We start from the raw sequence: 57,671 nt of genomic DNA on the forward strand, positions 1-57,671 counted from the left end.
ATCCTTCTTGTTATCGCTCTATTCGTTGGTTTGGTGATTTATTAGCAGATTTCATTAAGCATAATTATCCCCACTATCCTCATTTATCTGAGCTTGCTGATTTTGAGTGGAAAATGGGTTTGGCTTTTGATGCTGCTGATGAACAGGTAGTACGAGTTGAGGATATGGCGGTTATTCCACCTGAGGCATGGCCCAATCTTCAATTTGTTCTCCATCCATCGCTACAGCGAGTCAATTATTTAGGAAATACAATTCCTCTTTGGCAGGCTTTAACTCACGATCGGGAACTGCCTGAATTGCAACAAAGCTCAATGCCTACATCCTGGGTTTTATGGCGCTCACCAGAATATATAATTCAATTTTATAGTCTCTCAGATGAAGAAGCTTGGGCTTTAGACAACTTATCACAAAGATTGTCTTTTGGTGCACTTTGTGAAGGACTTTGCCAGTGGATAAAACCGGAAGAGGTGGGGATGAAGGCTGCTTCTTTTCTTAAGGGTTGGATTCAAAATGGCATGCTATCGCAATTATTGATTGCCGATTAGCTGATTATTTCCAAATAAATACTTTCTATTGCGAGTTAAATTCCCTCGTAGCATAATATGTGAACATTTTTGTATTAGACTTCTTTGGAAACTCGCTGCAGAGGATGAATTGCGAGGGAGCGCAGAACCGGAGTGTACACGTACATGAGGATTCGAGCGACGAAATAAGTCGCTTTTGCAGTAGAGTTTCCAAAGAGATCAATTCTATAGAGTGCAACCGGGGAGTAATCAATGTCTGGAACCAAAATTGAAATTGGCAAGGGACCATCCCTGACTAATCCGAGCCCCGAAATATTGGATGATCATCTTACTATAGAAGAAAGGGTGCTCGATAATCCAGGTGGTGGTGATTGCGGATTTTATGCGTTTGCTATAGGTTTAATCGATATTATTCAAAAAGAACACGCACTTACTGAAAAAAGCAAAACTTATGAGCAATGGAGGATTCAAAGTCTTCGTCATGTCAGTTTGCAAGAGATTCTCGACTTTGATTTAAACGAATTATATCACTCGCATGGACATTATAAAAAAGAGCTCCTGTTCAAGTTACAAATGTCTTTAAGAATTATTGCCTTTAATGTCTATAAAAACGAACCCCTAAACAGAATAATAACAGAAGACATATTAAAAGATGGGCGAGGCAATATTTCAGCTACCCCAATATTTTGCAAGTTCGTGGAATTAATAGACTTTTACTTAGGAAAAAACGATCGCTCATTGGCTGCAATAAGCCAATTTAATGAATTGGCTTTATCTCCAGAAGTCCAAAGATTGGCCCAAGAAACTGCTCAATCACTAGTACTAAAACTTAAAGGAAAAGGCGATAAGGAAGCACAAAAAATACAAAATGTTTATGTCAAAGAAGTATTAGAAAAAGACATAATAGTGGGTAGGAAAGCAAATCCGGATTCAGTTATTTTAAAAGGCATGGAAAAGATTAAAGAAAAAGGAAGATGGGCAACCCATTATGACTTGAAAGAAATCGCAGATCAACTTCATGTAAATCTCCATGTCGTCGGTAAGGAGAACGGACGTGATAAATCTTCTTACCCTATTATTACCTTACATAACTGGGGTAATGCACATTGGACTACAAAAGTGACAATAGTTAAAAAGTCAAAAGTTTTAGCGGCGCCCAATGAACCCGGGGGCAGTGTGTTATCCCATTCAAGCAGTAAGAAAATAATTGGATTAAAAATAGAACCTAAGCAACTTAAAAAAGATCCTGTGACAAAAAAATTACCCCTTCAAGATCAAAATTTCCCAAAAACAGATGTAAGTAAGCCAAAGAAAACTCAGCCTGAAGTAATAAATCCTGAAAGGTCAAAGAAGCAACCTCAATACTTTCTCAATAAACAAACTCTTTTTAGCCAAAGTGATGAGATCCCTCTAACATTCATGAGTTCAAAGGCAGATCAAAAAGAATTAAATCGATTAATTCATATAGTCCATCGTACAGTAATAGCATATTGTACTTATAGTGATGGAATTATTTTTTCACTTTTTCACAGACATGGTGCATCCGGTAGAACAAGAGCCAGTCAGTTTGATGAGCAATTTTCTTTGGTTGAAGATCTTGAGCAGGCTAAGAATATGTTAGTGAATTTTCTAGAAGATAGTAAAAACGGTAATACTCATCCTCATTCATTCAGGACTATGTTATTACAGGGGCTGTTAGCAGCAAATGAGTCGCATAATAAAAAGGATTTAAAATATATCTCTAAAAATTATTCGGCGCTTTTGGAGGAGTTTCAAGGAGAGTTAATTCCTGATGAACTGGTAATTTTTTAAGTAAGTTAAGTCAATTACAAACAACTACCCACGCCCCGCGACGTGTTCGCAGGATCCCATGATCGAGCAGTGGATTGCTCGAGATTTCAGTTTTGTTTTTAATATCCTGAATTCCGCGAACACGTCGCGGAATGTAGGGAAGTGAGACGATGTCAACACATCTAATGAATTCCGAACTACATTCTATTCATCCGAGTAGGTTCGTTTTCGGCTTAATAAAGCAATAAAGGGGGGTAAAATTGAAATAAAAATAATGCCGTAAATTACTAGGGTGAAATTTTCTTTGACTAGTGAAATTGAGCCGAGAAAATAGCCTAAGCTCAACAAACTAGCAATCCATATTAAGGCACTGATCAAATTGTACAATGAAAAATGAAAAACTCGCATTGTCCCTATGCCGGCAACAAAAGGTGCAAAAGTGCGTATGATTGGAAGAAAACGTGCAAAAATTATCGTTTTACCTCCATGTTTTTCATAAAATGCATGGGTTTCATCTAAATGTTTTTTATTAAGCAGCCAGGATTTATCGGTAGAAAAAATGCGGGGGCCCAATAGACGCCCCACCAGGAAATTGATTTGATTTCCCAAAACTGAGGCAACAAAAAGCAGTAACAACAAAATTGAAATATTTAATGGGTTCCCGGGTTGAGCTGCGATACTGCCTGCAGCAAAAAGTAAGGAGTCTCCCGGTAAAAAAGGTGTCACAATAAGCCCGGTTTCGCAGAAAATCACTGCAAATAAAAGTAAATAGGTCCAAAATCCATAAGTTGAAACAATGGTGTTTAGATAAACATCAATGTGAATAATATAATCAAAAATAGTGTCTAAAAACATTTTATATTTGAAATTGAAATTAAATAAAGGAAACATTCTTACATACTTATTTCTTAATTAATATAATTTTATATCTCAGCTTGCCTGCTTTTGCTATCCTTATAGAACAGACTAATACAAGGAGTATGTATGGTTCAGAAGAATGGAACATGGAAAAAACAAAAAATGATTAAGAAATTAAATTCATGAATACTTTATTTCATCTCGCATTTCCAGTGCATGATCTTGTTCTGGCAAAAGATTTTTATCACCATAAATTGGGTTTTTCATTAGGACGGGAATCTGCTCATGCTTTGATTTTAGAATTTGGCAATCATCAAATTGTGGCACATAAAGTGGATACCATCCTTCCTTCACAAGAAGGCATTTACCCAAGACATTTCGGCTTAATTTTTCTCGAGCGACATGAGTTTGATGCTTTTTTGGCAAAAATTAAAAGGGAGCACGTTTCTTTTGAAATTCCATTGAAAACACGATTTAGTGGTAGTCGAATTGAACATCTATCTTTTTTTTTGAAAGATCCCAGCAATAATTTATTGGAATTTAAATATTATCTATTTAGCTCGGCCATTTTTGGCGAAAAAGATTTTAAAAAAATTGGTGAGTCCTCTAGGGAGTAAATAGGTAAAAATGAACTTAAGGGATAATTATGTGCTAAGAGTAACTATTTTCTTTATCCAGACTATCCATGTTTGCATTCAATAAAAGTAAACTAAGAGTAGATAGACTCCCTGTTGATTTAAGAGAAGAAATGCTCAATTTCTCCACACACTATTTGTTGCCCCTTTAATCATTGAAGACATTAAGGAATTTCCTGAAGCAAATAAAAGATCCCCTGTTTTTATTGTATCTCTTATTTGTTCATAACCAGTCACACTTACTTTAGGAAAACCATCCATAGTTACTCCTAGAATAATGAAAAAATAACGTTAATATAACTTTTGATTACGGATTTTAGAAGTTTAATAATAACTTTCGATATATGACAAGTTGAATAACCATTTCTGTAATCTTACAATGCTTTTTTATCAACGGAGTTTTCTAGCCAAGGATGCTTTGTGCGTTTTTTATTCCCTATCAGTTTGTTCTTAAGCGCCATTCTTTTATTTAGTATTCAACCTATGGTTGCTAAATCTTTATTACCTGTTTATGGAGGGACCCCGGCAGTTTGGACTGTATGCATGCTTTTTTTTCAAGTGGTATTATTGTTTGCTTATGGATATGCCGCGGTGCTTGGCTTTTTTAATAAACCGAATATATGGCGAGCGACGCATACGGTGCTCGTTTTTTTGAGCTTTATTGCGTTACCTCTTGTATTTCAATCCTTGATTCTTCATGAGTCTCCTGAATGGAGCATTTTATCGAATTTATTTATCCAATTGGGATTGCCCTTACTTGTTATTGGTGCCTCAGCACCTTTATTGCAATTTGCGTACAGCCAGACCAAGGAAAAAGGTGCTGCAGATCCTTACTTTTTATATGCTGCTTCTAACCTGGGTAGTCTCTTGTCTTTATTGCTTTATCCGTGGGTCATAGAACGTTTTATTGGATTAAAAAATCAATTTTATTTATGGAACATAGGCTATGTCATCTATGTTGCTTTGTTATTTTTTATTCTCCTTACTAATCGTTATCAACCGCTAGAAAAACAAAATGAAACAGCTGTAGTCTGGTCTTGGCAGAAAATACTGTATTGGATTTTTTTAAGTTTTGTTCCATGCAGTTTAATGCTGGGGGTGACTTTGTATATTACTACGGATATCGCAGCAACACCTTTATTTTGGGTATTGCCTTTGGCTTTGTACCTGCTTACTTTTGTGCTTGTATTTACTAATAAACCTTTGATTTCATTTCCATGGATAGCACGAAATAGTGTATTTTTTCTCATTTTTCCGATCATTGGTTTTATTTTAAATGCAGGGCAAATAAAGGCTTGGCAAGGTATCCTGTTTCATTTGTTGAGTTTCTTTATATTAGCATTGCTGTGCCATAGTCAATTATTTTTAAGCAGACCGAAACCACAGTCCCTTACTTTATTTTATTTTTGCTTGGCTCTTGGGGGAGTATTGGCTGGGGTGTTCAATGGAATTTTAGCTCCCCATTGGTTCAACCAGATTTATGAATATCCTTTAGCAATCTTACTCAGCCTTTTTGCTTTACCTCAATTGCCAAGAAAAGGCGGTTGGTGGGTTCCTGTGGTTGTTCTGGTTCTTATGCTACTGCATTACACTCTTCGCGGTATTCATTGGCCTGGAGGGTTTTCATCTTTTCAAGTGTGCGCTATTTTGGCATTAATTATCATCGTGATTTGGCAAGAAAGTAAAACCAGTTTGATTGTATCGTTATTGATTTTATTTGGGTTTATTTTTTCACCACTATTACAAAATGATTCAATTTTAGTACAGGTGCGTGATTTTTATGGGGTAAAAAAAGTAATAGATAAACAAGGAATACATGTCTTAATCAATCAATCTACAGTGCATGGATTGCAAGCTGCAGGAGAGAACAAACCTACTGGACTCACTTCTTATTATGGAGCGGTTAAACCCCTGGTGGATGTCATGCAACAAAAATGGAATTCTTTATCAGTAACAATTATTGGCTTAGGTATAGGTACTATGATCTGTCAATTTCGAAAAGAGGATCAAATTAAAGTAATTGAGATTGATAATCAGGTCATTGCTCTCGCTAAGAATTCTCAATTGTTTACCTACTTAAGAGATTGTCCTGCCCAGGTGACCATTATAAAAAATGATGGAAGATTAGCTGTAGAACAATTACCGGATCATTCCCAAAACTTATTAGTCATAGATGCCTTTAGTTCAGATGCAATTCCTGTGCATTTATTAACTCTTGAAGCATTTATTTTATATCAACAAAAAATTACCGAAGACGGGGGTATATTGATTCATTTAAGTAATCGACATATGAAATTATTACCTGTGATCAATGCTGCGGGCAGATCTTTGGAGTTGATGGTGCTTTATTTAAATAATAAAGGCATGCTGGCATTAGGCCAGTTTGATTCACAGTGGGCTTTTTTGACTTCTAATGAAAATCTGGCCCTTCAAATTATGAAGGGAACTCATTGGCAATTTAATACAAGTGGCGAACAGTTCTTATGGACTGATAATTATTCTAACTTGATCCCATTGTTGAAGTGGTGATTTATCGTAGCACGGGTGCAGCGCAGCGGAACCCGGGTTTCTTACTCACAAATTTCCCGGGTTTCGCTTTGTAAGCGTTCACGCCCATTCACCGAACGGCTGCATTTGGCGCATCTTGCGCGAAAATAATACTTCGGAAGCCTCACATACTGATGTATGCTACGTTTCCTCAGCATCATTTTCACGCAACCTGAGCTCAAATTAAACCGTTCACCAAGATTCAAACATACTCCCCTGAACGGTTACTTCGCTTTGCTCCACCCAGGCTACAATGGTTTGATATTTTGATAGAAGGAAATCCAGTACAAATTAAACTTCAGCTAAGTTGCCTTTGGTTTCCAACCAAACTTTTCTGTCGCCTGCCCGTTTTTTATTTAACATCATATCCATAACTGCTTCAGTTTCTTCTTCATCATCCATGGTTAATTGAACCAGGCGTCTGGTATTGGGATCCATGGTGGTTTCACGGAGTTGTATAGGATTCATTTCCCCCAAACCTTTGAAGCGTTGAACGTTGGCTTTAGCTCGAGTTATTTGTGCCAATTGGTTGAGGATACGATTTTTTTCTTCATCATCCAGAGCATAATAAACCTCTTTGCCTGCATCAATCCGATAAAGTGGGGGCATAGCGACAAATACATGCCCTGCCTGAACCAGTGGTTTAAAATGGCGTAAAAATAAGGCACAAATCAACGTTGCAATGTGCGCGCCATCAGAATCTGCATCTGCGAGAATGCATAATTTACCGTAACGAAGCCCACTCAGATCAGATGAACCGGGATCTACCCCGATGGCTACGGAAATATCATGAATTTCCTGGGATGCTAAGACCTGTGATGAATCCACTTCCCAGGAGTTAAGAATCTTTCCACGCAAGGGCAAAATTGCTTGGAAGTCTTTATTACGTGCTTGCTTTGCTGATCCACCTGCTGAATCACCTTCTACTAAAAATAATTCAGCTTGGCTTAAGTCAGTGAGTAAGCAGTCAGCCAATTTACCTGGGAGAGCAGGTCCTTGGCTTACCCGTTTGCGTGCTACTTGTTTGGCTTGTCTTAAACGTTTTTGTGCACGCTCTATTGCCAAAGAGGCAATCGTTTCACCCTGGTTACGATGTTGATTGAGCCACAATGCAAAGGCATCTTTAACCACATTACTGACAAAAGCTGAAATTTGGCGCGAACTTAAGCGTTCTTTAGTTTGGCCTGCAAATTGTGGTTCTTTCATTTTAACTGATAATACGTACTGGCAAGGTTCCCACAGATCATCTGCGGTAAGTTTTACTCCTCGAGGCAGTAGATTTCTTAATTCACAAAATTCAGCCATGGCATCAAATAAACCGGATCGTAAACCGTTAACGTGGGTACCGCCTTGAACAGTTGGAATTAAATTCACATAACTTTCATTAAAACCGCTGTTTGTCCCATTAGACCAAACCAAAGCCCAGTCAACAGTTGCTTCATCACTTTTGAATTCACCTGTGAAGGGTTCTTCAGGTAAGTAATCACCATCAGGTAATGATTGATTTAAATAATCAATAAGTCCTTGCTCATAGCACCAATGCATTTCTTCATTACTTGTCTTATTGACAAAAGTCATGGACAAGCCAGTGCAAAGCACGGCTTTTGCTCTAAGCACATGAGTAAGGTGTTTTACGGAAATCCTTGTAGTATCAAAATACTTAGGATTGGGCCAAAAACGGATAATTGTACCTGTGTCCCTTTTTTTAGTAATGCCTGCTTCATTTAATTCGCACAATTTATCGCCATTGGCAAATGACATTTGATAAATAATTCCATTGCGTTTAATTGTGACATCAAGACGCTCGGAAAGGGCATTTACTACAGAAACACCGACGCCATGTAATCCCCCAGAAAAGCTGTAATTTTTATCAGAAAATTTACCTCCGGCATGTAAACGAGTCATAATGACTTCAACGCCGCTTAACCCTAATTGCGGGTGTAAATCCACTGGCATACCGCGGCCATCATCCTCTACTTCAATAGAACCATCTTCATGAAGTGTGACACGGATGTTGCTTGCAAAGCCGGCCAATACTTCATCCACGCTGTTATCAATCACCTCTTGTGCCAAATGGTTAGGGCGTGTTGTATCGGTATACATGCCGGGGCGTCGTTGAACAGGTTCCAGTCCACTTAAGACTTCAATTGCTTGGGCTGTATAGTTTTCTGACATGGGTATTTCTCAAATAAAAGTTAGGTTTATTTTACCATATATTATGATACAGTAGACGAAAGACGAATATTCCTTTTTGTAAATCTATTATAAAGATCCCTTGCTCTGCAAGCGGAAGAAGATCAGAATGTCGTCACTGAGCCCTGTGATTTGGGGCGTCTTAATCTGGAAAATGAACAAAGACGCCTTCTGGATTACGTATTGCTTAATTCAACAGAAAACATATGCAAAAAAATAGTGTTGAAATTCATCAATTGTCCGTAGCTTTTCAAAATCACCATAAAACGGTATCTGCTCTGGATGAGGTCAGTTTTAATTTACATCCTGGTGAAACTTTGGTTTTATTGGGAGAGTCGGGCTGTGGTAAATCCTTAACTTCTTTGGCATTAATGCGTTTGTTACCTAAATCCGGTGTCTATGGAATTGATAGTTTCATTCATATGGATGGACAAGACATTCTGGACTTACCAGAACAGATGATGCGGCAATTGAGAGGCCGCAAGATTGCAATGATTTTTCAGGAGCCAATGACGGCACTCAATCCAGTGATGACTATAGGAGAGCAGTTAACAGAAGCTTTGGTAAAGTGTAACTCTTCCTTTACTAAGCAGGAATTGCAAGAGGCATTATTATCTTTACTTTATGAGGTGGAAATGTCTCAGCCAGAAGTTAAAATTCATCAATATCCACATCAATTGTCCGGTGGACAGAAACAACGCGTGGTCATTGCTATGGCTTTGGCATGTAAACCTGATGTTTTAGTTGCTGATGAACCAACAACAGCTTTGGATGTTACAATCCAGGCGCAAATCCTCGCATTGCTAAAAAAAGTACAAAAAAACCACCAGATGAGTTTACTGCTAATTACCCATGATCTGGGAGTACTTAGAGCCATGGCATCTCGAGTCTGTGTGATGTATGCGGGGCAAGTGGTGGCGCAATCTTCTGTAGATGATTTTTTTTCACGAGTAAAGCAACATCCCTATGTGCAGCAGTTATTGGCTTCTGTGCCTTCTTTCGCAAAACGTGAGGAACGGTTGTCAGTGATTCGTGGATTTGTACCTTCTTTGGAGGAAATGCCTTCAGGTTGTCGTTTTCACCCACGGTGTATGTATGCATTTGAGCGTTGTTCTATAGAGGAGCCGCAATTACAAGAACAAAATGGTCAATTGGTACGATGTCATTTATATCCTGATTTAGACGAGCTACCTCCTTTACAAAAAAATAAAATAGCTTGGAATGTTGCATCTTCTGAAGCAAAAACAATCCTCACCGTGAATCATTTATCTGTTGGTTTTATCCAGAAAAAAGGAGTATTCAGCCGTAATAAAGTTATATTTAAAGCAGTCGATGGCCTTTCATTTCGTTTGCAGCAAGGAAAAACATTGGCTTTGGTAGGTGAGTCAGGATGCGGAAAAACTACAGCCAGCCGAGCTCTGTTGCGTTTATTACCTATTTCTGGAGGTGAAGTACATTATAAAAAACATGATGTGCTGGCATTAAAAGGACGTTCATTAAGAGAATACAGAAAAAAAGTACAAATTATTTTCCAAGACCCTTTTTCATCTATGAATCCACGAATGACAGTAGGTGAAATAATAGCCGAGGGCATGCATGCCCAAGGGATGAAACGTTCCGTAATTAACGTAAGGCAAAAGGAATTGTTAAACCAGGTCAATTTGCCTAGCACCAGTTTACAGCGTTATCCGCATCAATTTTCTGGAGGCCAAAGACAACGAATTTGCATTGCGCGCGCATTGGCAACAGGGCCGGATGTTTTGATTTGTGATGAACCAACCAGTGCTTTAGATGTTTCTGTGCAGGCACAAATCCTTAATTTATTAAAGGAGTTACAGCAGGAGACGGGTATTTCTTATTTATTTATTACCCATAACATGGGCGTAGTCTCCTACATTGCTGATGAAGTGTTAGTCATGAAGAATGGAGTAGAAATTGAGTTTGGAAGTTGTGACGCCCTTTTTAAAAATCCTAAGGAAGCATATACACAGCAGCTTTTAAATGCCGTTTTAGATGTTTTTTAATCAAATTTTCAAGTCATTACGACTTATCTTTCATATTTTATTCATTAAAAATGTGATATATTTGCGCACTATTTGGATAATAAAGTCTTAGTATTTATTATTTGGGGGACATGGTTGTATGAAAATCACTGTGGGCAAAGATAATTTTAATAATGTCAAAGATTTTATCACTTATTTGGAAATCACCTTTGAACAAGATAAGTTGATTTCTGAAGAAGTTACTTTGTCTTTGGAATGTGATGAATTAATCCAAGAAGAGTTCAATGAGTTGGCTGAGTTTCTTTTAAAACCAGAACGCCCCAGACTTTATAAATTCGAGTTTCCTCCTCAGCAGAGACACTATCAATTATCTTTCGATAATGTGTATCTGCAGGGTAAACGACAAAAATTTTCTCTTGAATTTCAACATCAGGTGGCAGAATTACCTGGCTCATCAATTTCTTTTCAACCATCCATCAATAAAATACGAAAAACGAAAAAGAATTGGATTGAAGGGACAAAAGGTCCCAGTATGAATCTGCAACTGCAATATCAGATCCAATCGCATCAAGAACATCCTCAACAGGAACGACTCCAAAAGGCAACCTTGAGAAAACGAAAAGAGGAGCTGGTTGTAGGTGCTGTTGTTGAAGCAGAAAAAGTACGCTCGGAAGACTTAGGCGAGCTGGTTGATCGCGCCAGTTTAGATAGTAGGCGATGGCTGGATTTTTTCAAAAAGCAATTCAATCCAAACCAATTCTTCATATCAGACAAACTATTACTTTCCATATGGGATAGGTTGGTAGGTAAAGGGGTTAATCAAGTTAAAGCTTTAGATAGGAAAATTACCCATGTGCAGGCGGCTGCTATGGAAAAAATTATCCGAAATTTCCCTGAGTTTTCTTATGGATTGCTTTTTGAAAATTTACCTGCGGGATTTTATCTACAACAAACTCAGGATGGCAAAAACGTATTGTGCTTTAGTGATGCACCAGAATACCAACGTCTTGAACAAATAACTCCTCTGACGCTTGTCCCTGAACTTCCTCCAGTAAATGCCCGCAATATTATTGGTTCTTACCACCAATTCAGTTTCTTGAAAAAAGATTCTGAGAATGTAGGACGTTATAAAGCTGAGTTTAATTATTTATTGAGTGAAAAATGCACTCCGGAACGACGCCGGGAAGCTTTTGTTTTTTTCTTGTCTGAGTTGGCAGGATATGATACGCCAAAATTGAAACAGATAAAAAGATTATTACAGACGATACCTTTATCGGATCTTAACTATCGTGGTCTGGCTCAAGTGTTAATTCATACTGGAGCTGATGGTGTTCTGCTTTTATTGCAACAACTTAAAACCTTACATGATAAGGATCTTTTTAAAGATTTTAATAAGATGTTTCTGGATAAACCAGAAAATTATCTTGCACTCATGTCACCTCAAGGTTTTGCAAACCTTAAAAAATTGAGTGAATTAAATAGTGAACAGAGGACTTGGTGGAATTCTTTAGTTGAGCAACATAAAGAAGCAGGCGCCCGTGCCGAATTTAATGAGTTATTTGCTGCTTATGACTATTTTCTGAGACAGCTCGACAACAAGAAGCTGAAGTTACCTTTATCTTGTGCTTTAAAAAATATTAGACACATGAAACCAGCATTAGATCGCTTATTGTTTATCATCAACAATAGCAGTGATCCCGAAGAGCAACTTACTTATCTTGATGGATTGGATTTTGACGTCTATGGCGCTTACCATGCCAGTCGTTATAACCAGTATCAGTTGGTATCGCAGCGCATGAATTTAAGGCCCAACATTCATGCAGAGGCTCTTGATTATACGGTTCCTGTACTGCCAAATGAAATCCATACATGGCTGACCCGTTTAGATGCTTCATACGGGGAGGTTATATCCCGATTTTATCGTTTTATCGGTGGGCAAGAATGGGCATTTACGCTGGATGTATATCAAAAAATCGAACAGGAAATTAGTAACAATCAAAAGCTGAACAAGCAGAATAAAGTATTACTCCTCAATATAATTGCTTTGATCACCATGGGGCAGCGGGCTTGCACTAAAACAGAAGAGCCCTATACCCAGGTTAAGAGTTTGCTGAATCAATTCATTATAATTACTGAGAATTTTGACGAACACTTAAACAGTCAATTATCGACAGTACTTCTTGCTTTTTTGGGAGCACTGGAGCATTGCCATTGGGAATCAATGCCCACTGCTGATGAGTTGAATAAACTTATTGAGGCCTTATTCCCCATGCAAAAAGCAAAAGCCCCAGACGTAGCACGTCATGACTTTCTGGAGATGAGTTCGCTTGCTTTGAAATTCATGGGCGAATACAGCAATTCGGCATCAATAGTTATCGATAATTATCAAAGACGTTGTGCCATAGAGCAGACACATACTGTTCCTATTCAGAAATTTTCTTTTCCAATTTTGTTAAAGCATTTAGTTACTCCTTCTAAACTGAATCAATTTCTGCCAGATCTTTTTCACGATCAACCCGAATCACTTTCTCAGTTTGTGGGACTCCTTTCATTATTTAATGATGAAATACCGGAAGGTACAGGACATGATCAAGGCGATAGCGAATTTGAAATAAAAATAAAAACTCTAGCACAGGTTGTACATGACATGCAGCCCGAACGTAGAGGACAGTTATTATCAATTTTCGCTGATATTAATATAGAAGCTTCTTATCGTCTGCCTTCATTGGAGCAACTGATAAAAACTGTTGATTCAGTGACAAAGGCCGAAGAGAAATTGAGTGTACTGCCAACTATTGAAAATCAAAAAGCAGGAATTCTTGAGATTGTTTGTGCTGAATTACCTGATCTCAAAGTAGGGAAAAATACAGTTAACGAAACAGCAATTGATCTTTTTAGCGTGCTGAGACAAAGTTATAAGGAATGGCGATTCGAAAGTAAGCTTGCGAATTTACCAGAAAAATTACAAGGATATTTGGAGTCCTGGATGGATTCCCATTATGTTGTATTGTACTATTTGGATCAACACCCCCCTAACCCAAGAATGCTCTTCGAGTCTTTGGCTGAAGCAGAGCGTGAAGCTAAGAATTTATTAGGTAGCAGGTGGTTTGCTTGGACTTTGTCTGGATTTCCTCAAGAAAAAATACAAATGACTCAAGCATTGGGCGCTGAGTTTTTTACAAAGAAATCTTACTTGTCTGTGTTGAAACCTAAAATAGAAGCGAATTATAAATCCAGTTTAATTGCCGCTTTAAAGCCATTACAAACAAATCAGGATTTTGATAATTTTCTATTTAAGCAAATTAAAGAATTAAATATCGAGCGCCCCATCGATGAGTCACTGCAGGAACTGGGACAGCAATTAGATGTAGTGAATGGCTTAATTAATTCCTTAACTCGTATTAAAAACGAAAACAACATTGAGTTTCACCGGTGTATTGCATTATTAACTGAGAGAATTAAGTCTATAGCACCTGAAAAATCTTTTTTAACTGCAGTTCAGATGAAGGATTTACTGGATGTTTTGAGTCAAGGAAAAGCGGTTTCCGTTGCGTCGCCCTTAGCTATTTTATGCACAATATTAAAAGAAACGCCAAAATATACAGCGGAGCAGCTACGTGATGCTTTGAGCGAGGTTGCTTATTTAACAAAATACCGAGAAGAACTTGGGCAGCAGGCCTATGAAAACTTATTACGTTGTTCATTCACGCATAATTTAACCCAGAAATCCTTATTCCCATTAAAAGAACTGATAGGATTGAAATCAAAAGAACTGATAGGATTGAAATCGTTAACTGATGGAGAGGCAAAGCATTCTGAAGCGTTGTTCGCTGCGCTGATTCATGTAATAAAAAGATCAGAGCCAGATGTTGATGAGCAAACTCTTCAAAAAGTTATTGATAAAATCGCATCAATTACCCAGACCAAAGCAACAGTACAGTCATTGGTACCATTGCTTACTTTATTAATAAAAACGTGCACCAAAGGCAGCAAGTCTGAGTTGACTCGCTTTTACAACGTAGTCAATAAATTGGAAGCTACAGAAGATTCCGACTTAAATAATTGGGCAAAAATATTGCTTATATTGGGAGAGCATGTAACCGATAAAAACATTCATCGCCTATTAGATGTGCTGGCAGGGCTTGAATTAAATCAACACTATCTACGGGAAATCGTGGCATTATTTGATTATCCGCCTTACCCAGAGATAGAACCATTTATCAAAATGTTAAATGGTTATGTTAAGGATCTCAGAGCTTATATTGATGCATTTGACAAAGATCCAAAAGCAGGGCGCGCTCCTCAAAAAAATGCATTTGATGTTGTTCTAAAAGACTCTGACCAGGTTCTTGATGAGCAATTTGAGACCTCACAAGTGAAACGAGTCATTGCTGGCATTAAAAATACTTTTGCAGGAGCTTCTTTAAGTAGCCAGGAACAATATGATTTAGCCCAACAAGTTACCTATATCAATGCGATAGGAAAAAATCAACCTTTAACTCTGGTTGTGGGTGATAAGCCGACGACGAAACAAATTAAAGTCTATAAAAATTTAACTAAAATCAGTCGCGCTGAATTGCGTGAATTATCAGATACATTGATTGCTGCACTAAGAAAACCGAGTGAATTATCAGTTGCACTAAGAAAACCAGAGCTTGAGGCTCATGAGAAGCTAAAAATTCAATTAAGATTACTTGCTGTATTACGTGAACAATATTTTCGGGCTACGGGAAAATTTGTTGACACCACACAGCTTATTGCAGTTTTAATGTCATTAAAAAATCAGCAAAGCAACATGCTGATGGAGATTGATGGTGAGGAAAGTAATAGTATTGCAGCTGCATTATTTGCCGTAATGCAATGGGTTGAGGCGGATGGAGGGACGGTTGATGTGTGTGCTCCAAGCCGTGATGTGATGGCTCAAAGTTATAAAAATCATGCCAAAGATTTTTTTGTCTCTCTAGGTATTGCTTCAAGGAGTATTGAGATAGATGCTCCTAAAGGAACCTATAAAGTTGGTGGGATAAACTATTCCACTATAGGTGACCTTGCGTTATATCGCTCTCGTGCCAAAACTGAAAATGAAAACTTAACCGCTTACAAAGAGGATGGTCATGTTGCATCAAGTAACTTAATTTTTTATGGATCTGATTTTTCAGAATTAGATGAAAGGATTTTATTTAATCTTGCTATGAGGGCTGAGAGTGATGAGGGTAGTGAGAATAGCCCTTATGCATGGATTTATCTTTTAGTAAATGAATTTATTACTCAGGAACAATTTAAAACACTACACTCGAGTAATAGTTGGAGTGCAGATAAGGATGTAGATCAGCTAAAAGAATTTTTGTACAGGTATGCTCCTACAGGTTTGCATAGAGCACAGTTAAACGATTTACCCAAGGATAAGTTTAATTTGTGGATTAATTCAGCTATAGCAGCCCAACGTTTCGTTGAAGGTGAAGATTTTGTTATTCCACCTTCTAAAACAGCACGGCATTTTGCTATTCCCATACATCAAAAAACACGCCAAAGCGGTTTAACTTTTATGGAACATCAATTTTTGCATGCGCGGTTACAAATAGAACATCCTGATTGGGAATTCGTTATTGCTCCAGACATGCGTCTTGTTGATTCTGTTTCAACTAAAGAGTTCATTGATGACTATAAGAAGCAAGGGCGTATTATTAGTATTTCTAGGGCTTTAGAAAGACAAGATGAATTACTCGAGCAATGCAGCAAGTTTGACATGAGTGCTGCGTGTCAAATACCACCTCATCAAAAAAATAAACCTAAAGGATTAATTGCAAAAGAAACCGTAAATAAAGAAGCTCATTTACATGCTCTTAGTGAGGCCATCAAGCAAGCAAAAAATGAGCAACCTATTGTTATCCTTGCTAGAGATGCCCATGAAGTAGAATTCCTGGAAGGAAAACTAAAAGCACAATTTACTGAAAAAAATATTGCTGCATTTAAAGATGCTGGCCAGTTACAAGAAAACTGGATTAAAAATCAGTCCGGCAAAAACAATACACTAACTATTGTTACTTCGGCACTCGGACGAATATCTGCTTTTGATACAAAACATTCTAAAGGGTTTTTGACGATTCAGACTGAATTGGATACCCCTCATGATACGCAGCAGATTATGAATCATATTGCAGGAAATGATAAACCAGGTAGGCACATTGTAATTTATGAAGAATATGGAACATTTTTGTCACAATCTTGTTTTTATCAGTCCGAAGAAGGCCGCAAGAAAATGCTTGTTGCATTAGCGCAGCAAAAAAGACAACGAAATGAGGACATTGCGGTTGAGCGTCATTACATTCAAACGGTTTCCAGTATACAACAAGTTGTTCTACAGCAATTCCAGGAATGGAAGGAATTTTTACATCTTGTTTATCCAAAATCTGAATGGAGAACATTGGATGCTGAGTTATTAGTCCAGAGAGATGACTTAATTCTTGCTTTAAGCCACCAATGGGGTGAATGTCTTGAGCATTCTGATCCGCAGAAAAAATACGCTAATCCTTATGTACGTCGTAATGTAAGCAAAGAATTACAAATTAGAGAACTGGATGAAGCAGTAGCTGCCTATGAAGTTGCTGTCAATTCGATTTGGAGTCAGCAACGCGCATTTTTTAAAGAAAAGGTTATGCCTGTCATTGTTGAAGATTCAATCAATGCGCAGCGTTATCATTATTTGGATGGTGTGTCATTAAGCGAGCAATTGCAGTTTCGTCGATTGGCAGAACATGAAGGCAAAAAAGAAATGCTTATTCAGAAGAAAAAGACGCGTCGTTATGTTGAATCTGGATTGGAAGTAAACGGAGCGATGCTGCGGTTTGCTGATGGTGATGTAGGCGTTTATCGCGATGCTTTTGTTAAAAGCCAAGTAAAATTATTTGCTGCAGACATTAGTCGTATTATAAAAAATAACGCTTATTTAAATAAAACCACGCGATCATTATTGGTTAAGCAAATTGAGCACGCAACGAATTTAGATATCCTTATTGACCTCTTGGCTGATTATGCGAATTATCTGCCTGAAGATCGATTTGCTGAAAAATATGCCATGCAACCAATAATTCAAGAGATGTTAATGGTGTATCAACAAGCCGGGTTTGAAGAAACAACGGAGTTGCAGGAATTAAAAACAATTTATTTGGATCAAGTGGCGGCAGAAATTGTTGACGATTTGGAAAGCACTCTATCTTGGGCTATGAAAGAACACCGCGGCTTAGGATATTTGCTTGAGCGTTTTGCCGTTACTACTGCTGCGGATGCCATATTGAATGCTACCCACATTTTAAAAGATGCCAAGACGTTATCTGATAGGCAAAGTGCGATTAAGCACTTGTATAAGGTATTGACAAAACATGAAGCGCAGCTGGAGGGTTTATGGATATTCTCTTTTGGCTTCCATAAGAATACACATACTTTAATTAAAGAAACTTTAGCTACTCTTGATGGATTAGCGGCGATGAGTTCCAATGAAAATGAGCTGGATGCTGATTTCATACATGATTGTAAAGAGGAGGCTCTTTATGAAGTGATGAAAGAAAAACTGGATTCTGCGATTCAAGTTATTGAAGGGGAAGAGCCTCTTTTACAAAAAAATGATGAATGGAAGGCGATTAAGCACGCATTAAATGCAATACAAGCTGAAAATAACACGCTCTATGGATTTTATGAAATGCATTATTTTCTCGCGAATAAAGTAGGTGATTTGACGAGAAAAAGTTCTAAGTTGCAAGAGTTTGCAATTCGTCTGCGAGGAGAGGTTCGCAATATTTGTGAAAAATTTAGCCAAGATCATAAGGAATTACTTAATACAAGTAAGTTTTTGGCACGTAAGGCGGATAATCTTAAAGAAAAACTTAATGGATTAAATGGCTTTGCTGTGAAAGAGGTTAGGCTTAAAGAAGGACATAATGGTTTTAGCGATTATTTTGATTTGGTGATCAAAGGTGTTGGTTCGCATCCTTTACTCCATAATTTTACCCAATATAATTCTCGTGCCCATGAGCTAACTGAAGAGCGAAAAGTTTTAGAAGTAAGACTAGTCAAAGCGAATGAGCAACTTTTAGCTTTTGACCAATTAATAAAAAAGCAATTACCTCTGCTTCAATTTGGAGCAAAAATAAAGCCGGATGTGGAACAGTTTCCTAAGAAATTTCAGGATCAGGTCAATGAAATTCTGGTTTTAAAAGAATGGGCAGCAGATCAAAAGCCTAAAGATTTAAGCTCCTTTTCTGAAAAAGTCCACAATAGTTTTCTCGATAGAGAGTTAATCAAAACATTTAAGTTTCCTGATCTCCAAGCAGAAGAAATCGATAAAATTCAGGATATCCTTTTAAAAATCAGATTTATGGATTTGCATGGGCGGATAGTGGAAGGAATGAAACCAAAAACTGTTTGGGGGAAGATTTCTTCTTATGTAGCAAGCCATGTCTTTACTCCGGAAGATATGGATGACTGGCGTTTGGAATTTGATGAGTTATTAAGAAGTCCCGGGAGAAATTTAACCGATGCATTCCGTCCGGATATTGAAAAGAAACAAGGTGTACTAGCTGCTGAGCTGGGTAAATTGCGTCAAGAGATAGCAGAGCAAGCTGAGTCCCTGAAACAACAAGTTGCATTTCTCAATGAGAAAATTAATGAAGAAGAGAAAAAAAGTGGGATGTATGTTATGCGAATTACTAATCCATCTGAACTCTTGGAATTTGAGAAGCGGCTATCGGCCATTAACATTAAAATGAAACAAAAAGCGCAACCTGTTTCCCAAATAGCACGGAAACCGACGACATCGTCAGAAGTCATGTATCCACAAGTTGAACGATTGGAGCACGTAAACAAAACAGCGGAATTTGTTATGTAATAAATTTGTAGTGCTGGGTAAAAGCGCCACTTAAGTTACAGAAATGTTCCATGCCTTAGGCTTCTTTCTAAACTCTGCTGCAGCGAGTTTGGAAAGCGATCCGCTCAGTATCACAAATATTCAAAATGCGAGTTCCTTTTTTGTTTAAATATTGAACTATAATCAGATCTAGGTGATGCTGAAATTTGGAACGGCAATGTTATCTCCAGATGTTGTAAAGGTTATTGATACGATTAGTGAAAAAATTGAAACAAATAATTTTGAATCATTAACTTTTGAAGATATAAAAAATGCATGTTTTATGGTGATGGGACAGATAGAACATGTGAAAGCTAATAATCAATTCCCTACCGTAGATGATTCCAAAGAAAAAGAACTGATTGCATATAAACGTATTGTGATGCACTTAGTAGAATGGCAAGCACGATTTGTCGAAATGAAGAAAAGCAATGTATTAGGAAATTACATTGCGGATTTAAATTTCTTACGTGAAATAATGCATTCCATACCTGATGTATTAGGTGGGGTTTATAAAGTAGAAATGGAAAAAATTAACTTTTACCTTTCCAATATACTCGGCAACATCAATAAGCTAAAAAATAAATTACTTGAAGCAAATTGTTTTGATGTTGCTTTAACGGCACATACACAATGTGCTTATGAAATTACTTTCCTATATTCTAAATTACTTGAGATACACTACACAGCAAAAATGCGCTATTCAGTGGTTATTAAAGGGTATTTTGAAGCAATTCAGGAAACCTTTGATTTTTATTCAAAAGAAATAACCTATTTTCGTGATCTTGAAATTACCAATGCTAAATGCTTGAGCTACTGCCTGATGAATTATCTTCCCAAAAACGTGCGGCACTGAACTGTCAATTGCCCTTTTATTTTCTTCAGCTATCTCCCTTATTTTTCTGTCAAATAATTTACATATTAATCATAATAAATGCAGTAAATATAAAAAATACTATACTTTGATAAAATATAGTCACAAAGCGGGTAGTGAATGATGGGAATCCTTCATATATCACCAGATGAACATTTAAAACGGGTAATGGGCAATCCAAGTGATTTAATCCTAAAACAACGTGAGTTATCTGAGGCAACTTATCCCCTTTTGGTTTCTTATTTAGGGTGGCTCAGAAGACTTAATGCGATTCAAAATAAAAATGATGTAATTCATCAAAACGAACAAATTTTTAATGAATTTATGCACTTGTGCGAACATAATTTGCTCTTTTTTCTGACAGTTAGTGGTCGTTTTGATATCATTCGCGAGCTTTTCAAAGATAAAGATTTATTGACAAAAGAAATTGCCTTGCTTGAGGCAATTGAAAAAGAGCACGCACAGGCCGCAGCAGCAAATTTACAGAATTTTGTGTTTATCCCCAAAAAAAAGGAAGCATCAATACTTCGATCTGAAGCAGTAAAACCATTACCTCTTCCTACATCAGAATGGGAAAAATCACTTTATGGCATAACGAATATGAGTTTGTATCAATATTATGAAGAGGAAATGGAACGAATTACTCACATCCATCATGTAAAACAAATTAAACTCATTGATACATCTTATGAGGAACATATTACCTTGATGCATAAGGCATTAAACTTAATTTCCCAAGATGAAAATATTCGTGAAGAAACAAAACAAAAGGCGATAACACTTTATAACAAATTAATTGCAATAAAAAATGAAATGGAAGCGGAGTATCCTGAGGCGACTCTATTGGATGGAGCCGCATCAGAGTTAGAGCTCATTGAACAACAGTATCAGGTGAAACAAGAAAAACTTAAAGAAGCTCAAGGAGCTCTCGAGGCTTTTTTTGAAGAGGTTCGTCACGAATCGCCACAATTGCACATGATTTATGAAGAACATCAAGAAATTGTCAAAACCTTTGAAAAAGAAAGTCAAGCAATTAACACTGAGTGGAAGCAAGAGATGGAGATGCTAACTACTCAATATGAAAATGCACATGTTCATGCTTTAGAAGATATAGACAGCAGTTTGAGCTTAATCATTAATGAATTAAAAAAATGCCCTGTTGATGAACTGAATGAAGAACAAATCAACCAGTTGGATGCGACGTTGATTCGATTACAAGAGTATCAAGAGAAATTAAAAACAGTTGAACGTTATGAAGCGACCCAAATTTTATTAAGCGCATGCAATAAAGACTTAGAAACCATAGCACGAATTATTAAACCTGTATTATCAGAGGAAGCAAAAAAACGTTTTGACCTCAATGTAAATTTAATGAAGCAAATGTTTGTTGCCCCACAAGAGCGTGAGAACATGATTGCGACTCCAGATAATTTGTTACAAGAAACTCTTGATAGGGGCTCTGAATCTTCTTCGAAACCCAATGTTTCTGATTCTGAAGAGCAAGGTATTGATGGAAAACCAAGTACGCCTGCTATTGAGCTTGTAGAAGTAGAACAGCATCAGCCCGAGGTTTCTGAAGGTGAAAAACTTGAAACGATACATTTACCTGAAAAGCAAAACACCGAAGCAGAATCCAATAAACCTACTATGGAGTTTATAAGTACGGAACAGCATGAGCTCGAAGCTTCTAAAAAGTCAGTACATGTGGAACGATATCGATTTTTTATAAACTCTATAAGGGATGAGACTGAACTTATTGAGTTTGATCCGGAAAAACAACGCAATTATGAATCCGCACTAAAAGAGTTATCCAGTGTTTTAAGTGACTTACATGAAGAAGTCGAGCCTGACATTGCAGAAAGAATAAAAAAAATCGAAATTCTTATTAAAGATGCAAAATCAATGGGATTTGATAAAGCGAACCCATTACATATTCAAAAAATTTGTGATGCATGTGATTTAGGCATTGATTATGAACCCTTGCATCATGTAAAAGATAACCTTGCCTCAATGTTTCATTTCCAAAATAACCATCAAAACAGTGTGGGAATGTAATGCGAATCCAAAGCAAAAAATTAAACAAAGCTCATTACAAATAAGTTCAACAGGTGGTTACATCAACATACCATGCGCTATTGTTGGCGGGTTTAAGTGTTCACGCAACTGCGTGAGATCGGCCGTTCTCACCTCATCAAGACGGGTTATAGCCGCCAAATCAACATGCCCCGCCCAAGGCAAATGCCACACGCATCTCCACCCCCGCTCCCCCCTCTGCACAAGAGGCTACAATCTATTGTGTGTAAAACGAATGGATATGTTTTGTGATAAAGTTTTGGTCGAGCATTTTGAAAGTTGCCTTCCGGTCTAAGAAAACACTCTATGACTTAATTCTATGCTTTGGATTGGCATTGTAGTACATTTTGCCTAATCATCGGAATATTATATGACAGTATGCCTTTTTTTGGTATAATCAGACCAATTTTTTATGATAGGGAGAGAAAAAAATGCCGTCAATTTATGAAGATGCATTATGGGAAGCTGTAAGTAAAAAAGAATATGACCATGTTAAAACACTGATTAACGACCATCCTGAGTTGGTGAATGCAGTGAATAGCAATGGCAGGACACTTCTTATGAGAGTTGTTCTTGCTCTGGTTCCACCATTAGACCTAATTCAATTTATTGCAAAACATCCTGATCTTAGTTTTGAAAATAAAAGTCCTGAAGCTACTCAAACAACTGTGGGGGCAATTCTATCTACAGGACGCCCCGATATATTGGACATTTTTGCTAAAGATGCACGTATTGTTTTTGATGGTGATAAATTAGCTTATGCAATAGCCAAAAAAAATTTGGAAAGTGCAGCAAAAGGCAAGGTAGAAAACTACACGAAAATGCTTACCATCATTCGGGATGCGACCATACGTCATGCTATTGCAACCGATGATCCCAGCTTACTCGAGCGATTAGAAAAAGCGGGAGATAATCTTTCCGAAGCGTTGAGCGATGGAAAGCTTCCTGTGCGTTTAATCACTAAAGAGAGTCCTGCTCCTAAAGTGAAATCATGGTTTCAATCTCAAATTGGAAAAAATGGGGCGAGTATTGCGACTCATGTTGATTCATTTTTCGCTCATACCCAGGAAATGCAAAAAACAAAAGAACAAATGGATGAACTTAACCGTCGTAAATTGGAAGATGATATCAAATTGCTCGATAAGACTTATGCGAGTACTTTAGAAAGTGTGGACAAGGTTGTGAGCTCCATGAGCCTCTCAAGTTAAATTAATTTGATTTAACCTGTATAAATGCGAAGTTAAGTAGGACACAAATGTCTCTATTGTTCAAGGTTTGTCTGCAGAATCCAAAGTTGGTCATAAAAGAGATGTCTTTAATAAATGTCTACGTACTGCGCTTTATGCGCGGTATCTATAGAGCACAATGTAGCAAAAGATTCTGAAAGTGACTCAAGAGCGTTCTGGATACCGCGCATAAAGCCGCAGTACGTAGGCAGATTGTTTATCGCTTTGAGGGGTTCCCAGGAACAAGTCGTGGGAGTAGGACGTAGCTTACATGAAGTGAAGTGAAAACAATAGCGAGGAAATCGCCTACACTTTTTCGTTCTGATTTATCTTGTAAGCCATCAATAAATCATTTAATTTGCTCTATTAAAAAAATTCCAGGAATAATTATACCGTGTGGTATCAACAGGATGCTGAGGGTTTAACCCTTCATTTATATGTTCAGCCAGGTGCCAAAAAAACAGAGATTGTTGGAATTCATGAGGGTGAACTTAAAATTCGTTTAAATACTCCGCCAATTGAAGGTCGTGCCAACAAAGCATTGTTGAAGTACATTGCGCAGATATTTAAGGTGCCAATAAGAAAAGTTGAATTACAGCGCGGGGATAAATCAAGACATAAAATACTTAGGGTTATGGGGAGTGTGGTAGCACCTGATGATTTGTTTTGAATCGAAGCGTAAATTTTGCGATAGTAGGGTCTGTTTATATTTCGCCAGTTTCTGGGTACTGAAGCGCAGAAAATCAGAATAGTTTGTGCCAAGATAGTAGAAATGTAACGGAACCCTAAAAAGAAACGAACACACTTAATCAGTTGAATTCTATGAAAATTGAACAATTTCCCATTTCTTTTAATACCCCAGGCCGCAGCACGCAGGATATAACTGATCCAATAAAAAATATTTTAGCAAAAGCCACAATACAACAGGGCTTATGCCATTTATTTCTCAAACATACCAGTGCTTCTTTGATGCTTTGTGAAAATTATGATCCTCAGGTTCGTATGGATTTGGAAAATTTCCTGGTTCGATTAGTTCCTGATGGCGATCCTTTGTTTCAACATGTGATTGAAGGTAAAGATGATATGCCTGCACATGTTCGTACTGTGTTAACTCAAACAAGCTTAACCATTCCCATTCAAAGTGGAAAATTAGCGTTGGGGACATGGCAAGGAATTTATCTTTACGAACATCGCTATCAATCACAAAAACGTCATCTGGTTATTACTGTTATAGGAGACTAATTAAGGGTTTTTGGTATACTGTTATCAACAGATCCTAATTATTAATTTTTTGAATTGGAAAAAAATATGTCCCAGATACCTCAATGTCCTAAATGTAATTCAGAATATACTTATGAAGATGGTAATCAATTTATTTGTCCAGAATGCTCCTATGAATGGGCAAAAAATGAAGCAGAAGAACATGAACATGATGAGCAGCGAATTATCAAAGATGCGCATGGCCAGATTCTCCAAGACGGGGATACAGTGACAGTAATTAAAGATCTCAAGATAAAAGGGTCATCACAAGTAGTAAAAGTTGGTACTAAAGTAAAAAACATCCATTTGGTTGATGGTGATCATGATATCGATTGTAAAATTGAGGGAATTGGCGCCATGAAATTAAAATCTCAATTTGTTAAGAAGGGATAGATAGTAATGCATAAACCACTGCATATTACTTTTTTATTTTATGAAGGAATGACTGCTCTGGATGCAATTGGTCCTTATGAGGTACTAAGTCGTTTGCCAGAAGTTGTGGTGCAGAGGGTTGCCTTAAATAGCGGACCAATACGCACATGCTCCGAGCTTACTTTGATTGCTGAGCATGCATTAACCGATATTTCGCATACTGATGTTCTGTTGGTTCCAGGGGCTGGTAATGCAACCGCATTGCGTGAATTTCCTGAAATTCTTGTATGGGTTAAAGCAACTCATGAACATACGTTATGGACTACCTCGGTCTGTACTGGAAGTTTGATCTTGGGCGCAGCAGGGATTTTATCGGGAGTTAATGCGACCACTCATTGGGCAGTAATGAATCGATTAAAAAATTGGGGGGCAATACCAACCCACAAGCGGTTTGTTGAAGATGGAAAAATCATTACAGCAGCTGGCGTTTCAGCGGGTATTGATATGGCTTTATATCTTGCTGCAAAACTTGCTAATGAAAACGTAGTACAAAGCATACAACTTGGTTTGGAATATGATCCTGTGCCGCCTTTTAATTCAGGCTCACCAGAGAAAGCACCAGAAGCACTGGTTCAATCTCTTCGTGAACGCCTGTTAAAAAATAGGTTTGAACCCGAATAATTTAGGGCATGACATAGATTATCAAAGCAATTAATCCGGCAATGGCAATGATTGGATGAACTAATACTGCTAATTTAGGGAGCGGTTTCCCTTTCCTGGCGAGCGTAACCAAGGTTAATCCACCTAATGCAGCCACGATCAAGATAACCAAGCTTGCAATAAGGAGGGAAGGTTGACCTGACATAAATGTAAGCATGTATACAATCATAATGAGTAGCCCTAGTCCTGCAAAAACTCCATGAAGGGCTTTTACTTTTTGATTAACCGGCCTATCTTGCAATATCGCGGTCAAAAGAAAAAAACCACAAACTACTGCAGCAAGAAATAAAACTATAGCGAGTATTAACATTACAACCTCCTGTTTAAAAAAATCATTGTCTCATAACATTCTAGCCTGGATGCAGCGAAACGGAACCCAGGTATTTTCTTGAACCGGTTTTCCTGGGTTCTGCTCCGCTGCACCCAGGCTACAAGATACGATTGGTTTTATTCAGGTGTCACATAGTTTTCTTTTGACTTAGGAATATTTAGAAGTTCGTTTTCTAACTCTTCTCCCAAGGTATCTTTTTTCAGAGAAGGAGAGAAGTTGATGATAGGAGCAGGGTTTTTCAGGGCTTCAGTCAGGCTGATAAATTTATATCCATTTTTTTGATACATTTCCAAAACATCACCTAATACATAACTGTTTAGAAGATTTGCATGAATTAATAATATTTGTTTGGCATTTTTTCCTTGAGAGCGTTTTTCAGCTCTTAATGTTTGCTTCCATATATAAGCCAAATAGCGGGGTTTTAATTTTTGAATATAATTTACTCGAGAGCGATATGGAACTTTATAAAGCATTGCATTAAAGTCAAAATCTTTACTATCAATGGTTACTGGTGCAATGGTGTAATTATGCTCCTTGAGGTAATCATAGACTTGTTGCTTTTTGCCTTTAGTGCCTTCTGCCAGATAGGGATAGCGAAAATATTTTGGTTGGGTCATGATTGGAGTCAGAATTTTATCGGCGCGATCCAAATCAGCAATGTATTTTTCGGCACTCATTTGATTCAGATTATAATGTGAATAAGTGTGATTGCCTAACATAAAGCCTGCTTGACGAAATTGCTCAAGAAAATCCCATTGACCTTTTTCTATTGCTCCTGCTATCACAAAGCCTGTAACCGGGACTTTGTATTTTTGAAAAGTTTGCACAATTTGCGTAAAACGTTCTGTTGAACGTTCTCTATTTCCTGGGGTATTCATCCTTGAAGCAACAAGGGGCAAATCATCCATAGTAATTGCAATTTCTTTTCCATCAGCAAAACAAACCGAAGAAAACAACGCAATAAAAAGAAAGAGTAATTTAAGCATCGATGGTCCTTATCAAATTCTAATAACATGGATGGTAACATAATTCGATGAATACATTAAAAGAAGATTAGTTAACTGTAAACTCTATTATGTAATATCTCACAACAACCACGCCAACCTATTTGGCAATAAGTTTTTAAAAGTTCTGGCATTTATAAACATTTAGTGCATATTCCTTATGTCTAAAAAGGTACGTTTGAGTAGGTATTTTTTGACAGTGATCAAAATATTTTTGTAAACAACTCTGTCGGTCATATTGATCAATATACAACGCTTCTTTTAATGTTTTATCGGCAATTTTTTTATTGATGTCAGCACCCCATAGAGCATATTGATTTTGCGCCGTGTCACAACCTAAAGTATAAATGGTTGGTTTATTGTGGAGGAAAAAGAGCATTCGTGCTGCAAACCAGCCTGATGTAAAAATCGTGTCGGGTAATTGAGGATATGTAGCATTAAGTTTTTGAATTAAATGATAAACAACAAGTTTTTTTGATTTAATCACATTAAATTTGGACGTGTTATCAATTAAAACGAAAAGGCTAATTACGGCATAAGACATGATCAATAAAATGGCGAATTTACGATTATGGTCTGCAGTAGCCCAATATCCCAATAAAATGGCACTGCTCATTAGATATGGTGTTAGCCAGAACTCTCGGATCCCAGCCTTACTGGCTGTGTATAAGTAAAAACAAAGAAAAGTAATACAAACGATACGGCACAAAGTCACAATTAATGCGCTTTTCTCATCCATTCTATGGTTTCGAACTAAAAAGGGAGGAAGAAGCATCACATTGAGTGAGGGCACAAATTGAGTAAAGAACGTTTTTATCACATGATAAAAGGGGTTTACCTCATGATGGAGTTTATGAGTGGTTAACTGATAGATAAATGATTGCCAATGGTTTTGATAATTCCAGAGAATCACAGGGCTAAAAATAATAATGGCGAGAAGCGTAGCGAAATAAAAATGTTTTATTTTAAAAATTGAACGGTAAGTGAAAATTAAAAAAATAAGCAGGGAAAGAATTAAAACGATTCCGGAATATTTGGATAACATCATTAATCCGGCACTAACCCCGATTAAATAGAGATCGCTTACTTTATTTGTTTGAATAAATTTTATAGTGAAGTACAGGGTTGATGCCCAAAATAAAGCAAGGGGCGTATCATAGGTGGTTTGCCTTAAAATATCCAAGGTGACAAGGGGAGAAAATAACCATGATAACATGGCAATAAAACTTGCCTCTTGAGATAAAAAAAATCGGGCACTTTTATAAATAATCCAACTGCTAAGTGCAATTACGATGATGCCTACACAACTCAAGGAAAACAGGTTATTTCCAAACAACGAAGTTGCAAGCCAAATAAAATAGGCAATCATGGGTGAGCCATCATAATAGGATAACGCCAAATGCCGGCTCCAGTCCCAATAATAGTAAGTATCAAGAGATAATACGTTAATGGGTGCTATCAATAAGAGGATGACAAAATAGAAGGTTAAAAACAGGTAAACATTTTGTGGGTTAAAAAAGTCCCACGAAATAACCTTGCTATTTGGTTCTGATGTATTTCCATTACCCAGCTGGATGTCTAAAGGTGAAATAATTTTCTTCAGATTCTTTATCATGAACAAGTTCACCTTTAATTACTGGGGACAAGTTTTTCCGCCCAGATATGCCGAGAATAAGTATAGTAATTTAACAGAGAGATTAGACCTATGCCAAAGCCCATGATTATATTTTCGCGCAATGCCCCGCTGCCAAAGCAAAGAACTCCAACTCGCAACCAATAACTTTGCAAATTAATGATAAACACTGAATAAATAGCGAAAAGGACGAGGCGTTTTATTTTTAAAGGCCAGGACGACTTATGCTTCACGTTAAAAGTAAGCTTGTTATTCAAAATGAAATTATTAATGATTGCTGTACATACTGCAATTTGAGAGGCTTCAAAAGGCGAAAACTGAAAGCATCCACGCAACACATTATAAGTAATAAATTGTACAAAAATACCCAAGGAGCCAACCAGACACATTTTTAAATAACGTCTGATTTCATGATAGCGCAAAGTAAAAACAACGCGCAATGAATCGACAATGCTGTTTTTAGGTAACTTGCTGTATCCGGTATTTCGGTCGATAAAATCAATAGGATACTCACGAATTTTTGCTTTATTTTTATGTAAAAGCCAAAGCAGCTGCATTTTATATGCATAGTGATTCGTAAGAAACCGATGAGGTAAAATTTTTATAAGCTGTTGTCGGCGAGTAGCGCGAAAACCGCTGGTAAAATCCTTATATTTGGGTGTAAGCACCGCTCTGGCCACATAATTGCCCAAAATAGAGAATAATTTGCGATGCAGTTCCCAGTTTTTTGGAATACTTCCTCCATCAACGTAACGGCTTCCCAGTACACAATCACAGGTTTGCAACATGTCCAACATCGGACGAATATACTTAGGTTGATGGGAAAGATCTGCGTCAAATTCAAAGATAATGTCTGCATTCAAAGAAACTAAAGCATAGTTCATGGCTTGCAAATATGCTGAACCAAGTCCAGATTTGGTAGGTTCATTCTGTAAGTGCAATTTCGGATAATTGTTCTGCAATGAGGTAACAATTTGTTGGGTATTATCCGTAGAAGCACTGTCAAAAATTAAAATATGTATATCGTATTGCTCAATGAGTTCTACCGATGTAAAAACTTGCTCTACTGTTGTTTGAATAACTGACGCTTCATTATGCGTCGGAATGATAATAACTACTTTCTCTTTTTCTAATGAACTCTTTTCAATGGAATCAGAGGGATTATTTGCATCAAAAATCAACTTTATATCTCGGATTTGTGGATATCTGGAGCAATGAGTGTATCAATTAGCTTTTAGAAAAAAAAGAGGATTTTTTGCTTCTTAAGTTATTCTTTTGGTTTTTGATTTTGAGCATTTTTTCTGTTTTTAACTATTTTTTTGCAGAAAATTAACACTATTGTGTTAATCTGTTATTGATAATCCATAGTACAATTTCAGTAATTTCTCTCAATTCATCTCAATGAGTTTTTTATGGGAAAATCAAAAATTGGTCTCATAAAACATGCTTTTTTTAACAATTCATTTAAAAAAAACGATTTTTCTTTTAAAGAAGAAGAATTTCGTTTAGACCAATTAAAATATGAGTTTTCGTCTTTATATCAAGTGATTATATCCAATAAATCGAATTGGGCAGAAGATAACCCCATAGTACTTTACCTGCACTTTTTGTGCGATTTGCTGATTTCTTATTATGAACTGGATTATGTGGGTTCTGATTTAGAAAAATTAAGACAATGTCGCAAAAAAATAGAAGAATTTTATAAAATAGGGCACGTACAAGAAAAACAAAAATCAATTGAAGGCTTCTCTGAGTTTATGCGAGAGGAATTACGGATGAATACCCAGGGGTGCCTGTCTTCGTTTACCAGCATTTCCAAGCTGCGCCAATATATTGGTACTATAAATACCAAGCGTTCCCAATTTTCCTACAGCCGTGGTTTAGCAAATTATGCAATTATTTATCTGCAAAAGAGTTCTATTTCTGAATTGATTCAAGAGATTAATAAGGTACTTGGCAATCAATACAGTTTTATCGAAGGTATTAATTTTTTAACCAAATCACGAGAAGCCATTACGGATTTGGGTATTTCGCTCTATGCACTTCGCTTTTTCATCAATTTAATATTGATGATCAAACATATTGTCGAGTCGGCAATAAGCGATGAATTATCAGTAAGAAAAGTGCTGAAGCAAGAAATGGAAAAGCGTGGCTTTACGATGGCCAATGACTTGGTTTGGGCGGTAGTTGGTTTATTGACGACATATAATAATTTTTTTCATATTGCTGAGACAGCTATTCCACTCATTACGCTTGCTTTTTTGACGTTTGATACGCTTTTGCTTTTAGCTCAATGGATTTTTGAAGCGTGTCAATATCATGATCGTATGCATGAATTGCAGGAGCAATTAAAAAAAGCAACAGTGTTCGAACAAGCAATTATTCAGCGCCAGATTGATGTATTAAACGACGAATGGGACGCTCAATGTACTTATTTTGCAATTAACGTTTTGGGAGCAAATATAATTGCCACCTCTTTTGCAATCAGTCTATTATGCACCGGGCCCCTTGCTTTAGCCGGACTTGCATTATTTAGTATGCTGGGTAATGCATTGTATAACACATCGGAAGAATATAAAAAATATCAGAAATCTTCTATTGCTGTGCGACGTGAAGTGACAAATGGTAACATTCTGGATAATGAGCATCATCACCAACTCATAAGAAAACTTAATGAAGAGTGCAATAAAAATTATTGTGAATTTTGGAAAAGTTTGGCATTCAATGTGGGTGGAATTGCATTTATTATCACTGCAGCTGTAGCGTCGTGGCCACTTGCGGTGGGTTTTACGCTTGTTTATGTGGCTTATCAATTCAATAATGCGTATCAAAAACAATTGCAAAATCAGGATGAGGTTCCTCAAGATATTTATCGTCTATTGAGCTTTAATTAGTCACAATAAACAACTTGGTGGTGCGCACTTTCTTTCATTTCTTGATCTAATCCTACGTACAGGGGCTTTCCTGTAAGTCCGTGATCTAATTTAAATTAAATCATGTTGTCTATAATTAAACATATAAAGGGGTTAAATCAGGAGAAAAAGATAAAATGAAAAAATTGGATTCTGCTAAAAAAGTTGATAAAGGGGGGCATAGCGCCAGCACGCAGAAGATTCTTAGCTCTCATACAACCCAGGCGGAACGCTCCGCATCTCGTGAACGTATTGACGATGCGGAAACTACTATGGGAAGCCCTAGCGCTCTTCGCCAAGCCCTTTTAAGTTTAAAAACAGAATATGAAAAAAAATACGATGAGCACTATAAAAAAAATAGTTACATAAGGGGGCTTATGGTGTTATTTCGCAATCCTGAACGAGTTTCAGAAATAGATTTTTTAATTTCACTGGCTAAAAAGAAGGATTGTCCCGATGAAGTTTTACTGCAAGCAGTACAATTAGTTCATGATAAAATCCAATTAAAAGAGCGTACGGAAGACGAAATTAGTATGCTTGACGAAATTTTAAATACATTACTTCAAGATGGAATAGAAATTGAACAAGAAGGCTTGGAAGCGTATCTGGAAAATCATAAAAAGGAACACCCTATGCCAGAGGAACTGGAATCTTTTTATAAAAATTGGAATCCAAATCAACGACATGGGCTCTAAAATGCTTACCGAGCTATAACATTATAATTTTTAAGGAATAAAATTATGACCATGACCACAGAATTATCTGGAAATGAAATATTTTATTTACAACTTAAAAATTATTCTTCTGGGTCTATTGTTGCAGGAAATAGCGTCCATTAGAGGTTAAAACCTATTTGTATCGTTAAGTTCCGTCCCAAGACGGACAGAGTTACCTCCTAAATTATTACAGTTTATTGATTATTAATGAATTTTTTAATAGTCGCACATTTTGCTAACATCTCTTGGAATTATGGGCTATTATTCAAAAACCCAAAATAAATAAGGAGATTATCATGTCACAAAGTTCTATGAATCAATTCTGTTGGAACGAATTAGCCACTGCGGATGTGAAAAAAGCTAAAGAATTTTACAGTAAAGTATTAGGTTGGCAATTTAAAGAAATACATTCTGGTGAAATGACATACACACTGATTCATGCCAACGATAAGGAATTTGCAGGTATATGGCAAATCCCTACAAATCAACAAAATGAAATTCCACCCCATTGGATGGCTTATATTTTAGTGAATGATGTGGCAGATACTCTAGCAAAAGCAAAACAAAATGGAGCTCAAGAAATAAAAGGCGTTACCCATGCTGGTGATATGGGGCTTTTTGCGATTATTAAAGATCCTACAGGGGCTCATATTGCATTTTGGGAAACAAAGTAAGAGGTTTTTATCACTGTAGCCTGGGTGAAGTGAAACGTAACCCGGGATGTTTTGTCATTGGCTCCGGAGGCACCTCTTTACCCCAGGCTACAATTTTTTTGATCCTAACTTTTATTCTTGTGATTGAGCTCTTGCCAAAGCTTATATATTTCGATTGCTTCGGGATGAGTGTGATAAGTCATTGGCAAATTTCTTTTCTGCCAGGGTTTAGCAAATTCATCATAAAAATTATCCAATGTGAAATATTTGCGATCGTCAATATAATATTTTTTATAATCATCTCTTAAAGTAATAAAAGTTACCTTTCGCGGGCTGCAATAATACATGGCGGCCAAACACATAGGACAAGGATGAGCTAAAATATAGAACTCACAATTAAGAAGATGTTCGGTGTGCAGTGTCGCAGTAGCTTTTCTTATAGCCACAATTTCTGCATGCGCAGTAGGATCGTTGGTTTGAGCTACCAGATTAGTTCCCTCTGCAATGATTTCACCATTTTCTACGATTAAACAGGCAAAGGGTCTTCCTCCTTGTTTTACATTTTCTTTAGCCAATTCGATAGTCTTTTTAATAAAATCCATTTTTTAAAGTCCTTAGAGTTGAAGTTATTTAAAAAGTATAGACCTTAATATTGAACCCAATCTTGCTCAGGTAGATTTTCCATGGGTAACAACTCATAAGTTTTGAAGACATCTCCATCTTGAGATAAAAGAATTGCAATAGGCCTGGTTTTTTCAAAATGGGCAAAGATAATCATCATCATGACCGTAATTGGCACTGAGAGGAACATTCCCAATATTCCCCATATTGCTCCCCAAACGGCTAAGGCGATTAAAATAACTAATGGGCTTAAGTTCAATGAGTTACTTAAGTAGCGTGGTTCAATCAAGTTCCCGACGATAAATTGAATTGCTCCCAGGCCTAGAATAATTTCAATAAAAGGAATCCAACTGGTGAATTGTAATGCTGCCAAAGCAGTTGGAAAAGCAATGGCAATAATCGCGCCTATATTGGGAATAAAATTGAGAAAAAAGATAAGAAGCGCCCAAAATTCGGCAAAATCTAATCCTACCCACTTCATGATTATCCAACTGGAAATTGCGGTGCCTATACTTAAAATGGATTTTAGGCCAAGGTAAGTCTGCGTGTTATTCACGATATGGCTAATGATATTGTTCATCAGCATGCGACCCTCCAAAGTAGGGAATAAGGCATCAATTTTTTTTAGAAAAAAATGTTGTTCAACAAATAAAAAGACAACATACAAGAAAATGAGTACCGTAGAACCAGCAAGTGTCGTAAACACCCCATACACGTTAACAAAAATCGTTTGGAGATTAAGGCTTTTGATTATGGTATTCATGCTTGTCAATACTTTTATATTAAATTTTTGATCAATATTGTTGAAAATTTTTAATAAATTTTCTTGGTAGCGACTGGACGCTGCAATAACATTATTGACATTATCCGTAATGATATTGATAAAAATGAAAGTACTCGCGACCGTTATTGCAAAAGCGACAATCATGCTCAGCCAATTGGGCAAAAAGGCACCTATCCTGGGTATTTGTTGAATGATGTTGCTTATCGTATTAAGAAGATGCCAAATAAACACCGCAATCACAAAAGGAATTAGCACATGACTCCCTACAATCAGCAAATAACCAACTATCCAAATAATAATTAATCCTGATGTAAAGAGAAGCGTTTTGCTCATAGATTAACTCCTAATGAGTTGGTTGAGCTGAATGACAATGGTTATTTTCGATACATCTTGACGCATGAGGCAAATCCTTTTGAATTTTATTATTCTTTCAGTAATATTAGCATTGATTGGTTAGGATAAGAATTTAAAAATAAAGATCAAAGAATTGATTTTTGAAATACATTGAAAGATTTATAGAGTCCCGGGCGCACATCATAGCGAAACCCGGGAGCTGTTTGGAATTTATTCTTATCAGAAGAGTCCTAGACCGCAAGTATCCTCAGAGCCGTCACTTCGAAAAACTTCTTGAGTGAGTTCCCTTTTTCTGTTGTTATAATTTTTACTGAACTCTGTCTTCAATCCAAGAGCATTTTTCTCTGTGTTAAAATATGACTCAACTGCAAAATACTGTTCCAGAAAAGCATTGATGTATGCCTTGAGTTTGTTCAAAATACCAGGAGCAGCCATTAATGTGGGCTCGTAACTATAGATTGCTGAGCGACAATCATTAGCAAAATCTCGAACGCGGCGTTGAAATTGAAGCAGGGGGATCCCCTCTTTAAAATCGTTATCAAACTGTCTTTTGGTTTCATTTAATTGGGCTTTTAGTTGTTGCACTGCATTAAGGATGTCTGGATGAAGAGGTTCCTCTCGATTCTTAGCTAATCTTTCTACATTGGCTAATTCATCAATTAACTTTCGAACTGTATTGTAAATTCGCGGGTTGTTTGTCGCTATCTCATCGAGTGCAGTGTTCGCTTTGTCATAGTATTTTTTAAAAAAATTAAACCCCATTTTAGTCACCCTCTAAATCTTATTTCTTTTTTATTTTCCGCAAATCGCAGAAATCTAGCTTATTTTATCCAAATAGACTATAAAATGATAGAGGAAGTCAAAATAAAATCACGAATTGATTAATATATTATCGTTTTGGTTTAAAATTGAAAAATAATATCTGCTATAAGTTCAGGACTATCCATATGTACGTGAGTACCTCGAGAAACTAAAGCTTCAGAGGGCTTACTTCTGCAGAAAACCTTGGGTTCCGCAGGCTACATTTATAGATTATAATCTCGTAGCCTGGCTTTTGAGACGAAGAATTTCATCACAAATTTGTTGGATACTCATTTCTTCGGTATTAACACACAAATCACAGTGATCCTGAAAATCAAATCGTTTTAACCAATGAAGTGCTGATCCTTTTAATCGATCGCCTCGAGCTTCCTCTCTTTGATTAATTACGTCTGCAGACGCATAAAGATAAACAAATAAAATTCCATATTGTTCCAATGTCTCTTTGTAACTTTTAAATTCATCCATGGTGGTAATGAAAGAATCAACGATAATATTGAACCCTTGATCCGCGATAAGTTTCAGGACACTTGGTATAGTTAAGTAGAGTTTTGAACATAATGCGCCCGGTATGATTTCATAAGTCCCATCAGGATATTTTTGTGCGTAGCAAATGTCATTAGGAATACATACTTTGGGATTATCAGGATGCAATCCCCCAAATTGGTCACCCAGCATACCCAAATACCCATCCGTACTAAAATTAAGCCAGCCGTTATCAAGCAAGTTTTGCAATTCTTGGCAAAGAGTTGATTTTCCTGAAGACGAAGTTCCACAAACTATAATAATCATTTTTTACCTTGAAGTAATGAACGATGTAGGGTCTGACCCTGCATTAGGGCTATACGAGAATTTTGTGAAAATCTTGCTTGAACTGCAACTTATTTTTTCCTGTTCCGAGTAGAAACGATAAGGTGGTTTTAATTAATGATCAAATAATGCTAAAGTACGTCATATTATTTATTTAATCAACAGAGGAACGAGTGGTGTTGCTGTTAGAAAAATATTTGCATGAAGGCATCAATTTTAAAAGAGCCGAAGAAACATTAGATGTAGGAATAAAGTTGATGAAGCAAACAAATGAAGAGAACGGTGATTCTACTCTAGTACAACAATCAAAAGAAAAAGTTAAGGAAATCATTTCCGAGTACAATAAAATTTATACTTCATCTTCATTATGGGCTATCAAGCAAACCAAATTAATGCAGGAGTTAAGGCAAAAGATGGCTGTAGAACAGCCAAAATCTGATGAGCCTGGAATGTCTAATGGCATGAATTTGAAGATATGATAAAAACAGCTGGAGATTACGTAGAATAAAAGGAGAAAGTATGGCGCATCATAATTCAATTCGTCCTGAAGATATATTGCCTGATGGAGTTGATAGCACATCCATCAATGGCAAAATAGTAAGAAAAGGCACAATTGCTGCTTTTTTAGCAAATGTTGAGGTTTTTGAAAAACAAGACGGTACAGAACAGCAAAAGCAAGAAGCAATGAAGGCAATGAAAGAGTTAGCGCCAGAAGTGATTGCAGTCGGTTTGCATCGGTATGTTGTATTTAAAAATAGAGAAATTGAGCAAATTCTTATAGATGCTGAATAAATAACTAAGGGTATGTTGAGCAATCATGCGTAGCCAACCTCCCGGAACGTAGACAGTGAGATGAATTGTTAACCCCTATAGACTTAATAGAAAGAACGATGTGATGCGTCTATAGCCGAGTAATATCACCTATACTATGTATTGAATTGATCATTATCATTTAATTTTATGAACCCACCAAATTATCAAAGCCTGAGCTGGGCCCATCCGCTCGTACAGCATTGGTTTATCCAAAAAGTAGGCCAACCCACTGAACCCCAAGAGCAAGGGTGGCCATTTATTTTAGCAGGTAATGATACGCTTATTTCTTCACCAACAGGTTCAGGGAAAACTCTGGCTGCATTTTTAGCGTGCTTGGATGGGTTGGTGCGCAAAGCCGTATCCGGAAACTTACAGGATATGACTGAGGTTTTGTATGTTTCACCGCTCAAAGCACTCAGTAATGATGTGCAAAAAAACTTACTCATGCCACTGGAGGAAATTACGACGTTAGCCAGGGCGCGCGGTATACATTTGCCAGAAATTCGGGTGGCAGTGCGAACTGGAGATACACCCACCGGCGAGCGCCGAAAAATGCTTAAACAGCCGCCGCATATTTTAATTACAACACCTGAATCCTTTTATATTTTATTAACCGCTGAGAAAAGTCGCATCAATTTGGCAAATATCCATACAGTGATCGTTGATGAAATTCATGCTTTAGCAAACAATAAACGAGGGACGCATTTAGCTTTATCTCTTGAGCGTTTGGAAGCCCTTACTTTAAAACCATTTATTCGCATTGGATTATCAGCAACCCAAAAACCTTTGGAAAAAGTGGCACATTTCTTAACAGGAGCTAAAAAAACAAAAATAAAATTGGTCAATATAGGACATGCACGCCAACTTGATTTGCAGGTTGTAGTGCCAGATAGCGAGCTAGCAGCTGTTGCTTCCAATGAAATGTGGGATGAAATTTATGAAAAAATTGCTGCTTATGCTCAGGAAAATCGTTCTACCTTGGTATTTGTTAATACACGAAAATTAGCAGAACGGGTTGCCCATCATTTAGAACAGCGTTTAGGCGAACACAAGGTCTTAGCTCATCATGGAAGTTTATCGCGAAAACTAAGGCTTGCAGCAGAAACAAAATTAAAAAGAGGTGAGCTGCAAGTATTAGTTGCCACCGCATCTTTAGAGTTAGGAATTGATATAGGAAGTATTGATCTGGTTTGTCAAATCGGATCGCCGCGTGCCATTGCTACAGCATTGCAGCGCATTGGTCGAGCAGGACACTGGCATGCTGCAATTTCTAAAGGACGCATTTTTGCGACCACACGCGATGAGTTGTTAGAGTGTGCCGCATTGGTTTATGCAATACGTGAAGGGGATTTGGATCAGTTAATTATTCCCAAAGAGCCCCTGGATATTCTGGCACAACAAATTGTGGCTGCGTGTGCTACTCAGGATTGGGAAGAGGACACGCTCTTTCATTATTTTAAAAACGCGTATCCCTATCAGCATTTAACGAGGGAAAAGTTTGACGAAATTCTTATGATGTTATCAGAAGGAATTGCCAGTTCGCGAGGACGTTATGGGGCGTATATTCATAGAGATCAGGTAAATCATATCATAAAAGCGCGACGTGGCAGCCGTCTTGCCGCAATTACAAGTGGAGGAGCAATCCCAGACAATGGATTGTTTGCGGTGATTGCAATGCCTGACAATGCGCTGGTAGGTACTTTGGATGAGGATTTTGCAGTAGAAAGTAATCGCGGCGACATTTTTTTATTAGGGACAAACTCTTGGAAAATACTGCGCATTGAAAATGGGCGCGTGCTTGTAGAAGACGCACATGGTGCGCCGCCTAGCGTACCTTTTTGGTTAGGGGAAGCGCCTGCGCGAAGCATTGAGTTATCATTACAGGTTTCGCAGATGCGCGAAAAAATAGACAAATTGTTGCCAGAAAAAAGTCCACAAATTGTTGATATAAAACATTACCCCGAAATTAAGGCAGCCATTGACTGGTTGATGAATCATTGCGGCCTGGATCATTCTGCTGCAGAGCAGTTACTGGAGTATGTCCGTTTGGGTCGACAAATTCTGGGGGCGGTTCCTACACAAAAAACAGTGATTGCTGAACGTTTCTTTGATGAAAGCGGTGGCATGCAATTGATAATCCATGCACCTTTTGGTGCTCGTATTAATAAGGCTTGGGGATTGGCTTTACGCAAGAAATTTTGCCGATCATTTAATTTTGAATTACAAGCTGCAGCTACTGATAACGGGTTAAATATTGCTTTGGCAGAGCAACATAGTTTTCCTTTATCTGATGTGTTTCATTTTTTGCATACAAACACGTTAAAAGAGGTTCTGATCCAAGCCGTATTGCAATCTCCCTTATTAGGGGTGCGATTTCGCGCAGTGGCCGCACGATCCTTGTCATTATTACGTTTTCGTGGCGGCAAAAAAACGCCTCCAAACATTCAACGTATGCTTGCAGATGATTTATTGGCTGCTGTTTTTCCAGATGCGGCAGCTTGCCAGGATAATTTGGGTGGACGTGATGTCATATTGCCCGAGCATCCGCTTATCGAAGAGACAATGAAAGATATTCTCACTGAAGCTTTAGACATCGATGGCTTCGCGGAAGTGATCCATGCTATTGAATCCAAGCACATTACGTGTCTGGCAGTAGATACTCCAGTTCCTTCCGTATTTTCCCATGAAATTTTAAATGCCAACCCCTATGCATTTTTGGACGATGCTCCTTTGGAAGAACGGCGATCGCGAGCAGTTGAAATGCGGCGCGTACTCCCTGAGGCTCTGTTGGAAGAAGTGGGGAAACTGGATCCCAAAGCAGTGACTGAGGTTCAAGAACAAGCCTGGCCAGATATTCGTTCTGCAGATGAGTTACATGACGTCTTACACACCGTGATTGTTTTTCCAGAAACAGTTCAATTGTCAGAGTATCAAGCTACTTTGCCTGCGTGGAAACACTATTTTATTGAATTACAGCAAGAAGGGCGAGCGGCATTAGCTACGGTTGCAGGCAAGAATTATTATGTAGCTGCAGAGAAAAAGAAGACTTTTCACAGTATTTTTCCGCAAGCACTATTTGTTAATGAAATGATTAATGTTGAGGAAGGACCAAGCTCACAAGATGAGGCCATTCTCAACACTTTACGTGGTTGGTTTTTGCATACGGGCCCAGTCACCCAAAAGGTACTAACTGAATGTTTGCAACTTCCTTCGCTGGATGTGGAACATGCTTTATTAAAATTGGAAGCCAGTGGCTATCTATTGCGCGGAAATTTCCGGACAGAGTATATTGGTGAAACCGAGTGGTGTGAACGTCGTTTATTAGCACGTATTCATCGTTACACTACAGAATCTTTGCGCAAACAAATCAAACCCGTGACTCGTGCACAATTTATGGCCTGGCTACTCAAGTGGCAACATGTAGCAAAAGGAAATCAGATGCGCGGCGAGAGCGGGTTGTTAGAGGTAATCAAGCAACTGCAAGGTTTTGAACTCGCTGCAAATGCATGGGAGTCTGATATTTTTCCTGCGCGTGTACACGATTATGATCTGTTGATGCTCGATAAACTGTGTATGAGCGGTCTTGTGGGCTGGGGACGCGTATCGCCTCATCCTGCTGTAGTTGTAAGCGAAGAAGCGAAAAAATCAAGACGTCTATCACCAACTCGAAATGCGCCGATTACCTTTTTTGTCCGCGAAGAATCCGATTGGATCCCACCGCATGCACTAGTGGATAATATCGAAGAAGTGAATAGTTTGAGCTATCCTGCACGTAATATTTATCAATTTTTACAAAAATACGGCGCTTCATTTTATGCAGACATTGTCCGTGGTACAGGAAATTTAAAAGTTGAAGTGGAAAATGGTTTATGGGAATTGGTTGCAGCGGGTATGGTCACCGCAGATAGTTTTGATAATGTACGCACCCTGATGAGTACAAAACGTAAATATCACGGTCGACATTGGCGCAGACCTCTGTTTCCACTCAGTACAGGTCGTTGGTCTTTATTGCATGTACATGCGCAAGCTGATCATGAAAAAAGGGTAGAAGCCGCATGTTGGATGTTGCTGAAACGCTACGGTGTTGTATTTCGTGATTTACTCGCGCGTGAAAAAAATATTCCACGTTGGCGAGATTTGCTGATTTTCTTACGACGTCTTGAATTACGTGGTGAAGTGCGTGGCGGTCGTTTTGTTGATGGATTTTTAGGCGAACAATTTGCATTACCTTATGCTGTGGATTCGTTACGAGCTATGCGAAATGAGGAGCTTGATGAGGTGCCACAAACCATTTCATCTGTGGATCCTTTGAACTTAATAGGAATTGTATTGCCTGGCGAGAGAGTTTCTGCTGCGATAAAATCGGAGATACAGCTAATTGGAGGGCAAGTTGCTTCACACCTGTAGGGAGTGCTCAGTTGATATGTAATAACCTTGCCTACGTCCCGCGGCGTGTCCGCGGGCTCCAGCTTCAGCGGCCATTCAAGGGATATTGTGTTGATGTTGCATGAAGATCGGATCTGGATTCCGCGCATAAAGCGCGGAACGTAGGCTTTTTGATTTTCGGAATGTAGCTATCCTTATGTGTTTTCTATTTTATTCCAGTAATGTAGCCTGGGTGCAGCGAAGCAAAACCCAGGTTGAGAAGTTTTATTTAAATATAGAAATTCCAGGTTCCGCTGCGCTGCACCCAGGCTATATTACTTTTCTACATGTCATGATTAAATTTCATAACTTTGTAAGAATTTGACGCCCTTATGTAAAAGTTCGGCTTTGATCTTTTTAAAATCATCTTCATTTAAAGGTCTGGTTGCATCTTCAATTAAATAGCATGTGAAACCTTCCTGAAGCGCATCTTTTATCGTGAAGTAAACACAAATATCAGCACATAAACCACAAAAATAGAGCTCTGTAATCCCTTTTTCCTGGAGATAACCACTTAAACCAATATTTCTTTTATGGCCATTATCATAAAAACCGCTGTAACTGTCGATTTCAGGGTTCATGGCTTTTCTAAAAATAGCAGCTACAGGCCTTGTTTCAAGGGTGGGATAAAATTCTGCACCCAAGGTTCCTTGGACACAATGATCAGGCCATAATATTTGCTCTATTCCGTGTAACATCATTTTTTCAAAAGGCTTTTTTCCAGGATGATTGGAAGCAAAACTTTTATGATTTTGCGGATGCCAATCCTGAGTAGCAACAATCAAATCGAACTTAGGCAGCAGCTGATTAATTATCGGAACAATAGAGTCCCCTTGCGGAACTGCTAGAGAACCACCTGGCATAAAATCATTTTGTACATCCAGAATAATTAAGGTTTTCATTCGTATGTTATTTTTTATATTTTTTAATGAGTTCATTCCGTTTTATTTTAAGCTGCTGGCTTAATCCTACCTGATAGGAGCTTGGTTTTTCAAATCTTTTATACTCTTCAGGTAGCTGGCCTAACCGCTTTTTACTGTATTCCGCAATTTGCTCCAGTGTTTTCAATGGCATTAATCGCTTGCCGTTTTCCATGACTTTTTGCAATAAAGGCTCTTGCTGATCATGATCAAGAGACAATAATTTTTCTGTTTCAAAAGGAGCATACACTCCATCTAAATTCGTCTCATTCATTAAGCCAACCACATCAACCCCTAAAAAAGTGTTTTCATGTAATAACCTGAAAACCTGTTTTTTATAAGGCAAGGTGATTTTAGTTTTTGACTCCGAAAGTTTAAGCCGGGGTTTTTCATTCGCAAAAGCCAGTTTATATACACCGTCCAAAGCAGCATCTGGAGCGCCAACAACTAAATTTGTACCCACCCCAAAAATATCAATAGGTGTTTTCTGGTCACGAAGGGTTTTTATTCTCGTTTCATCCAATTGATTGGAGGCTACAATTTTTACATAATGTAAGCCTGCTTCATCCAACATTTGGCGTGTTCTTTTTGCCAAATCTTCCAAATCACCACTGTCTAAGCGAATGGCTTGCAATCGATGGCCGCGTTGTTCCATTTCTTTGCCCACACGAATTGCATTGGGTACACCACTTTCCAAAGTGCTGTACGTATCAACCAGAAGGGTACAATTAGCAGGCCAGACTTCAGCAAAATCACGAAATGCAGCTAACTCGCTATCGTAACTTTGGATAAATGAATGCGCCATGGTTCCGGAGATAGGGATATTATAATCACGTCCTGCGCATACATTGCTTGTTGCATCAAACCCGCCAATAATTGCGGCACGACTAGCATAGTAGCCTCCAGGACCTTGAGCTCTGCGCAAACCAAAATCAACGAGCCGACAATCGCCTGCAACATAGCGAATACGGCTTGCTTTTGTCGCAATCAGCGTTTGAAAATTAAGTAAATTCAAAAGAATTGTTTCGATGAGCTGTGCTTCAATCATATTGGCTTCAACGGTGACTACGGGGGAAGTGGGGAAAACTAAATCTCCTTCAGATGGCGCATAAACAGTTCCATTAAAGCGAAAGTTCTTCAGATAATCGAGAAAGTCAGGATGCATTCCTTTACTTTGTAAAAAATGAAGGTCCCGTTCGTTGAAATGATAGTTTTCTAATATTTCCAACAAGTCTGCTAAGCCAGCAAAAACTGCATATCCTGAACCGAATGGAAGTTTTCTGAAAAAATAATCAAAAACAGCGGTATTATTTTTGTTCCCTTTCAAAAAATAAACTTGTGCCATGGTGAGTTGATATTGATCAGTATAACTTCCAGTAAAATCAAACATTTGGGTAATTATCCTTGTTTTGCGGCAATAAAAATCCAGGTAGTGGTAAAAGCTCGTTATATTGCCATAATAATTGGTGAAATACACTTCCAGGGAGTATTAACAAGAATAATGTAGCAAGCGGTTTGTTACTCTAGATTTAAAATAATTATTTTGTTATATATTTAGAAAAAATGTCGATAATTTGCATTGATTGTTGACTGAAATTTGTCATGTTCCGATTTTCTGCGGTTTATTTTTTTGCAATTGCTTTTTTACCTTGAGTTGAGGTTTCTTAATAACTACTCAATAAGACATGGAGTGAAGAGGATGAAAGTCTATGAGTTAAAAAAACATGTTGATGAACTATTTAAAAGCAAGATGGATCCATTAGAAAAACCGAGAGAAATCATCGATTTCATCTCAAAATTAGTTGCGATACTTGAACCGCTTGAGGATGAACGTGAATGTTATCCTGAAATGATGCCTCCTGTTAAAGAGCTTATTGAGCAATTTTGGCATTGGATTGTATGTAATGTACCGCATGATCAATGGAGAGGGGGTATTTATGTCACTCCTTGGCTTTCGTTACAACAGCTTTTAGTTGAAAAGGGTTTATTAGCTGCTGATTTTCATCATCCTATTCTGTATGAAGTACTTAAAAATCAGTTCAATCACTTGGCAGGAAACTGTTTGAAAATAGCGGAACTCATGCCGTTACTTATTCGTGCCAGTCGAATGCTTGGTTATATGGAGCCCGCGGAGAAGGGTTATCCTTTTGAAAAATTGCATGCAGGAGTCGCTGCTCAAAAACCACAAGAGCTTGCAAAAATAAAAGATATCATGTTTTTGCTGAGAGCATCTCTTTATTTACTTTATAGATATTGCACTGTGGAGCAATTAGCATTAATGCCTTTTTTGATTTATTTTAGAGATGTTACTACAGAGGAAGAGCGGCGTTCTGAATGCGCGATTTTTAATTATTTAACCCAAAACTCAGCAGATTGTATCGAATTTTTTAATACTTATGATGACTACATCGATACCCGCTCAATTGCGCTTATTGATGCATTGCGACATGTATCTGCTTGGATGCCTACCAAGCGCTCAGATTTTCTAAGTGCTACGAACCGAAGTCGTTGGATTTACCCTTTTATTCAGCAAGCAAGGCTTGCTCAAATTGATACAGGGGATAATTTAAATGCTGGAGATGGTTTAATAAATAGTACACTTCATTTGTTAGAGCAGGATTTTGCAACTCGAAAAGATCAATCATTTGCTGGTGCTTTGAATTTTACCACTGCAGTCAAAAGACAAATGCGAGTCCTGACAAATCAAGAGGTAAAACTTGTTCATTCAGCAGTTTGTTTATTTGGTTTCAACCAATATATAAAACATCGTGAAGAAGATCCGCGCGGTGACAAACATTCTTTTTTATCGTTCTCTGGAGAGACAAAATGCCATGCCGCTGAAAAAAGAAAGTTGGCCATTCTTGGCAGGCCTACTAGGTTTAGCTTCTTTGAAACCTTGGCTATAAAGCAAGGACGTTTGAAAAAATTGGTTGATTTTCTTGAGGAGACACCAGAAACGGATTCACAAGATTATGCTTTGTTGATGACTTAACTAATAGGTCACTCATGCCTTTTATTTCTATCAGTAATTAACACTGGTTATTCTGCGGGTGGTAAAAGAACATTCATGGGGGCAGCCATAATCCAAGACAACTCCCTAAGGATATATTTAGTTTCACTGAAACTCGCACCGCTTTACATGCCGCGGTTGAAAAAGCAGTTAACCAAAAAGGGGGTCAATACAAAATTATAAACCTCATTGTCCAATCCCAGGAGTATTAAAAACAACTCTGGAATCTCCACAATGTATTGTAGATTTTATTAAAGCAGAACGCCTTATAATAAAGGCAAAAATGACTCATAATGAAGAAGTTATTGATTTAGTTAAAAAACATGAAAGTAGAGAGTCTTATAAAAAAATTTACCAATCGGTAAAAATGATGGTGATGAGCTCCAGAAAGCATACAATTTACTCCAGGACTACAGTACTGTTTTATATAAAAATTTTTCCATTTGAAATTTGCTTTTCCATAGCGTGTAACATATATTTATTATTAGCTTCTGTACCTTAAAATCATTTTTTAAGTTATTTAGAAAAGGAGTTCTTATGCGCGTCATTAATAAGCTTTCACTAGCAACAGTGTTAGGTGTTTTGGCGATTTCACCTAGTGTTTACTCTGCAGAAATCCCTGACATTTCCGGCTCATATAAATGTTCCTATCACGATCCCTTTACTACCCCTAATGATGGAACCGAAACTGTAGTGTTCAAAAAAAATGGAGATGTTTATAAAATTTCAGGAATTCCTACAGGAAGCGTATTTCCATATTATATTGGTAAAGGCATATTTAATAAAAATGTCGGGAATGCGATTGGCTATATCTTTTGGCAACCCAAATCTCCATCTGTAACAACGATTCAATTGTTCACTATCAAACCTGATGGTTCTTTGGATGGTGTTTTTGCAGAAAGCAATAAGGATAAAGGTGGTACTGAAACATGTACTAAAGCAGCGCAACAATAATAGAGCGTTATTCACATAAGATGATTATGAGAAAAGGAATTTTATTATGAAAACTGTGATTCAAAGTGTTTATTTAGTTGCTGCATTATCTCTGCCTACTTTAACGGCCTATGCAGACACCAGTACAGGCAATACCAATACTTCAAATTCGACAACGAATACTGATGCTGCATCAAGCAATACCAGTACCTCGACAAGCAAAGCGGGAGCCTCTTCTTTTTTAGGTGATTATCAATGCCAACGTGTTGATGCCTCAAATAATACAGCCTCTTATCCTCTTACAGTATCAAAATCAGGGGATACTTATACCTTACAATGGGAAAATAGTAATGGGGATCCTGTTCTTTACGGCACAGGAGTGATGCATCCTAATATGACTAATGTTGTAGCGACCTCATTTTGGGATCCAAGAAAGCCGGATACAATTGGTATTCAAATGATTGAAATTAAGCCAGATGGCTCATTACAATCCAATTGGGTTGTCCAAACAGACAATCAAGTTGGATCAGAGACATGTACTCGAAGCAAGTAGTTGAATCTTTTCATAATCAGCAAAATAAAAGGGGTTACCATTAGTAATCCCTTTTATTTTGTTGATAAAAGGGCACTCATTGCATATGCAGCAATTGAAGAACAGGGCTTATAATCTATTTCTCATTTTATAATAGAGAATGGCAAGGGGTTCTTTGAGAAAATAACGTGACAGATATTTGTTCTTTGTCCAACATGTGCTTTTTACTGCGGGTGAGCTAATCACTTTAATCCCCAATCTTTGCGCGACTAGAATGGCTCTGGGTGCATGAAAAGGTTCGGTTACCAATATAATGGATTTAAATTTATTCGTTTGCAATATCTTTTTGGAAAAAAGAAAATTTTCATAAGTAGAAGTTGAGGCTGGTTCAAGCAGGATGTCTTTGGCAGGGACACCTAAAGAGAGCGCAATTTTTTTCATGGTGTGTGCTTCATTTGCCCCGTCTTCGATGTCAGTACCACCAGTAAAAAGAAGTTTAGGGGCATAGTTCGCTTTATATAAATCCACTGCATGTTTTACACGAGCTACGAGGCACAGATTGTATGAGTTATTGCGATAAGCTTTTGCTCCGAGTACCAAAATAACCTCTGCGTGTTTTTTTTCATCGTTTTCCGCATTTTTTATAATATAAAGAGCAAGAAAAGAATAAACAATAATGAATGTGAGTAAGACAAAAATACCTATTTGCATGAGAAATTTCATGAAGCACTCTAAATACATAATTAAATAATGGGGTTGGTCTCTGATCGAAGAGCAATTTTATCATCATTGTATGGAGGCTGAATCGAAAGAACAAGCTAAAAACTATGGCTTAACTATGTAAATGGGTTAGGGTACCTAATTGCATGATATAAAATCAAAATACTCCTTCGCACTTTCTGCCTGAGAGAGCCTCACAAAATTTTAACCAGGAAAATAAGTATTCTACAGTCTACAGTGCTGTCTAAAAGGCGGTCATCCCTGCGCAGGGATGACCACTTTTGGCATAACTGAAATCTTACTACCTTTTTATAATCAGTAGTGTTGGTGGTATCGTGGGTATGGGGTGTTGTTTTCTACTACAACACTCGGTGGTGGTGTCCATCGATAAACATTTTTCCATCTTGAGTGATGATGGTGGCGATGGAACTTGAATCGTGGATAATCATGATGTGAATGATAATAAGCGAAGGCTGTCGTAGTGGAAAATAACGTAACTGTGCTTAATATCCCACACAGTAATAATTTTTTAATCATTTTGTATTCCCCTCTTAGATTGTTATTGAAGCCTAGTCTAAATAACAAATGTAACAGGGATATAACAAGGTACACTGTAATTGTAACAAAGTTGTTACAAAGGGAGTGTAACTATAGTGTAGTCTGATGCAGCGTAGCGGTACTCAGGAAATATACATAAGCATCTCTCATTTTCATTTCTGCACCAGGTACGTTTTTAAGGATAAGCGATTCGTTTTTTTTCTTCTTCTCCTTCTTCTTCCTCTTCTTCTTTGTCATTATTAGCACTAGTTACTACTTCATATAAATCGACAGTCTCCTCAGGAACATTGGGAGTTATACAATTCGCGATCCCTTTTGCTAATAAAAAAGCAGCACAGGGACTAAAACACGCTGTAACGCATAGAGTGACGGGCAAGGTTGCAAGATAGGTTATTGTTGTTGAATACGGTACACCACTTGCACGTAATATATAATAGATACCAAGATGTACGCCGCTACCTAAGGCCATCATTGTTAGGCTTGTACATTTTTTAAAACAACAGTCCACTTCAATACGGGAAGAGCGGTATTTAACTTCTTCTTTACGTTCTTTCACATTGGCCCAATAAATGTGTTCATGTTGCTTCACTAATTCCTGTACAGGAGGATTGATATACTCATTTTCTATTTGGGGAGGTAACTTTTTATTCCCATATAAAGTAAAAAAAAGATGAGGGTTTGTTTTCTTGATTACTTCTGCTGTCAGAGTGATTAACTTGGGGATTTGTTTTGGTTGAGCTTTATTTTCAAACATTTATCGTACCTTATCCTTAACTGAAAAAAATTTCATTATATATTAATAAGCTACTGTGTCATTATTTTGTTCAAAATTTAAAAAGAAAATTATATAAAAATATGATGTTCGAATGTGTCATTAGTTATATGATTGGATTAAATTACGAAAATGGTTCAAGATTGGGGAGAAAAATGAGGGATTTTTTTCATGGTATGAGTTATATGTTACGTGGAATTCGTCATCTTTTTACTCGAGGATTGAAACGTTTTGTTCTATTGCCTTTAGCGATTAATTTTATAATGTTTGCGGGCTTGTTTTACCTGATTTATCATTATTTGTTGCCCTATGCTTATCACTACATTGATAAACTTCCTTCTTGGTTAAGCTTTCTCAGCACTGTTTTTTTTATTATTTTTATCCTGAGTTTTTTCTTAATGTTTTTATCACTTTTTACGGTGTTTTTTAATTTAATCGCAGCGCCTCTAAATGGGCTTTTAGCTGAGAAAACACAAAATATATTTTTTGGAAGTGCTATTCCATCTTTACCATTTCATAAAATCGTATTTCGTAGTATAAAACGTCAAGTTGAGTTTCTTAGCTATTTTTTACCTCGTTTTTTAGTGATAGGAGTTTTATTTTTTATACCTTTTCTACAGCCTATTTATCCTTTTTTATGGTTTCTTTTTAATGCATGGATATTGAGTATTCAATATCAAGATTTCGCTATGGATAATAATCTTATTAGCTTCAAAGAAACACGTAAAAAAGTCGCCGGCAGCAAAATGTGTTCACTTGGATTAGGTTTTTCTATAAATCTGGTCAGCTTTATACCCATCTTAAATATATTGACCCTGCCTGCAGCGGTTATAGGAGGTACTATGCTTTACTGTGATCTCAATAAACACTTACTTAAACCCCTTAAACGCATAAATTAGGGGCAATAAACATGAAGGGCATCCGTTTTTTGATAAGAAACTTTGAGAAATAAAGGATAAATAACTGACGACACCTCTGTTTAACAGATCCTGGGGAATATAAAGAACACTCGTGTGGACAAGCGGCCTACAGAGGGTACCAGGTGTGATATAGTTAAATCTGGGGCCCTCTGTGCTGTAATGCTGCAAGCCAAGAATTAATAGGCTTGAACTACGATTTTTCCTACTGCTTTTCCTGACTCAAGTAACGCATGGGCTTTCTCGATGTTCTCGAAGTAAAAAAGATGAGGGTCAATGAGTGGATTTAAATGGCCATCTTCTACCATGCTTGCGATTTCTTTTAAAATTTTGCCATGTCGTTCGCGTTGTACATTATGTAATAATGGCAATAACATAAAAACAGCATGGAGACTGGCCGATTTGCTATGTAAAGGTGAAAGATCATGCTGGGATGCTGCCTGAATGCTGATTACGTTTCCATACATGGCAACTGCAGTCAATGATTTATCAAGATTTTCTCCGCCAATTGTATCAAATACCACATCAAATCCCGCACCATTGGTAAAGCGACTTACATAATCGTGGACTGAATCAATCCGGTAATTGATTGCTTCTTTGGCTCCGAGCGATTTTGCTATCTCTGCTTTATCTAAAGAAGATACAGTGGTGTATACGTCTGCACCAGCCCATTTTGCCAGCTGAATTGCAATATGTCCAACCCCGCCTGTACCTGCATGAATTAGCACTTTTTGTCCAGATTTAATTTTAATCTTTTCAAATAATGCCTCCCAGGCAGTGATTGACACCAGAGGTAATGCAGCAGCCTCAACCATACTCAGTTTCTTTGGTTTTTTTGCAATGAGCCTGGCATCAGCAAGCATAAATTCAGCTAAAGCCCCGCTTTCATTGAGAAAGCCGCCTGCACATCCATAAACCTCATCGCCGGCTGTAAACTCAACAACTCCTTCACCCACTTCTTCAACGATACCTGCTACGTCACCATGCAAGACTGCTGGGAATTGAGGTGAAACCTGACCGTATTTACCCGAGCGAACTTTACAGTCAACAGGATTAACACTCGTGGCAATAACGCGAATGAGCACATAGCCTGGTTTAATTTTTGGTTTGGGGAGTTCAATTGTTTCAAAAACTGAAGAATCACCAAAAGATGATATAGCTTGTGCTTTCATAGCGTCCTCCTAACTTGATGCACCAGACGTTTTATTAAAAATTGTGAAGAGAATAGATTCATCTTCATGCAATGCAGAAATAACATTCTAAAAAAATCGCAGAACATTTTCCAGCAACTGTTGATTATCTAATTGATCTTTCAAGTGAATAATCCGTTTTTCCCAATTCTATTGTTCAATCCCATTTAAGTTTGTGTAATAAATAATCTGGGATAATTGGCGCGCTGAACATTAGAGTAATTGTGCTTCATTACACTATAGTATCCATTACACATCAAGTTTATGATTAATGAAATATAAAAAGGATGAAAACCATGTGGCAGACACGATTGACTGAAAAAATTGGTTTAAAATTCCCAATTATACAGGCTCCTATGGCAGGTGGCGCTGCTACTCCTGAGTTAGTTGCTGCGGTAAGTAATTCAGGTGGTTTAGGCTCACTAGGTGCTGGATATATGACTCCTACTGAGATAAGACATGCTCTAAAAACGATTCGTAAATTAACGAATAAACCTTTTGCAGTTAATCTTTTTATTCCAGAGGAACATTATGCCACGGCAGCACAAATTCAAAAATCCTGTGCTGATATTAAACAGTCCTGCCATGAATTAAATATAGAGATTAAGTCAGTTGCAAAACCTTACGCACAATCTTTTGAAGAACAAATAAAGGTACTTCTTGAAGAAAAAATTCCTGTTTTTAGTTATGCATTTGGTTTGTTGGATTCTGCATGGATATCAAAACTAAAAAAAAATCACACCATTTTAATCGGCACAGCGACAACCTTAGCCGAAGCACGGGTATTAGAAGAAAGTGGTATTGATGCAATTGTTGCTCAAGGAAGTGAAGCAGGGGGCCATAGAGGGACTTTTATAGGTAAAGCGGAGGATGGATTGATTGGGTTGTTTAGCCTAATCCCTCAATTCGTAGATCAAATCAAAATTCCTATTATTGCGGCGGGGGGAATTATGGATGGAAGAGGAATCGTTGCCGCAACGCATTTAGGTGCTGAAGGCATACAAATGGGAACTGCGTTTCTCAGTTGTTTTGAATCCGGCATTCCAGATGTCTATAAACACGCTTTACTGACACAGCAACAAGATAATACGGTGCTTACACGCGCTTTTTCCGGGAAATTAGCCCGAGGAGTACGCAATCAATTTATTGAGCGCATGGAGCTAAGAAAAATCAATATTCTTGATTATCCCATTCAAAATGCCCTGACAAGCATGATGCGAAAAAAGGCCAAGGAACAAAACAATATTGATTTTATGTCAATGTGGGCGGGGCAATCCGCACCATTATGCAGAAATACAAGTGCAAATGAATTAATAAGAGCTTTAGTACTTGAAGCAGAGGCTTTGAATAAAGGAATATCTGATTAATTTTTCTCATTATGATTAATGATGGCTTTTGGGATCTTTTGATAATAGAAAGTAGAGCTCCCAGCACACTGTCCTGGGAGCTCTATAGAAACTTTAGAGATGATAACTGTTAGTAGACTCAATCTTAATTTAAAATCACCATTAAATACCTCAACGAGGAGCAGTTTGTAAGAAAGGCCGAGTTAAGGATACATATTCATTCTGTTTCCATTGGTTTCTTCGATCATTTTGACATCTTCCTCAAAATCCATAGACAATTCTTCTTTTGTTTCATCCTGCAACGCTTGAGCAAAAAAACCTCTCCCTGACTGAGTGACGGAAACCGATCTTTGATTTTCTAGGGGTATTGAAGGTGAAGTAAAAGAAGATTGTGTTTCTGGGATACTTTGCTTTCTTTGTAAAAATTTTATTTGGTCTTCCAAATGCAGGATTATTTGATGGTCACTTTGTTGTGGAGCTTTGATCATTTGCAGTGTTTTAATGGCTTGTCTATAAGTTGCAACAGTTTCTGGTATTAATTTGTTTTGAATATGAGATTTAGCCAGTGCTAAAAGCTGCATTGCCATATTACGACAAACACCATCGCTCGGTGTTGCATTGATTACAATGGGGTTAAATAAAGGTTTCTCTGCAGATAGAGACAGTTGGCTTAACATGCCCTCTATACTGAGATCAATTTGTTGAATTTCACTAATTGATATGGCTTCAAATTGTGCGAAAAGAGCTTGTTCCTGTTGTCGTGTAACTTGTCCTTCACCAAGTAAAAGCTCATGGTTTGTAAATTTGGATGATTCGATATATGAATTTGTTGAAAGTTTTCGTTCATAATGCTCATGAAATTTCTTGAAATTAGCTATTGGATCACCTATTTTTTGTTCTGCACCAGTTTTGTTTTTAATCAAACCAAATGCTTTTATGGCATTTGACATGGCTTCATCTCCTGCAGGCTGGTTAAGCGATTCATAACACGCATCCGCTAAGTCAATATATAGTTCCGTTAATTTTCTATAACACTCATCATTTAATTCAGTTTGCAGGAGTTGTTGTATCGCATCCAGATAACATTGAGCTGCTTTTATGTATTCCGTTTTATTAAAATAAAAAGTCGCCAGATCATAATAGGCATTGGTAAGAGCATGAAAGTCAGCAGGTGTTTTATTGATGATTTGTAAAAATGAATTGATTCCTTGCGTGTATTCTTCGATTATTATTTTTTTTGCAGCATGTTTACGTTCTAGATATTTAGCATTTGTAATTTTTGATTTGGCATGTTTTCGATATTCTTCATCCATAATTTAAGCTCTCCATTATTTCATCAATTGACTTCACAATCACAGTATCATCAACAGATATAAAAAAACAACGAGAACCGTTTGTATTTGAAAATGAGGGTATGTGAATGAATTTAGGGTGTTGTCAAAGGAATTCCCGAGCTCCTGTGCGGGCTCGGGTTTATGATTTTGTAGGAGATTTTCTATTACTCTACAGTGATTAAGGTTGATAATTCGCGCAGAGCAATAAAGAAAATTGTATAATCAATACTTGAACTACCAAGCAGCATTTCCAGCAATTTTTCCCATCGTTGGTGGATAAAAGGGTTTTTTGCGAACCAATAGGCAATGAGCTCATCCGAGTTAAGCGCTTTTTGATTATTCATTAAAATGACAATAGTCAGACGGCGTTGTAAGTTATCGAGTTCATCACGTAAAGATAAGCGTGCCAGACTATTCCAATGGCCTTCACGAGAATCATTACCAATTTGATCGCGGAACCAGACCAGACTAAATTTGCTGCCTACTTTAAAATAAACTTCAGCGGTCTTCCCTAAGTCAAATTTATTTTGTGTTGCAACCTCTACTACATTTAATACAGTATACATAGCACGAGTAGCGGCGATTTTTCTCGCAGCTTCTTCGGGTAAACCAATATCTACAAATTGAATAACAATTTTATCAAGATATTCTTTAGTGACACCTGCCATTAAATCAGGAATTGATTTTTCAAGTTTCGCTATAGATTGACTGTAATGGGCAATATTATTCGTAATTTCTCCAGCAAGACGTTTATGGTGTAAAAACCATCGGGTTGCTAAATTCATTAATTGTCTGACGTGGTGAAGTAACTCATATTGAGTGTGTACGGTCACTTTGTAATTAAGCGAATCAATCAATCGATGTAAATCGTCTACGCGATAGGCTTTCGCTGCAATAATATAAGCACGAGCAATATCTGCTATCGTTTGTCCAGTTTCCATTTGCAGACGGTACATGAAGGTAATACCCATACTATTAACAATCTGATTACTGAGTTGCGTTGCGATAATCTCACGTCGCAAACGATGTGTTTGCATGGATTTGGCATACAACTTGATTAACGTTGCAGGAAATCCTGTCTCAAGTATGGTTGCAAAATAGGGATCATCAGGTAAGTCAGATTTTAATAATTCACCCGTAATATAAATTTTTGTATAGGCCATAATAATGGACAATTCTGGACGTGTTAGTGCTTGGCCTGCGGCTTTACGTTCCAGAAGATGTTTCTCATCAGGAAGGTATTCAACGCCTCTATCTAAATGCACTAATCCTTCCAGCTCTTTAATATATGCCTGATATAGACCGCTATAAGCCAAGGCGTTTGTAGCTGAAAAACTCAAAACCAATGCTTGATTGTAGTTATCGTTTAAAACGAGCTGAGCCACCTCTTCAGTCATTTTCGTGAGCAACTGATTGCGCTTTTTCTCCGTAAGCTTTCCTTGGAGCATTTCCTTATTCAGCAGAATTTTGATGTTCACTTCATGGTCAGAACAATTTACCCCTGCTGAGTTATCAATTGAATCAGTATTAATCAAACCACCTTGCAGTGCAAACTCCACTCTTCCAAGTTGAGTAAAACCGAGATTACCTCCTTCACCCACAATTTTGCAACGTAATTCATTACCATTCACACGACAAAACTCATTGGTTTTGTCGCCAACATCAGCATGTGATTGAGTTGATGCTTTCACATAGGTACCAATACCGCCATTAAATAACAAATCAACTGGTGCTTTTAAAATTTCCCGGATCAGTTCATTAGGTGTTAATGAATCGGCTGTAATCGAAAGTGCTTTTTTCACTTCAGGGGTGATAGTAATGGATTTGCTTGAACGTGAGTAAACTCCTCCACCTTTGGAAATTAAGCGAGGATTGAAGTCTTCCCACGATGAGGTAGGTAAATTAAATAAGCGCTGACGTTCTGCAAAGGTTTTGGGGCCATTAGGATTAGGATCAAGAAATATATGGCGATGATCAAATGCTGCAAGCAAAAGAGAATGACTGGTATAGATCAGCCCATTGCCGAATACATCCCCACTCATGTCGCCAATACCTACAACCGTAAAATCCTGCTCTTCGATATTAATATCCAATTCGCGGAAATGTCGTTTCACTGATTCCCATGCGCCGCGAGCAGTAATTCCCATTTTTTTATGATCATAACCTGCAGAGCCCCCAGAAGCAAAAGCGTCCCCAAGCCAGAAGTTGTATTCTTTAGCAATACCATTTGCAATATCAGAAAAAGTTGCTGTTCCTTTGTCTGCTGCGACAACAAGATAAGGATCTGCCTCGTCATAACATACGGTATTTTTGGGTGAAATAACCCGATCATCTATAAGATTATCGGTTAAATCAAGTAATCCTCGTATAAATGATTGATAACAGTAAATGACTTCTTGTTTTATCTGTTCGCGATCGAGCATATGGATTGCTTTTTTTAAAATAAACCCTCCTTTAGCTCCAGAAGGTACGATCACAGAGTTTTTTACTTTTTGGGCTTTCATCAAACCGAGAACTTCAGTACGAAAATCCTCTGGACGATCAGACCAGCGAAGACCCCCACGCGCTACTTTAGCACTGCGTAAATGTATTCCTTCAAATCGTGTTGAATAAACAAAAATTTCGTACATAGGTTGTCCGGGAGGTAAATCGGGCACTTTGGCCGAGTTGAGTTTAAATGACAAATAGTCTTTAGGCTGGCCATCGGAACCTACCTGAAAATAGTTGGTACGAAGTGTCGCTTTGATTAAAGACCAGAAAAAACGGATGATGTAGTCTTCATCTAGACTGGTAATGGCATCAATATCGCTGCGAATTTCTTTTTCCAGTTCGGCCTTTTTATTTTTATTTGCGGTGTTTTGTTTCAGACCAAATTTTAAATAAAAAAGTTGAATTAATTTTTTGGTAATTGCAGCATATGTGGCAATGGTTTTTTCAATGTATTGTTGACTAAAGCGAAATCCAATTTGTTGCATGTATTTGGCGTAAGCGCGAATAATAACAATCTCTCGCCATGACAATCCTGCTCCTAAAACCAGTTTATTAAAGCCATCATTTTCACAAATTCCAACACTTATTTTTATCAGGGCCTCATTAAAGATATTTTTTACCTGCTCGAGGGTCAGTAGGTTGGAATGGGCATAGGTAACATTAAAATCACTGATCCAAACAAATTGATTGGGTGCAATAGCAATTTTATATGGTCTTTCCGTATAAGTCCTTAAACCCATATTTTCAATCATAGGTAGGATATCGGAGAGAGGAATCGGTCTGCCATATCGATACAATTTAATATGTAATGGATATTCACCCCGTGGTGATTCAAAAAAAACAATCGTTAATGGGTCTTGTAGGGATAGTTTATCAATTTGCAAGAGATCCGCTATTGCTTCCTCAACAGTATGTTGTTCACAATAACTCATTGATAATGACGGGAGGTATTTTTCGGCAAATTTTTTTCCTTTTTTACGACCTAATTGTTTTATTAATTCTTGATCCAACTGATCTTTCCATGAGTTTTCCATTTTTCAGTCTCACAAAGGTTCAGTGTTACTATTCAATAAGTATAGGTCATGAAATGAATTGCATG

The 57,671-nt window shown here is 37.5% G+C and carries 43 protein-coding genes (1 of these 43 running past the window's edge); 24 read left to right on the forward strand and 19 right to left on the reverse strand.

The annotated features are described in order from the left end of the window. A protein-coding gene (locus DY223_RS04435; RefSeq protein WP_058460275.1) for an HvfC/BufC N-terminal domain-containing protein crosses the window boundary here: on the forward strand, positions 1-545 show its 3' portion. Its footprint begins 238 nt before the window's first position; only the last 545 of its 783 coding nucleotides appear in the window; the start codon falls outside the window, past its left edge; its stop codon occupies positions 543-545. 231 nt (positions 546-776) lie between these two features. After that, positions 777-2,336: a hypothetical protein gene (locus DY223_RS04440; protein WP_058460276.1), complete on the forward strand. Its 1,560-nt coding sequence runs from the start codon at positions 777-779 to the stop codon at positions 2,334-2,336. A gap of 183 nt (positions 2,337-2,519) precedes the next feature. Here DY223_RS04440 and DY223_RS04445 read toward each other — a convergent pair whose 3' ends face one another. After that, a complete protein-coding gene (locus DY223_RS04445) occupies positions 2,520-3,170 on the reverse strand; it encodes a DedA family protein (protein WP_058460561.1) in 651 nt (216 codons plus the stop codon). Positions 3,171-3,355: 185 nt separating this feature from the next. On the opposite strand from DY223_RS04445, the gene DY223_RS04450 reads away from it, so the two are divergent. Next, positions 3,356-3,790, forward strand: a complete 435-nt coding sequence (locus DY223_RS04450; RefSeq protein ID WP_058460277.1) for a VOC family protein — start codon at positions 3,356-3,358, stop codon at positions 3,788-3,790. A gap of 135 nt (positions 3,791-3,925) precedes the next feature. On the opposite strand, the gene DY223_RS19070 is transcribed toward DY223_RS04450, so the two are convergent. Then, a complete protein-coding gene (locus DY223_RS19070; RefSeq protein WP_154669229.1) occupies positions 3,926-4,069 on the reverse strand; it encodes a hypothetical protein in 144 nt (47 codons plus the stop codon). Between the two features lie 159 nt (positions 4,070-4,228). Here DY223_RS19070 and DY223_RS04455 point away from each other — a divergent pair, with 159 nt between their 5' ends. Continuing rightward, positions 4,229-6,337 carry a fused MFS/spermidine synthase gene (locus DY223_RS04455; RefSeq protein ID WP_058460278.1) on the forward strand — a complete coding sequence of 703 codons (2,109 nt, stop codon included), beginning with the start codon at positions 4,229-4,231 and terminating at the stop codon, positions 6,335-6,337. A 309-nt stretch (positions 6,338-6,646) separates the two neighbouring features. On the opposite strand, the gene parE is transcribed toward DY223_RS04455, so the two are convergent. Then, positions 6,647-8,530 (reverse strand): DNA topoisomerase IV subunit B, encoded by a 1,884-nt coding sequence (parE, locus tag DY223_RS04460; protein ID WP_058460279.1) that lies wholly within the window; start codon positions 8,528-8,530, stop codon positions 6,647-6,649. A 224-nt stretch (positions 8,531-8,754) separates the two neighbouring features. On the opposite strand from parE, the gene DY223_RS04465 reads away from it, so the two are divergent. The 4 genes from DY223_RS04465 to DY223_RS04480 all read left to right on the forward strand — a co-directional run bounded on the left by DY223_RS04465 (position 8,755) and on the right by DY223_RS04480 (position 22,379). Then, on the forward strand, positions 8,755-10,572 hold the full coding sequence (locus tag DY223_RS04465; protein WP_058460280.1) for an ABC transporter ATP-binding protein: 1,818 nt from the start codon (positions 8,755-8,757) through the stop codon (positions 10,570-10,572). Between the two features lie 118 nt (positions 10,573-10,690). Then, positions 10,691-19,432, forward strand: coding sequence for a hypothetical protein (locus DY223_RS04470; protein ID WP_058460281.1), 8,742 nt, complete (start codon positions 10,691-10,693; stop codon positions 19,430-19,432). A 196-nt stretch (positions 19,433-19,628) separates the two neighbouring features. Further along, complete coding sequence (locus tag DY223_RS04475) at positions 19,629-20,306, forward strand: hypothetical protein (protein WP_058460282.1); 678 nt, start codon at positions 19,629-19,631, stop codon at positions 20,304-20,306. 138 nt (positions 20,307-20,444) lie between these two features. Continuing rightward, on the forward strand, positions 20,445-22,379 hold the full coding sequence (locus DY223_RS04480) for a hypothetical protein (protein WP_058460283.1): 1,935 nt from the start codon (positions 20,445-20,447) through the stop codon (positions 22,377-22,379). A 57-nt stretch (positions 22,380-22,436) separates the two neighbouring features. Here the strand turns inward: DY223_RS04480 and DY223_RS19400 are convergent, their stop codons facing one another. Further along, positions 22,437-22,571 carry a hypothetical protein gene (locus tag DY223_RS19400; RefSeq protein WP_259293076.1) on the reverse strand — a complete coding sequence of 45 codons (135 nt, stop codon included), beginning with the start codon at positions 22,569-22,571 and terminating at the stop codon, positions 22,437-22,439. Between the two features lie 257 nt (positions 22,572-22,828). Here DY223_RS19400 and DY223_RS04485 point away from each other — a divergent pair, with 257 nt between their 5' ends. From DY223_RS04485 to DY223_RS04505, 5 genes are all read left to right on the forward strand, one after another. Continuing rightward, a complete protein-coding gene (locus tag DY223_RS04485; RefSeq protein ID WP_058460284.1) occupies positions 22,829-23,605 on the forward strand; it encodes a hypothetical protein in 777 nt (258 codons plus the stop codon). 412 nt (positions 23,606-24,017) lie between these two features. Then, positions 24,018-24,293 carry a DUF167 domain-containing protein gene (locus DY223_RS04490; protein ID WP_058460285.1) on the forward strand — a complete coding sequence of 92 codons (276 nt, stop codon included), beginning with the start codon at positions 24,018-24,020 and terminating at the stop codon, positions 24,291-24,293. Positions 24,294-24,445: 152 nt separating this feature from the next. Then, positions 24,446-24,865 (forward strand): secondary thiamine-phosphate synthase enzyme YjbQ, encoded by a 420-nt coding sequence (locus DY223_RS04495; protein ID WP_058460286.1) that lies wholly within the window; start codon positions 24,446-24,448, stop codon positions 24,863-24,865. Positions 24,866-24,931: 66 nt separating this feature from the next. Then, complete coding sequence (locus DY223_RS04500; protein WP_058460287.1) at positions 24,932-25,276, forward strand: zinc ribbon domain-containing protein YjdM; 345 nt, start codon at positions 24,932-24,934, stop codon at positions 25,274-25,276. A 6-nt stretch (positions 25,277-25,282) separates the two neighbouring features. Then, positions 25,283-25,936 (forward strand): DJ-1/PfpI family protein, encoded by a 654-nt coding sequence (locus DY223_RS04505; RefSeq protein ID WP_058460288.1) that lies wholly within the window; start codon positions 25,283-25,285, stop codon positions 25,934-25,936. A 1-nt stretch (position 25,937) separates the two neighbouring features. Here DY223_RS04505 and DY223_RS04510 read toward each other — a convergent pair whose 3' ends face one another. From DY223_RS04510 to DY223_RS04525, 4 genes are all read right to left on the reverse strand, one after another. Next, positions 25,938-26,285, reverse strand: a complete 348-nt coding sequence (locus DY223_RS04510; protein ID WP_058460289.1) for a hypothetical protein — start codon at positions 26,283-26,285, stop codon at positions 25,938-25,940. A gap of 137 nt (positions 26,286-26,422) precedes the next feature. Next, positions 26,423-27,292, reverse strand: coding sequence for a polysaccharide deacetylase family protein (locus DY223_RS04515; protein ID WP_058460290.1), 870 nt, complete (start codon positions 27,290-27,292; stop codon positions 26,423-26,425). 136 nt (positions 27,293-27,428) lie between these two features. Then, on the reverse strand, positions 27,429-28,925 hold the full coding sequence (locus tag DY223_RS04520; protein ID WP_058460291.1) for a glycosyltransferase family 39 protein: 1,497 nt from the start codon (positions 28,923-28,925) through the stop codon (positions 27,429-27,431). 14 nt (positions 28,926-28,939) lie between these two features. Continuing rightward, entirely contained in the window at positions 28,940-30,124 is a 1,185-nt protein-coding gene (locus tag DY223_RS04525) for a glycosyltransferase family 2 protein (RefSeq protein ID WP_058460292.1), read from the reverse strand. Positions 30,125-30,355: 231 nt separating this feature from the next. Here DY223_RS04525 and DY223_RS04530 point away from each other — a divergent pair, with 231 nt between their 5' ends. The 3 genes from DY223_RS04530 (at position 30,356) to DY223_RS04540 (ending at position 33,245) form a co-directional block, all read left to right on the forward strand. Continuing rightward, entirely contained in the window at positions 30,356-31,837 is a 1,482-nt protein-coding gene (locus tag DY223_RS04530; protein WP_058460293.1) for a hypothetical protein, read from the forward strand. Positions 31,838-31,992: 155 nt separating this feature from the next. Continuing rightward, entirely contained in the window at positions 31,993-32,550 is a 558-nt protein-coding gene (locus tag DY223_RS04535) for a hypothetical protein (protein WP_058460294.1), read from the forward strand. A gap of 317 nt (positions 32,551-32,867) precedes the next feature. Beyond that, positions 32,868-33,245: a VOC family protein gene (locus DY223_RS04540; RefSeq protein ID WP_058460295.1), complete on the forward strand. Its 378-nt coding sequence runs from the start codon at positions 32,868-32,870 to the stop codon at positions 33,243-33,245. Positions 33,246-33,349: 104 nt separating this feature from the next. Here the strand turns inward: DY223_RS04540 and DY223_RS04545 are convergent, their stop codons facing one another. The 4 genes from DY223_RS04545 to DY223_RS04560 form a co-directional block, all read right to left on the reverse strand. Next, positions 33,350-33,826, reverse strand: a complete 477-nt coding sequence (locus DY223_RS04545; protein ID WP_058460296.1) for a nucleoside deaminase — start codon at positions 33,824-33,826, stop codon at positions 33,350-33,352. A 44-nt stretch (positions 33,827-33,870) separates the two neighbouring features. Further along, the gene (locus DY223_RS04550) at positions 33,871-34,962 is read right to left on the reverse strand and encodes an AI-2E family transporter (RefSeq protein ID WP_058460297.1); all 1,092 of its coding nucleotides are present in this window, start codon (positions 34,960-34,962) and stop codon (positions 33,871-33,873) included. A 240-nt stretch (positions 34,963-35,202) separates the two neighbouring features. Beyond that, entirely contained in the window at positions 35,203-35,745 is a 543-nt protein-coding gene (locus tag DY223_RS04555; RefSeq protein WP_058460298.1) for a hypothetical protein, read from the reverse strand. A gap of 270 nt (positions 35,746-36,015) precedes the next feature. Further along, positions 36,016-36,594, reverse strand: coding sequence for a phosphotransferase-like protein (locus DY223_RS04560; RefSeq protein ID WP_058460299.1), 579 nt, complete (start codon positions 36,592-36,594; stop codon positions 36,016-36,018). Positions 36,595-36,788: 194 nt separating this feature from the next. Here DY223_RS04560 and DY223_RS04565 point away from each other — a divergent pair, with 194 nt between their 5' ends. The 3 genes from DY223_RS04565 to DY223_RS04575 all read left to right on the forward strand — a co-directional run bounded on the left by DY223_RS04565 (position 36,789) and on the right by DY223_RS04575 (position 41,832). Continuing rightward, positions 36,789-37,091, forward strand: coding sequence for a hypothetical protein (locus tag DY223_RS04565; protein ID WP_058460300.1), 303 nt, complete (start codon positions 36,789-36,791; stop codon positions 37,089-37,091). Between the two features lie 40 nt (positions 37,092-37,131). After that, positions 37,132-37,404 (forward strand): hypothetical protein, encoded by a 273-nt coding sequence (locus tag DY223_RS04570; RefSeq protein WP_058460301.1) that lies wholly within the window; start codon positions 37,132-37,134, stop codon positions 37,402-37,404. 168 nt (positions 37,405-37,572) lie between these two features. Continuing rightward, a complete protein-coding gene (locus DY223_RS04575) occupies positions 37,573-41,832 on the forward strand; it encodes a DEAD/DEAH box helicase (RefSeq protein ID WP_058460302.1) in 4,260 nt (1,419 codons plus the stop codon). A gap of 314 nt (positions 41,833-42,146) precedes the next feature. On the opposite strand, the gene pncA is transcribed toward DY223_RS04575, so the two are convergent. Next, positions 42,147-42,752 (reverse strand): bifunctional nicotinamidase/pyrazinamidase, encoded by a 606-nt coding sequence (gene pncA / locus DY223_RS04580; RefSeq protein ID WP_058460562.1) that lies wholly within the window; start codon positions 42,750-42,752, stop codon positions 42,147-42,149. A gap of 7 nt (positions 42,753-42,759) precedes the next feature. After that, positions 42,760-44,160, reverse strand: a complete 1,401-nt coding sequence (locus tag DY223_RS04585; protein ID WP_058460303.1) for a nicotinate phosphoribosyltransferase — start codon at positions 44,158-44,160, stop codon at positions 42,760-42,762. Positions 44,161-44,469: 309 nt separating this feature from the next. On the opposite strand from DY223_RS04585, the gene DY223_RS04590 reads away from it, so the two are divergent. From DY223_RS04590 to DY223_RS04605, 3 genes are all read left to right on the forward strand, one after another. After that, a complete protein-coding gene (locus DY223_RS04590) occupies positions 44,470-45,762 on the forward strand; it encodes a hypothetical protein (RefSeq protein ID WP_058460304.1) in 1,293 nt (430 codons plus the stop codon). A gap of 555 nt (positions 45,763-46,317) precedes the next feature. After that, positions 46,318-46,734 (forward strand): hypothetical protein, encoded by a 417-nt coding sequence (locus DY223_RS04600; RefSeq protein WP_058460306.1) that lies wholly within the window; start codon positions 46,318-46,320, stop codon positions 46,732-46,734. A 46-nt stretch (positions 46,735-46,780) separates the two neighbouring features. Next, positions 46,781-47,266, forward strand: a complete 486-nt coding sequence (locus DY223_RS04605) for a hypothetical protein (protein ID WP_058460307.1) — start codon at positions 46,781-46,783, stop codon at positions 47,264-47,266. Positions 47,267-47,374: 108 nt separating this feature from the next. Here the strand turns inward: DY223_RS04605 and DY223_RS04610 are convergent, their stop codons facing one another. Together DY223_RS04610 and DY223_RS04620 are read right to left on the reverse strand one after the other, a co-directional pair. Beyond that, positions 47,375-47,968: a YdcF family protein gene (locus DY223_RS04610; RefSeq protein WP_058460308.1), complete on the reverse strand. Its 594-nt coding sequence runs from the start codon at positions 47,966-47,968 to the stop codon at positions 47,375-47,377. A gap of 730 nt (positions 47,969-48,698) precedes the next feature. After that, a complete protein-coding gene (locus DY223_RS04620; protein WP_064115052.1) occupies positions 48,699-49,277 on the reverse strand; it encodes a hypothetical protein in 579 nt (192 codons plus the stop codon). A 173-nt stretch (positions 49,278-49,450) separates the two neighbouring features. On the opposite strand from DY223_RS04620, the gene cysZ reads away from it, so the two are divergent. Further along, positions 49,451-50,194, forward strand: a complete 744-nt coding sequence (gene cysZ, locus DY223_RS04625; protein ID WP_058460309.1) for a sulfate transporter CysZ — start codon at positions 49,451-49,453, stop codon at positions 50,192-50,194. 197 nt (positions 50,195-50,391) lie between these two features. Here cysZ and DY223_RS04630 read toward each other — a convergent pair whose 3' ends face one another. Then, positions 50,392-51,384 (reverse strand): zinc-dependent alcohol dehydrogenase family protein, encoded by a 993-nt coding sequence (locus tag DY223_RS04630; protein WP_058460310.1) that lies wholly within the window; start codon positions 51,382-51,384, stop codon positions 50,392-50,394. Between the two features lie 314 nt (positions 51,385-51,698). Here DY223_RS04630 and DY223_RS04635 point away from each other — a divergent pair, with 314 nt between their 5' ends. Then, positions 51,699-52,769 (forward strand): NAD(P)H-dependent flavin oxidoreductase, encoded by a 1,071-nt coding sequence (locus DY223_RS04635; protein ID WP_058460311.1) that lies wholly within the window; start codon positions 51,699-51,701, stop codon positions 52,767-52,769. A 182-nt stretch (positions 52,770-52,951) separates the two neighbouring features. On the opposite strand, the gene DY223_RS04640 is transcribed toward DY223_RS04635, so the two are convergent. Further along, positions 52,952-54,061: a tetratricopeptide repeat protein gene (locus DY223_RS04640; protein ID WP_058460312.1), complete on the reverse strand. Its 1,110-nt coding sequence runs from the start codon at positions 54,059-54,061 to the stop codon at positions 52,952-52,954. A 185-nt stretch (positions 54,062-54,246) separates the two neighbouring features. Continuing rightward, positions 54,247-57,606, reverse strand: coding sequence for an NAD-glutamate dehydrogenase (locus DY223_RS04645; RefSeq protein ID WP_058460313.1), 3,360 nt, complete (start codon positions 57,604-57,606; stop codon positions 54,247-54,249). Between the last annotated feature and the right edge of the window lie 65 nt (positions 57,607-57,671).

Origin of the sequence: Legionella bozemanae, assembly GCF_900450575.1 — a bacterium.
Lineage (GTDB): Bacteria > Pseudomonadota > Gammaproteobacteria > Legionellales > Legionellaceae > Legionella > Legionella bozemanae.

Excerpts from the sequence above, each read along its gene's own strand:
- DY223_RS04440 (WP_058460276.1), top strand. The coding sequence starts at position 777 with ATGTCTGGAACCAAAATTGAAATTGGCAAGGGACCATCCCTGACTAAT.
- DY223_RS04445 (WP_058460561.1), bottom strand. The coding sequence starts at position 3,170 with ATGTTTTTAGACACTATTTTTGATTATATTATTCACATTGATGTTTAT.
- DY223_RS04450 (WP_058460277.1), top strand. The coding sequence starts at position 3,356 with ATGAATACTTTATTTCATCTCGCATTTCCAGTGCATGATCTTGTTCTG.
- DY223_RS19070 (WP_154669229.1), bottom strand. The coding sequence starts at position 4,069 with ATGGATGGTTTTCCTAAAGTAAGTGTGACTGGTTATGAACAAATAAGA.
- parE (WP_058460279.1), bottom strand. The coding sequence starts at position 8,530 with ATGTCAGAAAACTATACAGCCCAAGCAATTGAAGTCTTAAGTGGACTG.
- DY223_RS04465 (WP_058460280.1), top strand. The coding sequence starts at position 8,755 with ATGCAAAAAAATAGTGTTGAAATTCATCAATTGTCCGTAGCTTTTCAA.
- DY223_RS04470 (WP_058460281.1), top strand. The coding sequence starts at position 10,691 with ATGAAAATCACTGTGGGCAAAGATAATTTTAATAATGTCAAAGATTTT.
- DY223_RS04475 (WP_058460282.1), top strand. The coding sequence starts at position 19,629 with ATGTTATCTCCAGATGTTGTAAAGGTTATTGATACGATTAGTGAAAAA.
- DY223_RS04480 (WP_058460283.1), top strand. The coding sequence starts at position 20,445 with ATGATGGGAATCCTTCATATATCACCAGATGAACATTTAAAACGGGTA.
- DY223_RS04485 (WP_058460284.1), top strand. The coding sequence starts at position 22,829 with ATGCCGTCAATTTATGAAGATGCATTATGGGAAGCTGTAAGTAAAAAA.
- DY223_RS04495 (WP_058460286.1), top strand. The coding sequence starts at position 24,446 with ATGAAAATTGAACAATTTCCCATTTCTTTTAATACCCCAGGCCGCAGC.
- DY223_RS04500 (WP_058460287.1), top strand. The coding sequence starts at position 24,932 with ATGTCCCAGATACCTCAATGTCCTAAATGTAATTCAGAATATACTTAT.
- DY223_RS04505 (WP_058460288.1), top strand. The coding sequence starts at position 25,283 with ATGCATAAACCACTGCATATTACTTTTTTATTTTATGAAGGAATGACT.
- DY223_RS04510 (WP_058460289.1), bottom strand. The coding sequence starts at position 26,285 with ATGTTAATACTCGCTATAGTTTTATTTCTTGCTGCAGTAGTTTGTGGT.
- DY223_RS04515 (WP_058460290.1), bottom strand. The coding sequence starts at position 27,292 with ATGCTTAAATTACTCTTTCTTTTTATTGCGTTGTTTTCTTCGGTTTGT.
- DY223_RS04520 (WP_058460291.1), bottom strand. The coding sequence starts at position 28,925 with ATGATAAAGAATCTGAAGAAAATTATTTCACCTTTAGACATCCAGCTG.
- DY223_RS04530 (WP_058460293.1), top strand. The coding sequence starts at position 30,356 with ATGGGAAAATCAAAAATTGGTCTCATAAAACATGCTTTTTTTAACAAT.
- DY223_RS04535 (WP_058460294.1), top strand. The coding sequence starts at position 31,993 with ATGAAAAAATTGGATTCTGCTAAAAAAGTTGATAAAGGGGGGCATAGC.
- DY223_RS04540 (WP_058460295.1), top strand. The coding sequence starts at position 32,868 with ATGTCACAAAGTTCTATGAATCAATTCTGTTGGAACGAATTAGCCACT.
- DY223_RS04545 (WP_058460296.1), bottom strand. The coding sequence starts at position 33,826 with ATGGATTTTATTAAAAAGACTATCGAATTGGCTAAAGAAAATGTAAAA.
- DY223_RS04550 (WP_058460297.1), bottom strand. The coding sequence starts at position 34,962 with ATGAGCAAAACGCTTCTCTTTACATCAGGATTAATTATTATTTGGATA.
- DY223_RS04555 (WP_058460298.1), bottom strand. The coding sequence starts at position 35,745 with ATGGGGTTTAATTTTTTTAAAAAATACTATGACAAAGCGAACACTGCA.
- DY223_RS04560 (WP_058460299.1), bottom strand. The coding sequence starts at position 36,594 with ATGATTATTATAGTTTGTGGAACTTCGTCTTCAGGAAAATCAACTCTT.
- DY223_RS04570 (WP_058460301.1), top strand. The coding sequence starts at position 37,132 with ATGGCGCATCATAATTCAATTCGTCCTGAAGATATATTGCCTGATGGA.
- DY223_RS04575 (WP_058460302.1), top strand. The coding sequence starts at position 37,573 with ATGAACCCACCAAATTATCAAAGCCTGAGCTGGGCCCATCCGCTCGTA.
- pncA (WP_058460562.1), bottom strand. The coding sequence starts at position 42,752 with ATGAAAACCTTAATTATTCTGGATGTACAAAATGATTTTATGCCAGGT.
- DY223_RS04585 (WP_058460303.1), bottom strand. The coding sequence starts at position 44,160 with ATGTTTGATTTTACTGGAAGTTATACTGATCAATATCAACTCACCATG.
- DY223_RS04590 (WP_058460304.1), top strand. The coding sequence starts at position 44,470 with ATGAAAGTCTATGAGTTAAAAAAACATGTTGATGAACTATTTAAAAGC.
- DY223_RS04600 (WP_058460306.1), top strand. The coding sequence starts at position 46,318 with ATGCGCGTCATTAATAAGCTTTCACTAGCAACAGTGTTAGGTGTTTTG.
- DY223_RS04605 (WP_058460307.1), top strand. The coding sequence starts at position 46,781 with ATGAAAACTGTGATTCAAAGTGTTTATTTAGTTGCTGCATTATCTCTG.
- DY223_RS04610 (WP_058460308.1), bottom strand. The coding sequence starts at position 47,968 with ATGAAATTTCTCATGCAAATAGGTATTTTTGTCTTACTCACATTCATT.
- DY223_RS04620 (WP_064115052.1), bottom strand. The coding sequence starts at position 49,277 with ATGTTTGAAAATAAAGCTCAACCAAAACAAATCCCCAAGTTAATCACT.
- cysZ (WP_058460309.1), top strand. The coding sequence starts at position 49,451 with ATGAGGGATTTTTTTCATGGTATGAGTTATATGTTACGTGGAATTCGT.
- DY223_RS04630 (WP_058460310.1), bottom strand. The coding sequence starts at position 51,384 with ATGAAAGCACAAGCTATATCATCTTTTGGTGATTCTTCAGTTTTTGAA.
- DY223_RS04635 (WP_058460311.1), top strand. The coding sequence starts at position 51,699 with ATGTGGCAGACACGATTGACTGAAAAAATTGGTTTAAAATTCCCAATT.
- DY223_RS04640 (WP_058460312.1), bottom strand. The coding sequence starts at position 54,061 with ATGGATGAAGAATATCGAAAACATGCCAAATCAAAAATTACAAATGCT.
- DY223_RS04645 (WP_058460313.1), bottom strand. The coding sequence starts at position 57,606 with ATGGAAAACTCATGGAAAGATCAGTTGGATCAAGAATTAATAAAACAA.